The 57,671-nt window shown below is 31.8% G+C and carries 53 protein-coding genes and 1 riboswitch (1 of these 54 running past the window's edge); of the genes, 2 read left to right on the top strand and 51 right to left on the bottom strand.

Going from position 1 to position 57,671, the window contains the following annotated elements; genetic code table 11:
- The 8 genes from C0982_RS07665 to C0982_RS07700 form a co-directional block, all read right to left on the bottom strand.
- The coding region (locus C0982_RS07665) for a Spy0128 family protein (protein WP_207653242.1) at positions 1-2,383 on the bottom strand (2,383 nt) is incomplete at its 3' end.
- Between the two features lie 351 nt (positions 2,384-2,734).
- Positions 2,735-3,403, bottom strand: a complete 669-nt coding sequence (locus C0982_RS07670; protein WP_101773649.1) for a CPBP family intramembrane glutamic endopeptidase — start codon at positions 3,401-3,403, stop codon at positions 2,735-2,737.
- A gap of 293 nt (positions 3,404-3,696) precedes the next feature.
- Positions 3,697-5,490 (bottom strand): oleate hydratase, encoded by a 1,794-nt coding sequence (locus C0982_RS07675; RefSeq protein WP_101773650.1) that lies wholly within the window; start codon positions 5,488-5,490, stop codon positions 3,697-3,699.
- 173 nt (positions 5,491-5,663) lie between these two features.
- Positions 5,664-6,233: a TetR/AcrR family transcriptional regulator gene (locus C0982_RS07680; protein WP_330399817.1), complete on the bottom strand. Its 570-nt coding sequence runs from the start codon at positions 6,231-6,233 to the stop codon at positions 5,664-5,666.
- A gap of 209 nt (positions 6,234-6,442) precedes the next feature.
- On the bottom strand, positions 6,443-8,071 hold the full coding sequence (locus C0982_RS07685; RefSeq protein ID WP_101773651.1) for an FAD-dependent oxidoreductase: 1,629 nt from the start codon (positions 8,069-8,071) through the stop codon (positions 6,443-6,445).
- A complete protein-coding gene (gene ahpC, locus C0982_RS07690; RefSeq protein ID WP_101773652.1) occupies positions 8,071-8,634 on the bottom strand; it encodes an alkyl hydroperoxide reductase subunit C in 564 nt (187 codons plus the stop codon). Before ahpC ends, C0982_RS07685 begins: the two co-directional genes overlap by 1 nt.
- A 169-nt stretch (positions 8,635-8,803) precedes the next feature.
- A complete protein-coding gene (locus C0982_RS07695; RefSeq protein ID WP_101773653.1) occupies positions 8,804-10,144 on the bottom strand; it encodes a sensor histidine kinase in 1,341 nt (446 codons plus the stop codon).
- An 8-nt stretch (positions 10,145-10,152) separates the two neighbouring features.
- Positions 10,153-10,860 (bottom strand): LytR/AlgR family response regulator transcription factor, encoded by a 708-nt coding sequence (locus C0982_RS07700; protein WP_101773654.1) that lies wholly within the window; start codon positions 10,858-10,860, stop codon positions 10,153-10,155.
- A gap of 195 nt (positions 10,861-11,055) precedes the next feature.
- Between C0982_RS07700 and C0982_RS07705 the strand changes: the two genes are divergently transcribed.
- Both C0982_RS07705 and C0982_RS07710 read left to right on the top strand, forming a co-directional pair.
- Positions 11,056-11,817 (top strand): ABC transporter ATP-binding protein, encoded by a 762-nt coding sequence (locus tag C0982_RS07705; RefSeq protein ID WP_101773655.1) that lies wholly within the window; start codon positions 11,056-11,058, stop codon positions 11,815-11,817.
- Positions 11,804-13,939, top strand: coding sequence for an FtsX-like permease family protein (locus C0982_RS07710; RefSeq protein WP_180946911.1), 2,136 nt, complete (start codon positions 11,804-11,806; stop codon positions 13,937-13,939). Before C0982_RS07705 ends, C0982_RS07710 begins: the two co-directional genes overlap by 14 nt.
- Before the next feature lie 178 nt (positions 13,940-14,117).
- Here the strand turns inward: C0982_RS07710 and C0982_RS07715 are convergent, their stop codons facing one another.
- The 43 genes from C0982_RS07715 to C0982_RS07915 all read right to left on the bottom strand — a co-directional run.
- Complete coding sequence (locus C0982_RS07715) at positions 14,118-15,923, bottom strand: glycerophosphodiester phosphodiesterase (RefSeq protein WP_101773657.1); 1,806 nt, start codon at positions 15,921-15,923, stop codon at positions 14,118-14,120.
- A gap of 147 nt (positions 15,924-16,070) precedes the next feature.
- Positions 16,071-16,280: a hypothetical protein gene (locus tag C0982_RS07720; protein WP_101773658.1), complete on the bottom strand. Its 210-nt coding sequence runs from the start codon at positions 16,278-16,280 to the stop codon at positions 16,071-16,073.
- 195 nt (positions 16,281-16,475) lie between these two features.
- Positions 16,476-16,916 (bottom strand): Dps family protein, encoded by a 441-nt coding sequence (locus C0982_RS07725; RefSeq protein ID WP_101773659.1) that lies wholly within the window; start codon positions 16,914-16,916, stop codon positions 16,476-16,478.
- Between the two features lie 236 nt (positions 16,917-17,152).
- Positions 17,153-18,688, bottom strand: coding sequence for a glutamine-hydrolyzing GMP synthase (guaA, locus tag C0982_RS07730; RefSeq protein ID WP_101773660.1), 1,536 nt, complete (start codon positions 18,686-18,688; stop codon positions 17,153-17,155).
- Positions 18,689-18,949: 261 nt separating this feature from the next.
- Positions 18,950-19,123 carry a hypothetical protein gene (locus C0982_RS10565; RefSeq protein ID WP_180946913.1) on the bottom strand — a complete coding sequence of 58 codons (174 nt, stop codon included), beginning with the start codon at positions 19,121-19,123 and terminating at the stop codon, positions 18,950-18,952.
- Between the two features lie 371 nt (positions 19,124-19,494).
- On the bottom strand, positions 19,495-19,626 hold the full coding sequence (locus C0982_RS10810; RefSeq protein WP_278336047.1) for a hypothetical protein: 132 nt from the start codon (positions 19,624-19,626) through the stop codon (positions 19,495-19,497).
- A gap of 520 nt (positions 19,627-20,146) precedes the next feature.
- Complete coding sequence (groL, locus tag C0982_RS07735; protein WP_101773661.1) at positions 20,147-21,769, bottom strand: chaperonin GroEL; 1,623 nt, start codon at positions 21,767-21,769, stop codon at positions 20,147-20,149.
- A 16-nt stretch (positions 21,770-21,785) separates the two neighbouring features.
- Positions 21,786-22,073, bottom strand: a complete 288-nt coding sequence (locus C0982_RS07740) for a co-chaperone GroES (protein WP_101773662.1) — start codon at positions 22,071-22,073, stop codon at positions 21,786-21,788.
- A gap of 134 nt (positions 22,074-22,207) precedes the next feature.
- Complete coding sequence (gene cls, locus C0982_RS07745; protein WP_101773663.1) at positions 22,208-23,686, bottom strand: cardiolipin synthase; 1,479 nt, start codon at positions 23,684-23,686, stop codon at positions 22,208-22,210.
- 12 nt (positions 23,687-23,698) lie between these two features.
- Entirely contained in the window at positions 23,699-24,574 is an 876-nt protein-coding gene (locus tag C0982_RS07750) for a DNA-3-methyladenine glycosylase family protein (protein ID WP_101773664.1), read from the bottom strand.
- A 67-nt stretch (positions 24,575-24,641) separates the two neighbouring features.
- Complete coding sequence (locus tag C0982_RS07755) at positions 24,642-25,040, bottom strand: Asp23/Gls24 family envelope stress response protein (RefSeq protein WP_242961537.1); 399 nt, start codon at positions 25,038-25,040, stop codon at positions 24,642-24,644.
- Between the two features lie 26 nt (positions 25,041-25,066).
- On the bottom strand, positions 25,067-25,543 hold the full coding sequence (locus tag C0982_RS07760) for a DUF2273 domain-containing protein (protein ID WP_101773666.1): 477 nt from the start codon (positions 25,541-25,543) through the stop codon (positions 25,067-25,069).
- Positions 25,544-25,557: 14 nt separating this feature from the next.
- Positions 25,558-26,493: an Asp23/Gls24 family envelope stress response protein gene (locus C0982_RS07765; RefSeq protein ID WP_101773667.1), complete on the bottom strand. Its 936-nt coding sequence runs from the start codon at positions 26,491-26,493 to the stop codon at positions 25,558-25,560.
- 122 nt (positions 26,494-26,615) lie between these two features.
- Positions 26,616-27,200, bottom strand: a complete 585-nt coding sequence (pyrE, locus tag C0982_RS07770) for an orotate phosphoribosyltransferase (RefSeq protein WP_101773668.1) — start codon at positions 27,198-27,200, stop codon at positions 26,616-26,618.
- Positions 27,201-27,214: 14 nt separating this feature from the next.
- On the bottom strand, positions 27,215-28,117 hold the full coding sequence (locus C0982_RS07775; protein ID WP_101773669.1) for a dihydroorotate dehydrogenase: 903 nt from the start codon (positions 28,115-28,117) through the stop codon (positions 27,215-27,217).
- Entirely contained in the window at positions 28,117-28,806 is a 690-nt protein-coding gene (locus C0982_RS07780) for a dihydroorotate dehydrogenase electron transfer subunit (RefSeq protein ID WP_101773670.1), read from the bottom strand. Before C0982_RS07780 ends, C0982_RS07775 begins: the two co-directional genes overlap by 1 nt.
- A 14-nt stretch (positions 28,807-28,820) precedes the next feature.
- Positions 28,821-29,732 carry an aspartate carbamoyltransferase gene (gene pyrB, locus C0982_RS07785; RefSeq protein WP_101773671.1) on the bottom strand — a complete coding sequence of 304 codons (912 nt, stop codon included), beginning with the start codon at positions 29,730-29,732 and terminating at the stop codon, positions 28,821-28,823.
- Positions 29,733-30,021: 289 nt separating this feature from the next.
- Positions 30,022-30,180: a FeoB-associated Cys-rich membrane protein gene (locus C0982_RS07790; protein WP_101773672.1), complete on the bottom strand. Its 159-nt coding sequence runs from the start codon at positions 30,178-30,180 to the stop codon at positions 30,022-30,024.
- Between the two features lie 20 nt (positions 30,181-30,200).
- The gene (feoB, locus tag C0982_RS07795; RefSeq protein WP_101773673.1) at positions 30,201-32,351 is read right to left on the bottom strand and encodes a ferrous iron transport protein B; all 2,151 of its coding nucleotides are present in this window, start codon (positions 32,349-32,351) and stop codon (positions 30,201-30,203) included.
- A 16-nt stretch (positions 32,352-32,367) separates the two neighbouring features.
- Entirely contained in the window at positions 32,368-32,607 is a 240-nt protein-coding gene (locus C0982_RS07800; protein WP_101773674.1) for a FeoA family protein, read from the bottom strand.
- 112 nt (positions 32,608-32,719) lie between these two features.
- Complete coding sequence (locus C0982_RS07805; RefSeq protein ID WP_101773675.1) at positions 32,720-32,938, bottom strand: FeoA family protein; 219 nt, start codon at positions 32,936-32,938, stop codon at positions 32,720-32,722.
- A gap of 272 nt (positions 32,939-33,210) precedes the next feature.
- Positions 33,211-33,873: a hypothetical protein gene (locus tag C0982_RS07810; RefSeq protein WP_101773676.1), complete on the bottom strand. Its 663-nt coding sequence runs from the start codon at positions 33,871-33,873 to the stop codon at positions 33,211-33,213.
- Between the two features lie 148 nt (positions 33,874-34,021).
- Positions 34,022-35,275, bottom strand: coding sequence for a Glu/Leu/Phe/Val family dehydrogenase (locus C0982_RS07815; protein WP_101773677.1), 1,254 nt, complete (start codon positions 35,273-35,275; stop codon positions 34,022-34,024).
- Positions 35,276-35,834: 559 nt separating this feature from the next.
- Positions 35,835-36,005, bottom strand: coding sequence for a DUF362 domain-containing protein (locus tag C0982_RS07820; protein WP_101773678.1), 171 nt, complete (start codon positions 36,003-36,005; stop codon positions 35,835-35,837).
- A gap of 212 nt (positions 36,006-36,217) precedes the next feature.
- Positions 36,218-36,865, bottom strand: a complete 648-nt coding sequence (locus C0982_RS07825) for a redox-sensing transcriptional repressor Rex (protein WP_101773679.1) — start codon at positions 36,863-36,865, stop codon at positions 36,218-36,220.
- Positions 36,866-37,051: 186 nt separating this feature from the next.
- Positions 37,052-38,983, bottom strand: a complete 1,932-nt coding sequence (locus tag C0982_RS07830) for an ABC-F family ATP-binding cassette domain-containing protein (RefSeq protein ID WP_101773680.1) — start codon at positions 38,981-38,983, stop codon at positions 37,052-37,054.
- A gap of 16 nt (positions 38,984-38,999) precedes the next feature.
- A complete protein-coding gene (tsaD, locus tag C0982_RS07835; protein WP_101773681.1) occupies positions 39,000-40,127 on the bottom strand; it encodes a tRNA (adenosine(37)-N6)-threonylcarbamoyltransferase complex transferase subunit TsaD in 1,128 nt (375 codons plus the stop codon).
- A gap of 6 nt (positions 40,128-40,133) precedes the next feature.
- Positions 40,134-40,580 carry a ribosomal protein S18-alanine N-acetyltransferase gene (gene rimI, locus C0982_RS07840; protein WP_101773682.1) on the bottom strand — a complete coding sequence of 149 codons (447 nt, stop codon included), beginning with the start codon at positions 40,578-40,580 and terminating at the stop codon, positions 40,134-40,136.
- Positions 40,570-41,277, bottom strand: a complete 708-nt coding sequence (tsaB, locus tag C0982_RS07845) for a tRNA (adenosine(37)-N6)-threonylcarbamoyltransferase complex dimerization subunit type 1 TsaB (protein ID WP_101773683.1) — start codon at positions 41,275-41,277, stop codon at positions 40,570-40,572. Before tsaB ends, rimI begins: the two co-directional genes overlap by 11 nt.
- Positions 41,277-41,732 carry a tRNA (adenosine(37)-N6)-threonylcarbamoyltransferase complex ATPase subunit type 1 TsaE gene (gene tsaE / locus C0982_RS07850; RefSeq protein ID WP_101773684.1) on the bottom strand — a complete coding sequence of 152 codons (456 nt, stop codon included), beginning with the start codon at positions 41,730-41,732 and terminating at the stop codon, positions 41,277-41,279. Before tsaE ends, tsaB begins: the two co-directional genes overlap by 1 nt.
- Before the next feature lie 243 nt (positions 41,733-41,975).
- Complete coding sequence (locus C0982_RS07855; protein WP_101773685.1) at positions 41,976-42,887, bottom strand: phosphate acyltransferase; 912 nt, start codon at positions 42,885-42,887, stop codon at positions 41,976-41,978.
- A 242-nt stretch (positions 42,888-43,129) separates the two neighbouring features.
- Complete coding sequence (locus C0982_RS07860) at positions 43,130-43,744, bottom strand: ECF transporter S component (RefSeq protein ID WP_101773686.1); 615 nt, start codon at positions 43,742-43,744, stop codon at positions 43,130-43,132.
- An 89-nt stretch (positions 43,745-43,833) separates the two neighbouring features.
- Positions 43,834-43,945, bottom strand: a riboswitch (FMN riboswitch).
- A 118-nt stretch (positions 43,946-44,063) separates the two neighbouring features.
- A complete protein-coding gene (locus C0982_RS07865) occupies positions 44,064-46,226 on the bottom strand; it encodes a Tex family protein (protein WP_101773687.1) in 2,163 nt (720 codons plus the stop codon).
- A gap of 31 nt (positions 46,227-46,257) precedes the next feature.
- Positions 46,258-47,374, bottom strand: a protein-coding gene (gene prfB, locus C0982_RS07870) for a peptide chain release factor 2 (protein ID WP_101773688.1) whose coding sequence is annotated in 2 segments (ribosomal slippage) — positions 46,258-47,298 and positions 47,300-47,374 — 1,116 coding nt in all. Because the reading frame shifts where the segments join, the coding sequence is not laid out codon by codon here.
- A 364-nt stretch (positions 47,375-47,738) separates the two neighbouring features.
- Positions 47,739-48,737, bottom strand: coding sequence for a D-2-hydroxyacid dehydrogenase (locus tag C0982_RS07875; RefSeq protein ID WP_101773689.1), 999 nt, complete (start codon positions 48,735-48,737; stop codon positions 47,739-47,741).
- Positions 48,738-48,797: 60 nt separating this feature from the next.
- Entirely contained in the window at positions 48,798-49,808 is a 1,011-nt protein-coding gene (locus C0982_RS07880; protein WP_101773690.1) for an electron transfer flavoprotein subunit alpha/FixB family protein, read from the bottom strand.
- A 26-nt stretch (positions 49,809-49,834) separates the two neighbouring features.
- Positions 49,835-50,620: an electron transfer flavoprotein subunit beta gene (gene etfB, locus C0982_RS07885; RefSeq protein WP_101773691.1), complete on the bottom strand. Its 786-nt coding sequence runs from the start codon at positions 50,618-50,620 to the stop codon at positions 49,835-49,837.
- A gap of 16 nt (positions 50,621-50,636) precedes the next feature.
- Positions 50,637-51,779 carry a putative isocaproyl-CoA dehydrogenase AcdB gene (gene acdB / locus C0982_RS07890; RefSeq protein ID WP_101773692.1) on the bottom strand — a complete coding sequence of 381 codons (1,143 nt, stop codon included), beginning with the start codon at positions 51,777-51,779 and terminating at the stop codon, positions 50,637-50,639.
- A 24-nt stretch (positions 51,780-51,803) separates the two neighbouring features.
- On the bottom strand, positions 51,804-52,928 hold the full coding sequence (locus C0982_RS07895) for a 2-hydroxyacyl-CoA dehydratase subunit D (protein ID WP_101773693.1): 1,125 nt from the start codon (positions 52,926-52,928) through the stop codon (positions 51,804-51,806).
- Positions 52,928-54,151 carry a (R)-2-hydroxyisocaproyl-CoA dehydratase subunit alpha gene (hadB, locus tag C0982_RS07900; RefSeq protein ID WP_101773694.1) on the bottom strand — a complete coding sequence of 408 codons (1,224 nt, stop codon included), beginning with the start codon at positions 54,149-54,151 and terminating at the stop codon, positions 52,928-52,930. The genes C0982_RS07895 and hadB overlap by 1 nt, the downstream gene beginning before the upstream one ends.
- A 26-nt stretch (positions 54,152-54,177) precedes the next feature.
- Positions 54,178-55,395, bottom strand: a complete 1,218-nt coding sequence (locus C0982_RS07905; protein ID WP_101773695.1) for a CaiB/BaiF CoA transferase family protein — start codon at positions 55,393-55,395, stop codon at positions 54,178-54,180.
- A gap of 452 nt (positions 55,396-55,847) precedes the next feature.
- Complete coding sequence (locus C0982_RS07910) at positions 55,848-57,059, bottom strand: YkvI family membrane protein (protein WP_101773696.1); 1,212 nt, start codon at positions 57,057-57,059, stop codon at positions 55,848-55,850.
- 168 nt (positions 57,060-57,227) lie between these two features.
- Positions 57,228-57,671, bottom strand: partial view of a sigma-54 interaction domain-containing protein gene (locus C0982_RS07915; protein WP_101773697.1) — the 3' portion only. 1,230 nt of this gene lie beyond the right edge of the window; only the last 444 of its 1,674 coding nucleotides appear in the window; its start codon lies beyond the right edge, outside the window; it ends in the stop codon at positions 57,228-57,230.

The following is a 57,671-nucleotide window of genomic DNA, read 5'->3' on the forward strand; positions in this document are numbered from 1 at the left end:
CTAGCTCATTTGTTGTAGAGTTCAGAGTCACATCTACTATTAATTTGTATTCAGACTTATCGTATTTGATTTTACTGTCTTTTCCTTTTACCTCTGTTATTTTGTAAATATATTTTCCTACATCTTTTAATTCAATATCTTTAAATAAAGCCTCTCCAGATATATTATTAGTAGCTAACTCTCTAATTTTACCTGTATTATCAGTTTCTCCCTCTAATAAAAATCTGAATTCACGTGCCTTTTGTGCCCTACCCTTTAACTCTTTTTCAACTCCTATTTTTATTTCTGTTGTTTTTGGAGCTATGTACTTGTTGTTAAATTGTATTTTCGTTATATCATTTCCTGCTGCATCGAAGTATTTTACATCTGTTACTAACTTGTTTGTCGCATTATCTAATGTTGTTGTCACCTCTACATTGTAGATTGACTTATCATATGTTATTCCTGCTTGGTTTCCCATCACTTCTGATATTGTATAATTTGATACTCCAGCTTCTGATATTGAGATATTTCCAAATGAGAATTTTCCTGTTGCGTCATTTTTAACTCTTTGGATCTCGTTTCCGTTTTTATCCTTTAAAACGAATTCAAATTCTCCATTTTCTAGTGTTCTTCCTTCTAATGACTTCGTTCCTTCTAAGTTAATATTTACTGGACTAGGTGCTTCCTTTTTATTATATGCAGTAATATAAACTGCTCCTTGCTCAGATCCATCTATTATAAAAGTATCTTTTCCATTTAAAAATCTAATCTCATCTGAATATCCCGCTGGAGCACTAACCTCTAGTACTTTATATTCACCATTAGAAAGTTTTTTATATGTTATTTCTCCATTGGAATCTGTTATTCTTTCAACTTGACCTCCATCTGTAGGATTGAAGTCTTCCCATATACCTAACTGATTTTTTTTCTGAAGTTTGAATTTTGCTCCAGATAATTTATTTGCTGTTCCATCTTCGAGTTTCTTTATTACAACAGATTGAGGTTCACCTGTTACAGCACCACCTTGAATTCTCTGGAAAATTGCTTCTCCATCATCTATTTCACTTCCGTCTGTCCATGTGATTTTTGCTTCATTTTTAAATCTATCGACATCTAAAAAATCATCAGTTACTCTCATACCTTGTATTTGCAATACGAATCCTAAAGCCAGAGTACCATCTTGACCGCCTTCAATACCACCAGTCGCGATATTTATTCTGTTATAAGCTTCTTTTGTATCCCTCTTTTGCTGATCAGTTAAAGTGCTATCAGCATCTATAAGAGCAAATATTTGGCTCAAATTTTTAGGACTCTTCAATGTCCCTGGTAAATCTCCAAAATTTATTATAAGTTTATTTCTGTTATCTGTTGAGTCCTTAAATATTCCATATGCTATGCTAGATTCAGATTGGACTCTTGTCTTAAATTGTTCCCAACTTTCGCCAGAATTTTGTTGAATTTTATTAAAGCCTGAATCTGTCTTCATAGTATAGTTATTCCAGCCACCAGCTCCATTTGCAGGGTTTAGAAGCGTTTTTGACATTCTTCCATTTTCATTGGCAACATATATTGGTATAGCTAAATCTAAGTTGGAATTATCATCGTATTCCAGTCCTTCTGGGAATTCATCAATTAGAACTAAATTCTTCTTTACATTAGGATTAGTTATATCACCATTATATACTCCTTTTATAATATCTGTACTTACGTCCAATCCCCAAGTTACCTTATCTTGATTCGTAATTTGCCATCCACTTTTAACTAGTGGCTTATTATCTGGAAATTCTATATTTGGATCCACTGGTTTTATCTCTAACTCTGGAATAATCCAATCTCCTACTTGTATTTGTTCATTTGGATTTTTAACTTTATCAGCCTTAGCATCAACCTGTATATATCCTTTATTTATGAAATTTTTTTCAACAGCCACATTATTCAGTACAACTTTTATTTTTGCAGGTTCAGTATCCGTTGCATCCATTATCTGAAATGTTCCTATTTCTTCCTCAATTCCTAATTCACTCATAGCTTTTAATGATTGCATAGAGCTTTCCATAAATTTAAAATACTGGCTCGGCAAGTCAAATTCAAACCAATCTCCTTCTACCAATCCTTTTCCCATAATGTTATCAATATTCCAATCAACTCTAAATCTAAGTGAATTTCCTACTGTCAGCACAGGCGGATTATTTGGATCAATTAGACTACCATCAGGATTGGTAAGTACATTTGTCATTGTTCCATCATCAGCCATCCCATAGATCATCACTGGCCCCTGATTTACGTACTTCAATCCACTACTACCAATATCTTTTGGCGTATCTGCATATGATATCGATGGTAAAATTGTACTTATAATCATTGCTAAAGCAAGCATAAGTGATAAAACTCTTTTTTTCATGTATTTTCCCCCTTAATTTAATATACTACTAAGTTTTGATGATTTCTTGAAATCTTAGCTATACAATAATTATAACAAATTTGATTTGTTTATCAATATATTAGGCTGTTTTATATTTTGATATTTTAATATTTTTAGTTTAAACCATTTATTTTTCTTTTTTTTTATTTATATAATTAAAATTTTATACTCACTATACTTTACTATTTGTATTATTAAATGATAGAAAAAAGGAGCTTTTAAATATATTTTAGTCTGAAATTCAAATTTTTAATTTCAAAACATATATATAAAGCACCTTTTTTAATCATTATATAATTTTAGTTTTAATTAATATAAATATTCTCTAGTTTAAAATGGCATGGTATTGACCAAGAAATGAATACATATTGGAACTTCTAATCTTTTTGTTTTATAATATGCTGTGGCAAATAATAATCCTGACATAGCATAAATCATAAAACTTGTAATATCAGTAGGATTATGTATAGCACCAAAAGATAATGCACTTATCGTTATTCCAATAACTGGCTTGTTTTTAAACAATCTCCCAACTATATATCCTCTAAATATAATCTCCTCGACTACAGGAGCATATATTGACGTTCCTATAAATGTCAAATACCAACTTGTTCCACTATAGGCTTCCTCTAGATAAATCTGATTTGCTGTATCTACAATTCCTTGAAGGCTCAATATTTCTCCTCCTATAGAATCAAAAATCCTATCTAAAATGAAAACGCCTATTATTATAATTATATTTTTCTTATTGATAAATGTTAAATCAAATTTAGCAATATCAAGTTTTTTTGCAAGAAATATATAAAAACCTATAACCAATAAATATACCCAAATAGGTATTACTGTATCAACTCCTGTCAGCATTAAGGAATCACTTGTATTTGACGGATGAATCATTAAAGATACTTGATTTTCTACCTTACCAGGTATATCAAACACGATCAAGATAAGTAATATTAAAAAAATTTCTTTCACTACATTATTATATTTTTTTGACATAATTTAACTCCTTTTTTTATTGTCAAATTTTAATATAACAAACTTAAATAAAAAAGTATACATTTTTTCATTTTTTTTTAAGTTTTTATACATAATCAAGCCGCTAAAATAATAGAATACAAGTTATATAATGGCATTTAGTAAAGAATATTTTTGAATAATAAAAAAGACATAGGAGATTTTTAATCTACCTACGCCTTTTTAATAAATAAAATTGTAGTTTATTTTATATTTCTAATAAAAACTAGATTTTCAAATTTAACTTTTGTGAATTTATTTCAACTAAACTAATATTATAAAATATTGTATTCTTTTAATAATACTTCTATATCTGTACCTGATAAGTGTTTCATAATATTCATCATCTTCATTGGAGGTATTGGAAGTTGAGGCTTTTGACCGTCAAGCAATTCTACTGCTCCATTTAATAAATATCTAATATCATATCTTGAACCAAATACTTCTGGTACACCTTTTTCAACTCCCGTAAGTACGTATACAGCTTCCATAGCAGTACGCCCTGAGTATTCTATTGTGAATACTGTATCTCTACCTGGATCATCTAGAGTCTCTGCAAACTGTCCTAAGAACGCGAAGTTTGTTGCATTTTTAGGTACTACATAAGGTCTATCTCCAAATGCTCTAGGCATAAACTGAGCTGTAATATATGGCATCATTACTGGAATTGCTGTACAAGTTTCTGCTAATTCATCAATTTCTTCTACTGGTACACCTATGTGGTAAAGCCATTCTTTAGTAATTTCTTTTCCAGTACAATCTCTCATTGCCTTTTTTATATAATCTCCTTCTACATCAGAGAATAGTCCGTATACCCAAACTAGTACATCTTCTTCAGGCTGTCCAATATACTGATTTTGACGGTTTATTGTCCAACTCAATAACCATGAAGAATCCACTGCTGTCACAATTCCACCTGTAACTACCTTTCCACCATATGGCGAACGCTTAGTAATTTTTTCGATGTATTCTGGAACTTTTCCACCATGACAAGTTACAGTACAAGATTCCCAGTTACTCTTTTCTGTATCTCCGTAGAATTTTTCAGGATGTCCAAATTCATCACTTTGTGCTGCGATATTTTTCCATAATTTCCAACAACCATCAAGCTCCGTATTAAATGGTGCTGGAGTATTATCATCTCCGTATCCAGAGTTTTCTGTCATAGATCCATTTGTAATAAATACTAAATCATTTTCAGTTGTTTCTATTGATATATCATTACCTTCTTTATCAAAAGCTACTATTTTTGTTGCAACTTTCTTCTCTTCAGTAATGTCAAATTCTACGTTATCTACTTTTACACCGTATTTAAATTCTGCACCATTATCTTTAAGATATTTTACCATTGGAAGCACGAAAGAAGTGTACTGGTCATGCTTTGAAAACTGTAATGCTGATAAATCAGTAAGACCATCTATATGATGAATAAATCTATTCATGTAAAGTTTCATTTCTAATGCACTATGCCAATTTTCAAATGCAAACATTGTTCTCCAAAGAGTCCAAAAATCACTCTCCAATAATTCTTTTGATAAAAATTCTTCTATAGATCTATCTTGTAATTGTTCATCAGATATCATTACAAATGTAGCGAGTTCCATTGCCATTTCTTGAGTTAAGTTGAATTTTCCGTTATCATAACGAACACCTTGCTCTTTTGTTATACGACAATTACTAAAGTTAGGATCGTCTAAATTAGTGTAGAAAAAGTGATCTAATACACTCATGCTTGGATCTTCTGTAGAAGGCAAAGAACTAAATAAACTCCATAGCACTTCAAAGCAATGTCCCATTTCTCTACCACCACGTGCTACGTATCCTGTATTTTGACGAATATTTCCATCTAAAGAACCACCTGGTATATCTAATTGCTCTAAAAAGGTAATTTTATTACCTTCCATATGAGCATCTCTAATAAGAAAACATCCCGCTGCCAACGAAGCGATTCCTGTTCCTATCAAGTACGCTTTCTTATCTTCAATACCTTCTGGCTTTCTTGCATTCACTAATGAGTGGTAAGTACCATTTGTCAACTTCAATCTGTCATCATGTGTCTTAATTTTCATATTTTCTCCCTCTTTCTAATTTTTAACTTTCGCTAATTTTATTTTTTTACTTTGAACCTCTTTTAATTTTGGCATCTTTATTTATCCCGTTACCTTATAATACATCTATAAAAGTATTTTTTCACTAGACAAAAAAGCCCCCGTGTCTAGAACCTAGACATGAGGGTAGTTTACTAATATATTCTATCGTTTGCACTTCTAATTAAAGACTCTTCAATATGCCCATTAAAAAGCCTTCCTATTCTTCCTATTATTACTACTGGATCTTCCTTCATTCCATTTGAAATCCATTGAATCACCATTGTAGTCAACGCACACTGGTAAAAAGAAACTATTATTTCTTTATCCATTTCAAGGGCATTGATGTCCTTATTTTTATTTTCTACATATTGACTCATTGCGTGACCAGCAACATTGTAAATATATCTTTCTAACTCTTCTCTTTGTATTGAATAATATATATGATATATAGCCTTCTTATTTTCTAAAGAAAATTTAACTGCAGCTAAAAATACTTCTTCCCAAGATAAACTTTTGTTATAGTCCTTTGTAGCATTTTGAAATTCTATCTGAAATATTTCGGATAGCAAGTCGTAAACATCACTATAGTGGTAGTAAAAAGTATTTCTATTTATATTACATTCAGATACAATATCCTTCACTGTTATTTTTTTTAATGGCATTTGATTAAGCATCTCAATAAATTTTTTTCTAATTAATTCTTTAGCATCTTTATTTGGCAAATAAAAACCCCCTTTATACTCTAGTCTAGACTATCTTATTTCGCGTACTTAATCATTATACCATAATAAAGAGGTCTAATTTTATTAGACCTCTTTATTATGGTTTCTTTTATTAATTTTTTTTATTCTTTGCTTTAAAAGTTACTTTCAAAATAATTATTGGTGTTATTCCTTAGTAAATATAACTTCTATTTATATCAAACTTCTATTTATATTACAGATTCCAAATAATCTAAAAGTTGTACTACATTCATCTTACCAAAAGTAACGTCCTTATCATTTACAACTAAGCAAGGTACGCTCATTACATTGTACTCATCTTTTATAGATTGGAAGTGATTTAAATCGTATACATCTGCTCTAATATTTTCATTTTCTGATGCAATTTTTTGAGCAGCCATCACCAACTCTGGGCACTTTGTACAAGATAAAGATACCAACACTTTAATTGATACAGGCGATTTTATAGCTTGTATTCTTTTTAAAGTTTCTTCATCCAGTGCTTGACCTGGTCCAGCCGCATTATACAAACCAATTACAAAAGAATTAAATTCATGTCCACCTGGAACCCCATTAAATGAAAGACCTTTATCTTTTCCATCAGAAGACAAAATTTCTATCCTAGGAGATAGATCAAATGAATTTTCATTGACTTGTAATGTAAGTTTATCAGTCAAATCTGTCAACTCTTGCATAAATATACGCAATTCTTCTGACACAGAACTGTCATCTAAGTATACGCGTAATATCAAAGAATTATCCATTTTTTCAAATACTCCAGACAATTGATCTTTCACATCTGATGTAAAGAAAGATTCCGATGATGAAGCCTCTACTTTTTCTTGAGCTGCTTCATGTGTTTCCTTGCTTGAAGGTCTATCCGGCATAATGCCCGTCTTTTCATGCATTGTTGTCACATAGTGTTCTAGTTCTGTTGCTGCAATCGCTCCATCTGCTGTAGCCGTCACCATCTGTCTTAAATTTTTAACACAAACATCACCAGCTGCATATATCCCATCTATTGACGTCTTTTGATTTCTATCTGTCAAAATATATCCATATTCATCTAATTCAACAATACCGCTTAAGAATTTTGTGCTAGGTTCATATCCTGCAAATACAAATACTCCAAAACTTTCACCATTAGAAGGTCTATACTCAGTCACTTCACCTGTAACAGTGTTTCTATATCTTAGAGACTCCAAAATAGTTCCACCAGATAGTCCTTCTACTACAGTGTTATAGTGAATTTCAATATTTTCATTTTCTTTAGCCAGATCAGCAGTTGACTTTGCACATCCAAAATCAGATTTTCTAATTAACATAGTTACTTTTTTTGCATATCTAGTCAAAAATACAGCTTCTTCGGCTGCTGCAAACCCTCCACCAACTACAAATACGTCTTTTCCAGTAAAGAATTCACCATCGCATGTAGCACAATAAGCTACACCTCTGCCCTTGAACTCTTCTTCTCCAGAAAATCCTATACTACGAGGATGTGCTCCTGTTGCAAGTACAATCCCAAACGCTTGATACTTACCGCGAGAAGTATTCACTTCCTTAATATCTCCATCAAAATTAACGCTTTCCACTCCTGCTAAAAGAAACTCCGCCCCAAAACTTTGAGCTTGTTTTCTCATAGTACTAGTGATTTCTTCTCCACTACTTGATTCAACACCTGGATAATTTACTACATTATCTGTAATGGTAATCTGCCCACCAAAGTTTTCTTGTTCTACTACCAGTACACGATATTTTGCACGAGCAAGGTAAAGGCCGGCGGTAAGACCAGCCGGCCCCCCGCCAACAACTATTACATCATATAGATTTTTGTTCATTATATTAATCCAACAAGGTCAAGACTAGGCTTAAGAGTCTTTTCTCCTGGTGTCCACTTTGCTGGGCAAACTTCACCATCATGTGATGCTACAAACTGAGAAGCCTGAACACGTCTAAGTAATTCATCAGCGTTACGTCCAACGCTACCTGCTACTACTTCATATGCTACTATTTCTCCTTCTGGGTTAACAACAAATGTTCCACGTTCTGCAACTCCATCGCTTTCTATCATCACATCAAAATCACGAGCTAGTGCTCCAGTAGGATCTGCTAACATTGGATACTGAATCTTTTGTATTGTCTTAGACGCATCATGCCATGCCTTGTGTACGAAATGAGTATCACAAGATACAGAATAAATTTCACAACCTATTTCTTTGAATTTTTCATATGAGTTTGCTAAATCTTCTAACTCAGTCGGGCAAACAAATGTAAAGTCTGCTGGATAGAAGAAAAATACTGACCACTGTCCCAAAATATCTTCCTTCTTTACTGGTACAAATTCACCATTGTGGTACGCCTGTACGTTAAAATCACTTACCTTTTTGTTAATCATTGACATATTATAGTCCTCCTATTTTAATTAATATTTTAATTTAATTTTTATTTATATAATTTTACTTGCATATATATTATACCCACTTATGATAAAGATTATCATAATCTTTTTTATTTTTCAAGGTATTTTCTTAAATAGGATGACTTTTATTTGAATCTATTTTTTATCTATTTTATAATGGAATACTGACTATGAGTTCAAATTTCCCATCCTTTACATTTGTTTCCATGGTACCACTGTATATCTTAGCTACCTCTCTAATACTCCTAAGCCCAAATCCATGATGCTTTTTATCTGCTTTAGTAGTTATAAATAGACCATCTTTTACTTTTAGCTCTTCTTTAATTGGATTTTCAACTTGCAACATAAAAAGACCTTTATCAGCTCTTAAACGTAGGGTTATCATTTTATCATCTATTTGCTCTACTGCCTCAATAGCATTATCAAGTGCATTCCCAAGCAATGATGAAATATCAATTTCAGAAATACTCAATATCTCTGGAACACTTATCTTATAATCAAGTTTTATATTTTTTTTATCCATAATAGAAATCTTGTTATCGAGTACAGCATTGACAATATCATTATTTGAAATCTGTCTATACTCTTTTATAGCTGGGGAATTAGTAAGTTTTTTTAAATAATCCTCTACCTCTGAGTATTTACTCTGATCAATCATGGTTTGCATTGTAAAGAGATGGTTTTTTAAATCATGCCTAATAGTTCTGACCGCATCTTGCTCTCTTTTAATTCCTTCATAGTAAGTTCCTCTTAATCTTTCTAAATTCTCACTTTTGACTTCTTCTTCATGCTTTGAAAGAATTATGACTACAACCAATACCATAAATGCTGAAATAGACGCGAATGGAAGCGTCATATATGATATTCTAAAAATTGTATTATTCACAAGATCAACATATTCTTTACTACCTATCATCTTTGCATTGAAACCAGACTCTGTAGCATATAAAAGATCTCCCAGTCCAAATTTTGTAAATGCAAGAGTGATAAAGAATGTTGCAAGCAATAAACCTCCCATTAACATCCATATTTTTGTATCTAGCTTAATTTTACTTTTGCCTATAATTTTAGTTAGAATAATTGCAATTGTTATTATTACTACAGATTTAATTATATGTTTTGAATTTTCAAATACCAAAAATAGTTCATAATCATTTCCATCTATAAACATCGGAATACTATCTACTAGCATTCCGATAGGCGTAATCAAAGTATATATTCCTATTGAAATCACAAGTCTCTTTATCATTATATCTTCTGAACACATTAAAAATACTATTACAAAAATAGGAAGTAATATCATAGGATTTTCATCACCTATCCAACTAACATTAAAAGAAAGTGCAACTAGCGCAACGAACATAATCGATTTGAATATTTTATTTTTTCTTATATAGATATATTTTTTCACTAGATTATATAATAATGCTCCAACAATCACCGGAAATACTATCCCAGTTGTAAATAGTAAAAATTCTATAAAAAACTTCATAATTTACCTCATTTCAAAAGACTTCTGCTCAACTCAAGTACTGCTTTTTCTTTATATGAACGACTTATAGGAAGTTCTTCTCCTCCTATACTCACCGAGTCAATATTAATTCTATCCACTAAATCTGCATTTACAAGATATCTTTGATGAATCCTAACAAACGGCATAGATACCTCTTCTTCAACATTATCTAATTTAGCGTAAAAAGTATAATTATTATCCTTTGTAACGCAAACTATAGTCCTCTTTTCTGAATAAAAAAATAAAATAGCATGCTTTGGAATTTTGTATATACCATCAATATTTTTAATTACATATACATCTATCTTATTTTTATTGAGAGCAAAAATTGCCCTTTCTAAAGCATCTTCAACTTGAGTTTCTTTTGCAGGCTTCATAATATATCCTAATGCACCTACAGAATATCCGTCAAACACATATGTAGGATGGCTAGTAACAAATACTATTTGAACTAATGAATTAAATTCTCTAATTCTTTTTGCCGTATCCATGCCATCAATTCCCAGCATCTCTATATCTAAAAATAATAAATCTAGTCTATTTTCATATTTATTAAACCATTTTAAAAAACGTTCTCCTGATGAAAATTCATAAATATTATACTTAATATTCTTTTTATCTAAAATTCTCTCAAGAGTTACACTTAGCAAAAATCTAGCCTCTTGAGAGTCATCGCATATACCTATATTAATCATATTTATTCCTCCTGTTTAATTCTATTATATCATAGCATAATTTCTTTTAAAAACAGCTTATTACAATAAAAGCGTCATTTATTACATCGAAAATAAAAACTAGAAAACAATTACATAAAAATTGCTATTTATGACACTGCTAAAAATATCCTCAATGATATTCCTTTAAAATATAATCAAAGGGAGGCGATAATAATGTTAAATATAGAAAATTTATACAAATCATTTCAAGTAGGAAATAAAAATTATGAAGTATTAAAAGGTATTTCTCTAAATGTAAAAAAAGAAGAATTTGTCGGAGTAATGGGTCCTTCTGGATCTGGTAAAACTACTTTATTAAATGCAATATCATGCTATTTTCCAATCGACAGTGGAAAAATACAATTAGGTGATATTAATTTAGTGGATCTAGATGAAAAAAGGCTATCATTCGTAAGAAATCAAAAATTAGGTTTTGTGTTTCAAGATTATATGCTCTTAGATGGACTAAGCATTTTAGACAATATTATGTTACCTAGAATTATTGCAGGTAAAGTCAACAAACAAATGGAAAACTCTGCTAACCAACTATGTGAAATGTTTGGAATATCACATATTAAAAATAAATATCCAGCGGAAGTATCTGGTGGAGAAAAACAAAGAACTGCAGTAGCTAGAGCATTAATTAATAATCCCTTAATGATTCTTGCAGATGAACCTACAGGAAATCTGGATTCAAAAAGCTCAAAAGCAGTAATAGAAAGTTTTATTCAAGCAAAAAAAACTGTTGAAGCCACTATACTAATGGTAACCCATGACTCTTTTGCAGCATCATATTGTGACAGAGTAATAATACTAAGAGATGGTCAAGTAGAATTTGTACTCAATAAAAAAGATAAAAATCGTTCAGATTTCCAAAAGGAACTATTGAATACAATTCAAACACTAGGAGAGGAGAATGAAAATGAAGAGCTTTAATGATGTGTATAAAGAACTTCGAAAAAAAAATAAAAATCAATACATCCTTCTTGCTACATGCACATTCATGTCAGTGTTGTTAATTACTGCCTATCTGACAATGATAAACTCAGATACAATTTTAAATATGTTACCTGAAGGTGGAGACTCTAGGAAACAGGTAACAATGATATTTGCTTTAGCAGTAATTGGGTGTATAGTATTTGTAAATTACGCACTCGGTCTTTTTTTAAGGTATAAATCAAGAGAATCCGGCGTACTAATGGCTCTTGGCGCTTCAAAAAAACAAATAAAAACCAATCTAGTCAGAGAAGTTGTATCTACTGTTATTATTTCATCTCTACTTGGAATAGTACTTGGCAGCCCTCTTGCATGGACAATATGGCAACTATTTAGAACATTTGTTGTGAATTCAGAAGAGATGGTATTAGCAATCTCACTTAAAACACCTTTTCTAGCTGCAGCATACAGTATTATACTAATAATAATAACTTTCTTTAGACTAAATGCATTTATAAAAAGAACTAATATAATTGATGTTGTCAATGAATCTAAAAAAAGTGAGCCTATTAAAAATGTTCCAAAATGGTATGGTATAGCTGGAATAATTCTAATGATAGTCGGTGCATTTCTAGGATTAAAAGTGCCTTCTATTATAATTACAGAGTTACACTACTATCCACCTGAATTTTTAACAGCACCTCTGTACATTCCTCTATTTATTGGACTCTACATGGTAATGCTTCACACCGTTGTAAATGGTTGGAAAAAAAGTAAAAATAAGTACAAAAATATAATAAGCAACAGCATAATGAAATTTGAAGGTCGCCAAACAGTAAGAAATATGTTGGTAATCACACTACTTGTCGCAGGTGGATACTTCGCCTCATTTTACGTGCCAATGATGAACTCTGGTATTTCTTCTGATACTGAGAATAGAACTGCCGATTACTCATTTCACTATAGACTTGATCAGAATATGGTTGAAAAAGAAGATATACATAATCTTGCGAAAAAGCACAATGTAACTATCACCGATTATATATCACAACCTTTTGCAGTACTTGCTGTAGACGGAGATGATCAAATTGAAAGGGAGAACTCTACTTATTATTATCAATACAGAGAAACTCTTCGTACAAAAAATTTTCTTTCTGAAAGTGCCTACAATAAACTGACAGGCGAAAAAATAGATTTAAAACCTGGAACTATAACAGTAGTCCATTTATCAGATGGAACCTTTGACGACTATATTGCAGGTAATGACACTTTAAAAGTAACTAATCTAACAACTGGAAAGGTATTAGATGTAGCTCCTGTAGATAATTATCCAAGAAATAATTTGCTTTATTCATATAAAATATTAGATGATAGTGACTACAATGAAATTACAGCTGGACTAGAAAATATATATTTAGAAAATCAAATATTTTTCAATGTTCTAAACGTAGAAAAAACTTACCCATTTGCCAAAGAGCTATTTAATGAAATAGTAGACCACTCCAACTCAGATGTAGAAGTACACGATAGTTGGGATCCTCTTGCAAAAAAACGAGCACAAGATAAAGGTGAACCTTATTTTCTTGACAATGAAACTTTAATCTCAAAGGGTGAAGATCCACTTAGTTTTGAAAAAAAAGATTCTTTTGATTTTAGAAATTACTGGAAATATATGCCTAAATTTAGAATATTAGACCAAACAGATTTCTTGAAATCCTCATCTGTATTTTTGATGTTATTTGTATTTATATCAATTATTTGCTTTGCAGCAGTTGCAGTAATTGCATACACTAGAAGTATTACGATTGGACTAAACAACTCACATGTATTTGAAAATTTGAAGAGGTTAGGAGCCAACAATGATTACCTTAGAAAAGTAGCGAAGTCTCAAATATCAAAAGTTTTCATTGCCCCTACTAGTGTCGGAACTATATCTATACTATTATTTTATCTTTTAATACTGTATAATAACGATGAAACAATAACGCCAAGTGAAATTTCTGCAATAGCATCTATTCTAGGAATAATATCAGTCATTACATTATTGATATATGTTCTTTACAGATTTGTATATGTCAAAGTTTGTAAAATACTATGTATTTCTGCTAAAAAAGATAAGTAGTTTGACTTGATATATCTTGATATTTATAATTAAAAACAAAATAGGCTATGTATGTTTATCATTAAAACTACATAGCCTGTTTTTTTATTGTTTATAAAATTTATTAAATTTTAACATACTTCTTGATAAGTGATGCCCTCTCACCTGTATATCAAAATTAAATATATCTCAAATCTATCTATAATTCAGTTTTAGCTTCTAGTTTTACAAAGTTTGCATTATTCAATATCCAACTAATTTTATCAAATATTGTATTTTCTTTCATGCTCAACTTTTTAATCACTATATCAGGATGGTTCGTAATTATACCTTGTACACCCTGGCTCAAATATGATGATATTTTTGATTCATCATTTACAGTCCAAACAAATAAGCCTTCATAATATACTTGCGCTTGGTATCTAATATTTGATGTCATAGAAAAATCTTCTAATGCTAAATAATTATGATCTGTAATTGGAACATCTCCAATCAGTATAGGTATTACAAAACAAGTCTTTATACTAGGATCAATTTGTTTTATTCTATCAATTGAATCTTTATTCAGCGATTGGATTACTACAGTATGTTGTATTTCTTTTTCCTTCAACATACGTACCAAAGATTCTTCCATATCCTTACTTTCGTGACCAGTAGGCTTTATTTCAAGTAATATTCGTACATTTAATTTCTTTGATAAATCAATGAACTCTTCTAGACTTGGAACTTTTGCTGTGTATCCATTTTGTCTCATTTCCAGATCCTGCAATTGCTTTAATGTAGAATCATAAACATTCATAGATTTACCAGTCATTCGTTTCACGTTCTCATCATGCATGACAACAAAGTCTTTGTCTTTAGTCTGTTGAATATCAATTTCTACCATGTTTGCTCCTACTTTGCTAGCTGCTTCTAGTGATTCCAAAGAGTTCTCAACAGCATCTTCAGTGTATCCTCTGTGGGCAATCACTAAAGTTGGCTCGTAAGTAATACCTTGTTTAATCATTATGAAATTTCCAATTCCAGATATTAGTATTACAATAATTAAAATTACACGTATTACCTTTGATTTTGCAAGAGATGCGCCTTTTACCTCTTTGTATTTAAATTCATCCTTACTATTCAAATCATGATTTAACTTGGCAACAAACATATATATGATAAACGGAACACCTAATCCTATATACATTAACATTATCATATCAATCGCAGTCAAACTCAATACCGCAAAAATTTCCGACATATCAACCGCAAACATTTCTGTTACGATTACAGGCATAAGGGAAAGAAAAATATATGCAAATACTGTCGCTTCAAAGTATATTAGGGAACTAAATAAAGTCACTAAATTTGATTTTATTTTTCCTTTCGTTTCTCTTAACGATTTTATACAAGCTTTTGACAAACTAATCTCTGGTTCAACAACAAAATAATAAATTACATATATAGTGCGCAAAAATAAAATTAATAATAATATAGTTGCTACTGTAGCTCCCAATAATATTGGTAACTGCTCAAACAGTGGTTCTGTAATGAAATCCGGAATAAAAATACCGGTAGTATACGTAGTTTTTAATCCAATCGGGCTTAGCGGCAACAATATTCCAATATACAAAAATAGAAGTAATGATGAAGGATGTAGCAAATACTTTATTTTATAAAATAGACGTTTAAATATTTTTCTGAAAGAATATTCTAAGTTGTTTACTTGGTAATACGCAATCAAAAAATATACTCCAAGCTCTAAAAATATATTAAATCCAATTATAAACGCGATCACTAATAAAAGAGCTATTGAAAAACCATTTTTAAATAACTGTAAAAAATTAAAATTAGTCAAATATTCCACACCAACAAGTTTCATTGACTGATTCAACAATAATTTTACAACTGGTAATACTATGTATATTTTTGAAAGTTGAAATATCACAATCAACATTAGATACTCGTATTTATTTTTTTTCATGGCTTTAAATATGTCTCTCATATTTCTAAAAGCATCCATTATAAATCACCTCTCAGTTTTATCTTTATCTTTATCTTTATCTTTATCTTTATCTTTATCTTTATCTTTATCTTTATCTTTATCTTTATCTTATAAATAGTATATCATGAACTATAAATACAATATAGCTTGTATTTACTGAAATAGTTATAATTGAGAGATTCTATCTGATATTTCAGGAAAATAAATATCTGTATTTTCTTTTTGATATATTATTTCTTTCCCTTCAAAAAGTGAACCTATTAATAGTTTATCTGACGTAAGAAAAAAGATGTGTTCTTCAATATGTTTATCTTTATTTTGCAGATCAAATTCAACTTTATAATGCCTCTCTCCTAATGAAATATGTAAATTCATAATTATTTAGTATATAATTGTAATAAATTATTATAAACCAGTTTTACTCATAATAAATAGAGGTTCGCTTGATAGCGTAACCTCTATTTCAAATTATAATATTACTTTTAACTTTATTCTAAATTTTTTCTCAATAAAACTATTCTATTCTAGCGATTTAAAATTTTCTATTACCTAGTATCAAAATAGTTTTCGTTATTTTAACATAGATTTGATAAACCAGATTGTTTTGTTATAATTTTCGATATCGTTTTCCATTGCACTTACAACATCAAACTGATCCTCTTCACTAGCTAGTTTTCGTATAGAAAGAGCTTGTATTTTTAAATCTTCCATATCGTTTAGAACTGTATTCATTACACTATTTGCATCCACTTCACTACTCTCTAACTCATTAATAGTAGCAACTGCTAGATAGTCTTTCATGCTAGCCATAGGCATTTCACCGTTCATTTTTAAAAGTTCTGCCGTCGCATCTAGAACATCTGCCATTGCATCATATAAAGTCTCCAGATATTCATGGACAGCCTTGAATTGACTTCCCACAACATTCCAATGCAGGTTGTGTAATTTGATGTATGATACACCAATGTTAGCAAGATAAATATTTACTTCATTTGATAGTTCTTTTTTCAATTTAAAATCTCCTCTCTATTTGAAATATAGGAGGACTTAAATTCCTCCTTATTAAATAGAATATAATAATCAATTTCAATTGTCAATATTGAAAGACAATATCTTTTGTTTATTTTATAGGATAATTTTTAAAGCACTGTATTCTTTCACTATTTTATAATGTTCAAATCTACATCGCAAGAGTAAACAAGAAAGGCGTAAGCACCTATTTACAATGCTTACACCTTTTATTTATTCTATTCCCACTCAATTGTTCCAGGAGGTTTACTTGTAATGTCATACACTACTCTATTTACTCCTTCGCACTCATTGATTATTCTATTACTAATTCTTTCTAGTACTTCATATGGTATTTTGTACCAGTCTGAAGTCATTCCGTCGCTTGATGCTACGGCTCTAAGACCTACTAAGTATGCGTAAGTTCTTTCATCCCCCATTACTCCTACAGTCTTTACATCTGGAAGAGTGGCAAATGCCTGCCATATTTCTCTATATAGACCAGCTTTTCTTAGCTCATCCATATATACTGCATCAGCTTCTCTAAGGATATCACATCTTTCTTTTGTTACTTCCCCAATTACTCTGATTCCTAGTCCTGGCCCTGGGAAAGGATGTCTAAATATTAATGTATCTTCTATTCCTAGCTCTAGACCTATTTTTCTTACTTCGTCTTTGAATAGTTCTCTTAGAGGCTCTACTATTTCTTGGAAGTCAACATCTTCTGGTAATCCACCAACGTTGTGGTGAGATTTTATAGTAGCTGAACCACCTGTTCCACTTTCTACTACGTCAGGATATATTGTCCCTTGAACTAAGAATTCCATTTTCCCTAATTTATGTGATTCTTCTTCAAATACTCTAATAAATTCTTCACCGATTATTTTTCTCTTAGCTTCTGGTTCAGTTACACCTTTTAGCTTTCCTAAAAATCTGTCTTCAGCGTTTACTCTTATTAGATTCATGTTGAATTTTTCTCTAAATATTCTTTCTACATCATCACCTTCATTTTTTCTTAGAAGACCATGATCTACAAATATACAAGTAAGGTTGTCACCTATTGCTCTGTGCATTAGTACTGCAGCTACTGAAGAGTCTACCCCTCCACTTAGTGCGCATAAAGCTTTCTTATCTCCTACAATTTCTTTTATTTGAGCTATTTTGTCATCTATAAATGAGCTTGTAGTCCAATCTCCACTCACTTCACATATTTCGTATAGGAAGTTTTTAAGTATTTTATCTCCCTCTAAACTATGCTCAACTTCTGGATGGAACTGTACTCCATAAAGCTTTTTATCTACATTTTGCATTGCAGCTATAGGACAGTTTGCAGTAGTAGCAGTCACTTCAAATCCAGTAGGTGCTTCAGAAATATAATCCGTATGACTCATCCACACTTGATTTGTAGAAAGTCCTTCAAATATTGGTGATTTTCCGTATTCTATTATAGTTTTTCCGTATTCTCTAGTGAAGTTGTCACCCTTTTCAACCTTACCTCCTAATAGATGTGCCATCAACTGGTCACCATAGCAGATTCCAAGGATTGGTACTCCAATTTCAAAAATTTCTTTTGAAATCTTAGGAGAATCTTCTAAGTACGCACTATTAGGTCCTCCTGTGAATATTATACCCTTAGGATTTTTTTCTTTTATTTTTTCAACACCTGCTGTATATGGAATAATTTCACAATATACATTGTTTTCTCTTACTCTTCTAGCTATTAATTGGTTGTACTGTCCACCGAAGTCGACAACAAGAACTAATTCGTGCTTCATAATATCTCCCTTCACTTATTTCATAATATTTTCGTTTTTTTCATACCAAATATTATACCATAATTTTTATATTTATTATAGTATTCTATTTTTATTAATCATATATATTCTTTTTATTATCTCATTTAATAATATAGAGATACCCATATTACTAATTATATCACATTTTATAGATATTAATTTGCGCATGAGAAAACCCCTGCCAATATCATAACATTCTTTTTCTAAAACGTTATTTGACAAGGGTTCTCTTCCAGGATTCTAATGTGTTATCATTGTTCTGTTCCAAGGTTCACACATCACTCCTTCTCTTAAATATTGTACTACATGCTCCCACATAAGTAACATCTTTCCTGCTTCGATTAAGATATCTTGCTGTATTACAACTAAACATCTTCTAATTACTGGTACTTTCTTTGTTCTTCGTATCTCCATTGCCTTAGTGTTTCCACTTGCTTTGATGCTTGCACTTCCCTGTTGTCTACATCTTTTCTTAGAACTTTCAATAATTCGATGCTACACTATCCTCGGTGCTTCAATCTCGCTACTAAATCACTTTTATTGTGACTCCCACATTTAAGCATTTTCATCTACTTTTATACTACACTTTACCGATATATGTTGCTTCTCTTAGTTCTACCTGGTACTTCAGTCATACACTATCCTCGTCACCTATAATATATTTGAGTATTTCCAAACATTTATAAGAATATCCATCGGTGTACACAAATTTTCTTGGTATTCTAAGTTCCTCATCCACACATATTCTCTCGAAATAATACTTTTTCTTCGATGATTTTACTTAATTAAATATCTGCACAAACTCTGTTGTCTACATTTTTTCTTGAATTTTCTAATAGTTCGACGTTACACTGTCTCCGGTGCAATACAACTTGCCTTGATGTTACCACTTGCTTTGGTATTACTAAATCACACATATTACTATCTAGCCTTTTTACGGGCAATCAACAGGATTCATGTTACCGTAGTACTACTCTGAAAGTAACACACATCTACAAAAACATCTACTTACACTAATATCCTGCCACTGGCTCGGATTTAGCACCTAGATATTCTAAAAACCAACCACGACTATTTACCATGTTACTTGTATGTCCCATTACTCTTTTTAGAGCACTCATAAAATACGTTTATTAGCGTTGGACTACTGTCAGCTATCATAGCTTTCACTGACACATCTTACTTAGTCATAGTATGTTCTATCTAGACTTTAGTATCACTTTCTATTTATATTATACCACTATTCGCAATTTTCTAAAAGCTTTTTGAGAAAAAAATTTTATAATATTCAGTTTAATTTAAAGTAAAAAAGATAGTTAGCTAATTCTATTATAAAAAATAAATATTATTTGAATAAACTTATTTTTATAAGTGTTTTTTAGCAAACTATCTTTTAAATTTTTTTATTTATTTTTAATTGTAATGATTATATTTCAATTACATCATTCCTGGCATTCCACCTGGCATTCCTGGAATATCATCATCACCTGGTAGATCTGTAACTGCAGCTTCTGTAGTCAAGAATACACTAGCAATTGAAGCAGCATTTTGAAGTGCACTTCTGCTTACTTTAGTTGGATCTACTATACCTGCTTCTATCATATCTACATATTTTTCATTCATAGCATCGAATCCAACATTAGCATCAGAATTAATTACGTTTTGTATTATTACTGACCCTTCTAGTCCGGCATTTACAGAAATTTGTCTTAAAGGTTCTTCTAATGCTCTCCTAATTATTTGAGCACCTAGCTTTTCTTCACCTTCAAGAGATTCCACCATTTTTTCTACAGCTGGGATTACACTTACAAATACTGTACCTCCACCTGCTACAATACCTTCTTGAACGGCTGCCTTTGTAGCATTTAAGGCATCTTCTATTCTTAGTTTTCTTTCCTTCATTTCTATTTCAGTCGCAGCACCAACTTTTACTACAGCCACACCACCTGATAATTTTGCCAATCTTTCTGACAATTTTTCTCTATCAAAGTCTGATGTAGTATCTTCTATCAAACGCTTAAGCTGATTTACTCTGTTTGCAATGTCTTCTTTATTTCCTGCTCCATCTACTATTGTAGTAGTTTCCTTGTTTACTTTTACTGTTTGAGCTCTACCTAACATAGAAAGAGTAGCTTCCTTTAGGTCATATCCTAATTCAGATGATATGAATTCTCCTCCCGTAAGTATTGCTAAGTCTTCAAGCATGTCTTTTCTTCTTTCTCCAAATCCAGGAGCCTTGACAGCCATTACATCGAAAGTACCTCTTAACTTATTTACTACTAGAGTAGAAAGAGCTTCGCCCTCCACATCTTCAGCAATTATTAGAAGCTTTTGACCAGTCTGTACTAATTCTTCTAGTAATGGAAGTATTTCCTGTATATTACTGATTTTTTTATCAGTTATTAATATATATGGATTTTCAAGTACTGCTTCCATTTTTTCTACATCTGATACCATGTATGCAGATAAAAATCCTCTATCAAACTGCATTCCTTCTACAGCATCTAGTTCAGTAATCATAGATTTTGATTCTTCTATAGTGATTACCCCATCTTTTCCAACTATTTTCATAGCTTCTGATATCAATTTACCGACTTCTTCATCTCCAGCTGATATTGCACCTACCTGAGATATTTCTTCATCAGTATTGATTTCTTTTGAGTTTTTCTTTAGTTCTTCAACTGCTACTTCTACAGCTTTTTGAATACCTCTTCTAAGAAGTATTGGATTAGATCCAGCAGTTACATTTTTTAGGCCTTCTCTAATTATTGCCTGTGCCAAAACTGTAGCAGTAGTAGTACCATCCCCAGCTACGTCATTTGTCTTTGTAGCTACTTCTTTTACTAACTGAGCTCCCATGTTTTCAAATTTATCTTCAAGTTCAATTTCTTTTGCTATTGTAACTCCATCATTTGTGATAAGTGGAGAACCAAATTTCTTATCTAGTATTACGTTTCTTCCTTTTGGTCCAAGTGTTACTTTTACAGTATCTGCTAATTTATTTACACCTGCTTCTAATGCAGATCTTGCGTCTTTTGAAAATTTTATTTCTTTAGCCATTTTTTACCACTCCTATCTATTTATTTTCTAATACTCCAACTACGTCTTCTTGCTTTATTACTATAAATTCTTCGTTTTCTATTTCAACTTCTGTACCTGCGTATTTGTTGTATATTACCTTATCGCCTAGTACTAGTTCCATTTTTATTTCTTTACCGTCTACAATTCCTGATCCAACGGCTACAACTTCTGCAAATTGTGGCTTTTCTTTGGCAGCACCTGTAAGAATGATACCGCTAGAAGTCTTTTCCTCAGCCTCAATTTTCTTTAATACCACTCTGTCTCCTAATGGTTTTATATTCATTTTTCACTACCTCCTCGTCTAATAAAATTACTTTTTATTTTTATTTATTACTCTTAAAACTTGAATGCTTTTTATTAGCACTCTTGTTAATTAACTGCTAATAGTATATTAATATTACCTTAACTAAACCTTAATTACAGCAAAGGAGAAAACAACCTAGATATTGATTCTGCAAGCCTTACAACTACATTCCTTGTTCTGAAATTTTCTTGAATTAGCTCTTTTGAATCACTCTGATCTTCCAAAAACTGTTCGTATAATTCACTTATTATTTTTTTATCGTATATAAATGCATTTACTTCAAAGTTAAGCATAAAACTTCTCAAATCCATATTTGCTGTTCCTATTGAAGCTATTTCATCATCTACTATTACTACTTTTGAATGTATGAATCCTCTTTGGTACAGATATACCTTTCCACCAGAATTTAAAACCTCTTCAAAGTAAGAATATGAAGCTATGTTTACTATATAGTGATCTATTTTTTCTGGGAATATTATTCTTACATCTACCCCGCTTAGTGCTGCTGTTTTAATAGCTTTTAACAAGCTTTCATCAGGTATAAAATACGGTGTTTCAATATATACTCTCTTTTTTGCTTGACTGATTGCCGAGAAAAAAGCGTAGTGAATATCTTCCCATTTGCTATCTGGTCCTGTTCCCACTATTTGTAGTGGAGAGTCTCCTACTTTTTCAATTCTAGGCGTGTATTTTTCTTCTGAAAGTATTTCATTGGTAGTCAAATACCAGTCTATTATAAATATTATCTGTAGTAAGTATGTACCTGTTCCTACTACTCTCATGTGCGTATCTCTCCAGTATCCGAATTTTTTGCTTTCGCTCATATATTCGTCACCTATGTTAAGACCTCCCGTATATCCTACTCTACCATCTATTACTGCTATTTTTCTATGGTTTCTGTAGTTTACTTCTCCTCCCAACAAAGGAAATTTTGTCGGTAAGAATGCAGCGCACATAACACCAGCTTCTCTTAGTTCCCTAAGAAATTTCCTATGAATTTTAAATCTCCAGCAGGCTAAATCATCATATAAAATTCTTATTTCCACGCCTTGTTTTGCTTTTTCTATTAAAAGTCGCTGTATCTTTCTTGCGATTTTACTGTCTTTAATTATGAAATATTCTAAGTGTATATGATCTTCTGCCTTTTCAATATCCTCTAGCAGTCTATCAAATTTTTCCATTCCATTTTTGTATAATTCCACGTCATTATTAGTCGTATATGGAAATTGCCCAATATTAAATAATAGTTTTATTACGCTCTCTTTTATTGGACTATTATCTTCTAATAATTCCCCTTTTTTCATGCGTTCACTTTGGCTTTTAACAATTTTTTTCACATGCTCTAAATTTTCTAGTAGATGCCTCTTGTTTAATGATTCCGACTTTTTCTTGGCTTTAAATATTTTATGCTTTCTTATATTTCTTCCTGATAATACATAAATTATTACTCCAATACCTGGTAGCAACAAAAACATCATTATCCAAGATAAAGTTTTGGAAGGATCTCTATTTTCTAGTAGTATGTTCATTGATATAATTATGCCCATCAAATAGGAAAGTATTGTTAATACAGCTATTATCTTAAATATCATATATTCCCGTCCTTATCTTCCAATTCCATTTTCCCTTACATAATAAAATAAATATTGTTGTGCAAAGCCTGCATCTTCTCCAAATAAGTCTTTGCCATATTTTCTCATTTTTGGCAAACTCATGTCTTCTGCATCATAAAATTCTTGCATTACTCTTTTCACCCAAACATCTACTGGAAAAGAATCGTATTTTTCCATTCCGAATAATGCTATACAATCTGCTACTTTTGCTCCAACCCCTTTAAATTTCATCAGCTCTTTATGGCAGATATCTGAATCCATTTTTCTAAATTCTCCAAGGTCTATCTTTTTGTCTAATATATCCGATGTAGTACTGTGAATATATTTGTCTCTGAATCCCGTCTTACACTCTCTAAGCTCTTCTATACTCGCTTTTGATAGTTGCTCTGGAGTAGGAAACGCATAGTGTTTCTTGCCTCTGTACTCTCCAATTTCACTACCGTATCTAGAGGATATATTTTCAATTGCTCTTTGTATCATTGGGATTCTATTATTTGATGATATTATAAACGATATAATCATCTCCCAACTATCTTGGTTCAGGATTCTAATCCCCCATCCAAAATCCACAGCCTTATTTAGATTTTCATCTCTTTTTGCCAAGTCTTTTTTTATACTGGAGTAATCTCTATCAAGATCAAAATATTTTTTCCAAATATTATTGAAGTCTTCTATATTTGTATTGTCTATCAAGATACCTTCTTCTACTTTGGATACATTTATTACCCTACCCATAGCTACTCCAGTGTAGGATTCATCTTCTTCTTTTATCCATCTAAAACATTGCCCACACTCAAAAATATGAGTTGGATCAAAATCATCTACATCTATCAACTTAATTCCATTTTTTACTTCTTCTATTATCATATTTAAATATCCTTTGTATAAATTTTTAGGCAGCTGTACGCAAAGTACAACTGCCTACTCAAGCAACTTACCCTCTTGTTTTAAACTCATCTGCCTTTAAAACGTCTTCTATTTTAACATTCAGCTCCACTACTCTCAATCCTGTCATATTCATAACTTGATTTTCAACAGCTTCTTTTATTTCTGAATAAATCTCTTTTGCATTCTTTCCATATTCAATTACTAGTCTTAGATCAACTGCTACTTCAGTTTCTCCTACTTCAACGTTTATGCCTTCATTATTTGTTCTTCCTACAATTCCTGAGAAAGCTCCTCCTCCAGGCTTTATAGTTGCAACACCCTCTATATCTTTTAGTGTCATCATTACTATTTTCACTATTACTTGTTCGTCAAAAGTAAGTTTACTGTCATGCTGCACTTCCACAATAGACTCTATTTCTTTGTTGTTTTTATCATTGATTTCCATTGAAATACCCCTTTCAAACCATATTTTTATCTAAATTTCCTAAAAATTGAATTTATAATCGAAAGCAACCTTGGGTTGTTATCTAATAGTTGCCCTATTATATTTGCCGCCAATACTACTACAAATACCAAAAGTGATTTTAAAAATCCTATTACCAATATGAGTATCGCCATTATAATTCCAACAATTGTAGCTTTGAAAGTATTTGGTCTTTCACGATAAGAGTCTTGAATAAAGTTAAATATTAAAGTAGAGACACTGTCTTTTTTTGTGTTATTGTATTCATTATTACTGTTATAGTTGCTATGTTGATAATCTTCTCTATCTTCTCTTTCAGACTCTCCGCTATCTGAGTACTCTTTTCTAAAGTTTGTTCCTTTATTGCTTTGGGTTTCACTGTTTTCATATATTACATTGCTTTTTGTAGATTGTTCTTCCTCTATCATATTTTCTACCTCAAGATCTTCATCTACATCTCCTATATGGATTTTTCCATCTATCACTACAGTTCCACCCCCTAATTAACTCTTTTCTTTTTTCTTTTTCTAGATTTTTTTACAGATTTTTCTTTTTCTGATCTAATTCCAGATTCTACTTTTTCATTTATTTTAGCATTGTAGAATTTTACATTGATCTCATTTATTCTACCTTCAAAGAAATTTTCTAATGAATCTCTGATGTCTTTTTGAACATTTTTATAAAAGTCATTTATGTCTGCATACTTATGTAGCTCTGCGTCAATATTTTCATTGTCTTCAGACTCATCATCTACAAGTACGCTCCTAGCTTCTGCTATTTCTTTTGAAAATTCTTCTTTGTCATCCAACTTGTTTTCTTCTGACTTGTTTTCTTCTGACTCATTTGATTCTATTTTTTTTATGTTGTCTACATTCTCTGTATTGTCTGCATTTTCTACGATATCTACATTTTCTATGACCTCAACACTTTCTGTTTTATCTATATTTTCTGTGCTATTGGCATTTTCTATGCTTTCTATCTTTTCTATATCGAAGTAACCTTTTTCTATGCAAAGTTCTTCATTAATTCCACATTTTACATCGACTTTAACTATTGTTTTATCGCCTTTTTTCTTTATGCTAGCTCTAACTGTATTTTCCGCTATTTCATCGAATTTTTCTAAAGTATTAATAACGTTTTTCTCTATTGACATATCAGATACAGATATAGTTCCATTATCTTCAAATAGAACTAGCTCTCTTTCATCTGATTTTTTGAATAATATCAGTATTAATTTAACAACTGTGGCCATAAATACTATAAAAGATAATATTCCTAATAAAAGAGGTATAGTTTGCAACAATTTATATGTATCAATAAAGATAATTCTTTCATCTGCTAATACATATTTAAATACAAATATATATATTGCTGATAACAGCATAAGAATCAATAAATAATAAATTGAATTTATGATTTTTCTAAATTTAGACATTTACTCCCTCCTTTAATAGTTTTGTACAATTAATAGTTTAACATATTAAACCTGTAAATTCTATACAATTGTATTACAAAAAGCCTACATCATAATGAGTAGGCTTTTGGCTTTATTAAATATTATTTTTTTAATTCTTTAAATTCTCTGCTTCCTGGTTTTACTAATTCTATCTTTCCTTCTTTACAAAGTTCGCAGTTATCTGCTTCATATACTGTTATATCTAAGTCAATTGCACTATATATTGGCATTCCAATATCGTCTTTTGTTCTATTTGCAATACATGCAACTCCTACTACAACTCCACCCATAGCTTCTAGAACTTTTTTAGTTTCTTTAGTTGATTTTCCTGTAGTTACAACATCTTCTGCTATTATTATTCTATCGCCTGGCTTTACTTCAAATCCTCTTCTAAGCTGCATTTCATTATCTTTTCTTTCAGTGAATATAGCTTCTTTTCCTAGTTGTCTTCCTAGCTCATAAGAAACTACAACTCCTCCCATAGCTGGCCCTACTACCAAGTCTATATCTAAATCTTTGATTTTTTCTACTACTGTAGATAGTACCTTTTCTGCCTGGTCTGGGAATCTTAGTACTTTTGCACACTGAACATATCTATTTGAGTGCATTCCTGATGATAGTAAAAAGTGCCCTTCTAGTAGTGCATCACAATCTTTAAGTATTTGTATAACATCAACGTTTTTCATATTCTCTCTCCCTATTATATAATTCCTCTAATTTCGTCTAAACTTTTTATATTATTTTCATCCATGTATTTATGAAGTTCTTCTATTATCTCTTCACCAATTCTAGGATTGACAAAATTTACAGTTCCTAGCTGTACACAAGTTGCACCAGCCATTATAAATTCTATTACATCTCTAGCGTTCATTATTCCACCCATTCCTACTACTGGAATATTTACTGCTTTAGATACTTCATATACCATTCTTAGAGCTATTGGCTTAATAGCTGGTCCTGAAAGACCTGCCGTCACATTATTAAAGACAGGTTTTCTGTTGTCGATATCAATTGCCATTGCTTTAAATGTATTTACCAAAGATACACCATCCGCACCTTCTTCTTCACATACTTTTGCCATCTCAACAATATCTTCTGCATTAGGAGATAGTTTTACTATCAATGGCTTTTTAGTAGCAGCTCTTACTTCTCTAATTATTTCTCTAGCAACCTCTGATTTTATTCCAAATGCCATTCCACCGTGTTTAACATTTGGACAAGATATATTTAACTCTAGTATATCAAAGTCTTTATCATCTAAAAGTTTTACACCTTCTACATAGTCATCTTCACAGTTACCACCTAGGTTTACTATTCTGCAAGTGTCCAACTTAGAAAAATCCGGAAGTTCTTTTTTTATAAAACCTTCAACACCTGGATTTTCTAGTCCAACGCTATTCATCATACCTGATGGTGTCTCATATACTCTTAGTCCATCATTACCTGGCTTAGCGTAATAAGTCAATCCTTTTGAACTAATCCCTCCAAGCTTGCTTATATCATATATTTCACCGTATTCTTTTCCAAATCCGAATGTACCTGAGGCCATTATAATAGGATTTTTCAGTTCCATTCCACATAGATTAACCTTCAAATTTGCCATTATAATATCACATCCTCTCCCCAAAATACAGGACCATCCTTGCAAGTCTTTTTATTTCCTGATTTAGTCTTACAAGTACATACTAGACATGCACCAACACCACATGCCATATGATTTTCTAGTGAAACTTGTATTTTTGTATCTGTGTTTTCCACCATATCCACAAGTTTTTTCATCATAGGAGTTGGCCCACAAGTCAATATATAATCATATTTTTCAACGTCTATTATATCTGTTACGAAAGTATTTCCAGTAGTTGTATGTACTTCTTTACATACACTTTCAAATTCGTCTATCATTATTGGATTATCTCTAAATCCTAGGTAGCAGTCACAGTTAGGTATATTTTGTGCTACCATGTAAAGTGGTGCTATTCCTATACCACCTCCAACTAATGCAACCTTTCCTTTAACCTTTTCAAACCCATTTCCATATGGTCCTTCAAGTTTTATATTATCACCCTTTTTAAGCTTGGACATAATTTCCGTTCCTTGACCTACTACCTTGTATAAAAAGCTGATACCTTCTTCATCTATATTGTATATACTAATTGGTCTAGATAGTAATGGAAAATTATCCCATGCTCTCAACATATAGAACTGACCCATTCTAGCTTCAAAATCGCCTGAAACCTTTATATAATACATTTCTTCCCCAACATACCTATTTTCTAGTACAGAGTATTCCATATATCCTCCTATATTTATAATCCTAATAATTTCATGATAAGCGCCATTCTTACATACATTCCACACTGAGCCTGTTCAAAGTATTTTGCTCTAGGATCTTGATCTACTTCAACAGCGATCTCATTTACTCTAGGTAATGGATGAAGAACGAGCATATCTTCTTTTGCCAAATCCATCTTTTCCAAATCCAGTATGTAAGTATCTTTTAATCTATTATATTGATCTATATCTTCAAATCTTTCTTTTTGTATTCTAGTCATATATAGTACATCTAATTCAGGAATTGCATCTTCTAAACTTTTAGTTTCTATATATTCAGTATTGCCTATATCCTCTTTTACATTATCTGGCATTTTTAGCTCATCAGGAGAAATAAATACAAACTTAATTCCACTGTATCTCGACATAGCCTTAGCTAAAGAATGAACTGTTCTACCATATTTCAAATCTCCACAAAGACCAATTGTCATCTTTTCTAAAGAAGATTTATAGTATTTTATAGTAAGTAGATCTGTCAACGTCTGAGTAGGATGTTGATTTTCACCGTCTCCTGCATTTATAAACGGAACTTCACAAGCTTGTGCAGCTTGGTTAGCAGAACCTGATATAAAGTGTCTCATTGCTATTATATCTACGTAGTTTGACACTATTTTCATAGTATCTTCAAGAGATTCTCCTTTAGATGTTGAAGATGCTGATGGATCAGAAAATCCAATCACCCTACCTCCTAGTCTATTCATTGCCGCCTCAAAACTAAGTCTAGTTCGTGTAGAAGGTTCATAAAATAATGTAGCTATTAATTTTCCTTCACAAACCTTATTGTATTTTTCAGGATTTTCCTTTATTTGCATGCCCAATTCCAGTATAGAGTCCAACTCTTCTACTGTAAAATCATCTGGTTTTATTAGATTTCTCCCTTTTAACATATTTCCTCCTTTTTGGCCTCACAGGACCGAATTAAAGTATAAAATAAAAGCTTTCTTAAAAAGATTATCACCTTTATTTATTAGTGTCAAATCTTAATTTACCGTTTCAAGTATTCTACCCAATTTTTAATATCCAAACCATTATGTCTATACGGTATACAACATAAAAATCCTTAATACTCTCTATATATTATAAAGCTCATCTCTTTTAATTTCAATAAAAAAAACTCATGTACTTCTAAATTCTATTTAGTATAGATTAGAAAACACATGAGTTGTTTTTTAGATATTACATCTTAGGTTTATTTTCTTCAGTAGGGCAAGACCTACAACTAGATGGGCACTCTGTCTTACCACAGCTACAACCACCTTTTTTTCTAACTCTTATCGCAGCAAATACAGCTGCTACAACTACAATTGCTAAAACTATAAATGTAGCCAAATTCATATGTAGATCCTCCTTAATTTTTATTGATTGCTTTCTACAGCACTTTTTACTTCAGAATTTGAAATCTTCGGCTTTCTAAATAGCATATACACTATAAATAACAGTAATACTGCTGCAACTCCTGTCCATATTGTAGGAGCATTTTTTAGGTATAGTACATTTCCAAATTGATATACTATCATAGAAACCGCATAAGCAAAACCTATCTGATATGCTATTGCAAACCAAGTCCACTTAGCATCATTCATTTCTTCTCTTATCGCACCAATCGCTGCAAAGCAAGGAACACAAAGCTGGTTGAAAATCATGAAGCTAAGAGCTGTAAGCGGTGTGAATATAGATGCTGCATAAGCTATCATATCACTGCTGTCAGGTGTTGCTTCAGCTATTCCACCAACTACTCCAAACGTACCAACGACCACTTCCTTGGCAACTAGTCCAGTAATAGTAGATACTGCAGATGCCCAGTGACCAAATCCTAGCGGTGCAAATATAGGAGCTAGTGTCTTACCGATAGATTCTAGTATTGAATTACTTTCTCCAGAGAATTCAACGAATTCAAAGCTTGTAGATATATTCTGTAAGAACCAAATTACTATTGTAGCAAGTAATATTACAGTACCTGCCTTTATAACGAATGCTCTTACACGTTCCCAAGTAGTCTTTAACACGTTTATTACTGTTGGTATATGATATTCTGGTAATTCCATTACAAATGGTGCAGGATCACCAGAGAATCTCTTAGTCTTCTTTAACATTACTCCCGTAATTATTACCGCTAATATTCCTATAAAGTAGCATAAAGGAGCAAATATCCATCCGTGTCTACCTACAAATATAGCTGCTGTAAATAATGCTATGATTTCTGTCTTTGCACCGCATGGCATAAATGACGCTACGATTATAGTCATTTTTCTATCGTTTTCATTTTCTATCGTTCTAGTCGCCATTATACCTGGAACTGAACAACCTGTACCTATTAAAATAGGAATAAATGACTTTCCTGAAAGACCAAACCTACGGAATATCTTGTCTAGAATAAATGCTATTCTAGCCATATATCCTATATCTTCAAGTATTGCCATGAATAAGTATAGTGTTGCAATTATTGGTAGAAATCCTAATACTCCACCAACACCGCCGATGATACCATCTACAACTAAACTTACCAACCAGTTGGCAACGCCTGCACCTTCAAGGAATGATTGGACATTTCCACCTATTATTTCACCAAAAAATACGTCATTTACCCAATCAGTTACTGGTCCACCAACCACGCTAACCGCTACATAGTATATAAAAGTAATTATTGCTGCAAAAATAGGTATTGCTAGTATACGGTTTGTCAAAATCCTATCGGCCTTATCACTCGCTGTCAGACCTTTTCTTCCCTTTTTAACAGTTCTAGATACCAATGAAGCTATATAGTTATATCTAGCATCTGTAATTATTCCTTCTCCATCATCATCGTACTCTACTTCTGCCTTGTTTATGATGTCGTTGATTGTGTTTCTTTCTACTACAGATATCTCTATTTTTTCTGTAGCCTTCTCATCTTTTTCAAAGAATTTTATAGCATACCATCTCTTGTCATTAGAGGCTGCTATACTTGGTACATTATCTTCTATATTTGTTATAATCGTTTCTAATTTATCGTCAAACGACTCTATACAACGGCAAAGTTCTTTCGATGTTTTTACCGCTGTTTCAATTAATTTTTCAATATTGTCATTTCTTAAAGCTGATATTTCTACAACTGGAACGCCTAGCTCTGCGCTTAGCTTTTCAGTATCAATAAAATCTCCATTTTTTCTTACAACGTCCATCATATTTAACGCAATTACCATCGGTATTCCTATTTCAGATAATTGTGTAGTTAAATATAAATTTCTTTCTATGTTTGATGCATCTACAACATCTATTATTACATCTGGCTTTTCATTTATTAAATACTCTCTACTAACTACTTCTTCAAGTGTATATGGTGACAAAGAGTAAATTCCAGGTAAATCCGTAAATTTAATCTCCTTATCTTTTCTATATGCTCCCTCTTTTTTTTCAACTGTTACTCCTGGCCAGTTACCAACGTATTGATTTGAACCAGTAAGTGTATTAAACAGTGTTGTTTTACCACTGTTTGGATTCCCAGCTAATGCTATTCTAATACTCATTTTCCCCTCCATTTAATTATTCATTTTCTTCGATTAGTTCAACTTCAATACATGAAGAATCTTCTTTTCTTAGAGTTAACTCATATCCTCTGACTGTTATTTGTATAGGATCTCCTAAAGGTGCAACTTTTCTTATATAAAGCGATGCATTTTTTGTAATCCCCATATCCATTATTCTTCTCTTCAGTGGACCAGTTCCATGTATTTTTTTTACTACATAGCTGTTGCCAACCTCAGCATCTCTCAACGTAAACATTTTCTACCCCCTATAAGTTTTATATCAACAACGATAATCTTTATCGATGTTTAAACAAAAAAACATTAGATTTAAAATCTAATATTTTGTGTAACCGAAATAAACAATTAAATTACTCTGGTGAAACCATTATCCTCTTGGCAATATCTTCACCGATTCCTACTCTAGAATCTTTGATGTTTACAATTACATTGCCCGCATTTTGAGCAACTACTATCACAGATGAGGATTCTACAAATCCCATATTTGCTAGTAATTTTTTTTGTTCCCCTGTTATCCTTATCTTGATAATTTTAACAGGCACGCCTATAGGCGACATCAATAAATTCATGCCATCACTCCTTTGTTGTGGCGCTATGCAAGTGATAAATAATCACTACACCATCTCACTAAATTATAGGATGAATACCAACAAATGTCAATAATAGATGATACTTTTTATCTAATGAATTCAAGGCTTAAAGACGTTTCTATTATCATATGATTTTTATTTGCTTATAATCTTTAATTTTCACTTTCAACTTCGAAAGTTTTCATATTAACAAATTGAATTTTACTTTATAAAAATAAGCCCTCTTAAAAGAGAGCTTAAAATTATTTTTACTAATATTGCCTTAGCAGGCTGTCTACAACATCATTTTTTATTTTTATTAAATTTTCTTTTGTAAAATACAAGCTTAAATCAATCTTGCTATCATTTATATCTACTTTTTTTAAATTAACATTAGATGATTTTATATCCAAGTATATCTTATTATCTTCTACACGTATTCCATCAGTGTCTTCGTGAACAATATTTTTAATTTGGCTAGAAACTATACTTTTAGGCACAGTTATTTTTCCTATCTTGACTTGTTCTATGTCAAATACAACTTTTCCATCTTCATTGTATAACTTTGAATAAACATCCGCTTGTGAGTTCCATATTCCTATCTGAATAGGATGTTTTACAATAAGATTTTTTCCATCTAGTACAAATGCACTTTCATCTAAGTTTGTAGTCCCACTTTGCGAAAACGCGTACTTTAATATCTTATTAAACATATCATTGTCAAAAGTCACCCTTGTTTCTATATTATCTCCTGATATACTTGCATTTTTTAAAAAATCAGAATTTAAAGATGCTACATTTAAATTATCTTCTATATTCCACAGTCTTTGATCTTTTTTTATTTCATCAGTCGGTTTTAAAGCGTACCCAATTCCTGCTGTCATCATACCTAGTACAACTACCAGAATTAATATAAATTTAATTAATTTTTTCATAGAATTCCTCCTTAAACATTATTAAATATTCACAGTACCCTTATTATGACATAAAAAAAGAATCACCACAAGTAACTGTGGTGATTCTTTTTTGTGTCATATAATTATAATATTTTAGGAACCTTATCAATTGATTGTCTACTAATTTTTAGTACCAACCTCTAAGTTTCATTGACTGCGCAACTCTCTTAACTGAATGCATGTAAGCAGATTCTCTCATTGTTACATTGTATTCTTCTTTTATAGCCCATAGTGATTCGAATGCCTTAACCATAGCTATATCTTCTTTTTCTTCAACTTCTGCTTCAGTCCAGTAGTATCCATATAAGTTCTGAACCCATTCGAAGTAAGAAACTGTAACTCCACCAGCATTTGTTAAGATATCTGGAGTAAGTACTATTCCTCTTTCGTTTAAGATTGCATCTGCTTCTGGAGTAGTTGGTCCATTTGCAGCTTCACAAACTAATTTAGCGTTTATCTTCTTAGCTACATCAGCATCTATAGCGTTTTCAAGAGCAGCTGGAACAACAACGTCTACTTCAGCTCCCCAGAATTCATCCATAGTTATAGCCTTAGATCCTGGGAATCCTACAAGATTTCCATTCTTAGCTCTATATTCAAACATTTCATTAAAGTCTAATCCGTTTTCACTGTATATTGCATATGGTCCAACTTCTTTAGCCCATTCTGCCATTGCAGTAACAGTTCCACCTAATTTTTGGATGTTTTTAACTGTGTATGCACCAACGTTACCGAATCCCTGTACAGCAACTTTAGCTTTCTTCATATCTATACCAAGCTTCTTAGCAGCTTCTCTAACTGTAACAGCAACACCGTATCCAGTAGCTTCGTTTCTTCCTAGTGATCCACCGAATTCGATTGGCTTACCAGTTAAAACACCAATAGCTGAAGTACCTGTTAATTTATTGTATTCATCAACCATCCAAGACATTACTTGACCATTAGTACCAACATCTGGAGCTGGAATATCTACTTTTTCACCTAATAATTTGTATACACCTTGTATGTATCCTCTAGCTAATCTTTCTAATTCTCCTTGAGATAATTCAGATGGATCTACTATTACTCCACCTTTACCACCACCGTAAGGAATTCCAGTAACAGAACACTTGAAAGTCATCCAGATTGAAAGCGCTTTTACTTCTTCTAGAGAAACACCTGGATGGAATCTAAGTCCACCTTTTGTTGGTCCAACAGCATCGTTATGCTGAGATCTGTATCCCTTGAATACCTTTATAGAACCATCATCCATTTTTACTGGTATGTTAACTTCTATAACTCTCATTGGTTCTTTTAATAGTTCGTAAACCTGTGGTTCCATTCCTAATTTATCACAAGCAGTCTTAACCTGAGCTTGTGCCATTTCAAATACATTTGACATGTGTAAGCCTCCTTAAATAAGATACAATTTTAATTTTCGCAAGGAAACATGCCCTACAAGCCCTAATTGCACGCGCAAATAGCCGTAGAAACATTTTCCTAACTCTAAATAGAGTATAACATAACTTCAAACAATATTGTACAATAATTTATTATTTAACTATCTTTTTCCTAGATAGACTATTCCATTCTTTTTTTGTATTATGTATACTTTTTAAATATATGATTTTCTTATATTTTTACACGGGACATTCTAAATAAAATTAATATTTATATACTTGTTTTCTTACATAATAATTTTTTTTAAATTCTCTCTTACTATATGAAGTATATATTTTTTTTGATACTTTCTACTTTCTTTTTAATTTTTGTTATTTTGATATCAATGTATTTTTGTTTTTTAACTTAAGTTTAATTATTTTCCAATAAAATTTCTTTATACGTTATTTTTACTACTATCATATATGATTTGTAATAAAAAATGCCCAATATGTTAATTACATTAACATATTGGGCATTTTTTATTTTGTGCTAACAGCACTATTTATTGTTATTTCTTATTATTCTGGCTGAGGAGCGTCTACTGGACATACGCCTGCACAAGAACCACAATCTATGCAAGATGGTGCATCTATAACGTAGATTCCATCACCTTCAGAAATACATGATACTGGACATTCACCAGCACAAGCACCACAACTAATGCATGAATCTTTAATTACATAAGCCATTTTTTGTACCTCCCTTAATTATTTTCTTAACTTCTTAAATTATATCAAAGGTACACTACTTTTGCAATTGATTTTTCAATTATTTAAAATAACTTTTATACGACAAGTTTAAATCCAGCTATATACTCATATAAGCACAGTTTTTTCATTTATTTTTATACAACTTTTATTCTCAATTGACTTTTTTTCTTTTTTGCAATTACTGTAAAAAGTTACTTTTTACTCAATAAGTCATCATTTTCCTTCATCAAGTACGATAATGTAAATAAGCTTTCAGTCAAGTTTACGCTCTCTACTATTACATCTTCCGGAACTTCTAGATCAATCGGTGCAAAATTCCATATACCTTTTACACCAGCTTCTACCAATCTATTTGCAACTTCTTGTGCTCCATTTTTAGGAATACATAGTATAGCTATATTTACATCGTGTTTGCTAACATATTCTTGTATGTCTTCAGAGTCTTTTATTTCATATTCTCTTAATTTTAGCCCTAACATTCTAGGATTTGCATCGAAAACTTCTACTATATTAAATCCAGCGTTTCTAAACCCAGAGTAGTTAATAAGAGCCTGACCAAGGTTACCTGCTCCAACTAACACTGCGTTATACTTTTTGTCTAATCCTAGTATTTTTCCTATTTCTCTATGAAGAGCCTCAACATTATAACCATATCCTTGCTGACCAAATCCTCCAAAGTTATTCAAATCCTGTCTTATCTGAGAAGCTGTAAAACCTATTATCTCACTTAGTTCTTTTGAAGAAATTCTATGGATGTCCCTCGATAAAAGATCTGCTAAGTATCGATAATATTTAGGTAATCTTCTAATAACAGCCATTGAAATATTTTTATTTCCCATTAGATTGCCTCCATATCTTTATTTTTTGAATTACATCTCTACTTTAAAGATGTTCTTTTTTACTATATTTAGTTAGTATTTATTTAATAAATTTTGTACTACTAATTATTATTATTTTATCACAAAAAACGAAATTTCATGCTACAACTACAATTATACCTTATTTTCGATAATTATAAAACATTTTTATTGCATTATTTTTTCCCATTTTTCATATAATTTTTCAAGTTTTTTTTCTAAACTAGATTTTTCTTGATTTACTTCCCTTGATTTATCTGGGTTTGAGTAAATTTCTTCCATATACAGCATAGATTCTAGTCCATTTATTTGCTTTTCCACCAATGTTATTTCTTCTTCAATATTTTTTATTTCTCTCTTAGCCTTGTTTTCCATAAGCTTGAGCTCTTTTTCTTTTCTTTTTTCTTCTTTTATTTGAGTCTTAGTTTTTTCTTCAACGCCTTCACTTTCTGCCATACTTTTCATCTCTAGCTGTTGATTCTTCTTCTCTTGATAGTATTCATAATTTCCTAAATACTCTTTTATTCCATCACTCGATAGTACTAATATTTTATCAATTATTTTGTTAATAAAATATCTATCATGTGATATAACGAAAACCGTTCCTTCATACTCAGATAAGGCATCTTCTAGAACTTCTTTAGAATCTATATCTAGATGGTTAGTAGGCTCATCTAATAAAAGAAAATTCGATTTAGATAGTATTAATTTTAATATAGCGACTCTAGCTCTTTCTCCTCCGCTCAGTAAGCTTATTTCCTTAAACACTTCTTCATCTTCAAATAAAAAAGCCCCTAAAAGGCTTCTAACTTCTGTTTGAGTTAGACTTTGATTTGAATTCCAAATTTCATCAATAATAGTATTCTTCAAGTTAAGAGTTTTTTGTTCTTGGTGAAAATATGATACTTCAACATTTTTACCTATTTTAATTATACCTTTATTTGCAACTTTACTTCCTGTTATCATTTTAAATAAAGTTGATTTTCCAATTCCATTAGGTCCTATTAAGGCAACTTTTTCGCCCCTATATATATCTAAATTTATATCTTTAAATAGTACTCTTTCACCTATTTTTTTCTCCACATCTTCCATATGCAATACGTCGTTTCCACTTTGAGTTACAGTTGTAAACTTAAACTTCGCTTTTTTTCTTTCTGATTGAGGTTTTTCAACTCTTTCAACTTTATCTAGCATTTTTTCTTTACTTCTAGCTCTTTTTAAGTGCTTTTCTCTACCGTATGCTTTCAAACGTTCAATAGATTCTTCCTGTTTTTTTATATCACGTTGCTGATTCTCATATTTTCTTATGTCAAGTTCTCTTTGAATTTTAGCTTGTTTCTGATATTCCGTGTAATTTCCATTATAAGCTGTCAGGTGTTTGTTTGAGAGTTCAAATATTCTGTTTACTGCTTGATCTAAAAAATATCTGTCGTGTGATATTATTATTGCAGTACCATCATACGCTCTCAAGAAACCTTCTAGCCACTCAACCGCATCAGAATCTAGGTGGTTGGTAGGCTCATCTAGAAGTAGTAGAGTTGGCTTAATTAGAAGTAACTTTCCAAGCAATACTCTCGTTTTTTCTCCACCAGATAATACGCTTATTTTTTTGTTCATATCATCATCACTGAAGCCTAGCCCTCTCAATATCCCTAAAACTTCACTTTTATATCCATATCCATTATTTTCTTCAAATTCCTCATATTTTTTGGCATATGTATCCATTATTTTTTTCAGTTCTTCGGATATAGTATTGCTCTTTGCAGACATATCAGAAATTATGCTTTCCATTTCTCTTAATTCTTTTTCAGCTTCCATAAGTTCTGAAAATACATCCACTACCTCTTCATATATTGTTTTTTCTGAGTGAAAATTTGTATTCTGCTCTAAATAACCGACCTTACAACCCTTAGATGTATATATTTCTCCACTATCATAACCGTATTCACCAGTTATTATTTTCAGTAAAGTAGTTTTACCAGTTCCATTTATACCTACAACGCCTATTTTATCCCCTTCATTTACAGAAAAAGATATTTCTTCAAGGATAGTATCTACTCCAAAGCTTTTATTGATATTATTACATGATAGTATTATCATTTAATTCCCTCCAATATTATCCTTTATCAATTTTTAAATTTGGAACAGCATTCAAATCCATCCCATCTCTTCGTCCACCAACATATCTATAATACCCTGCACACCCTATCATAGCTGCATTATCAGTACATAGAATAAGTGAAGGATATTTTAAGTCAAGATTTTCTCTACCTGAAAGTTCCTTCATTTTTTTTCTTAAAGCGGAGTTTGCCGCTACACCTCCAGATAGTGTAATTGTATTATACCCTTTATCTTTACAAAGCTTGATTGCTTTATGTGATAACACATCTACTACTGCATCTTGAAATGATGCACAGACATCACTTTCATTTATTTCTTCATTTTTCATTTTCATTGAGTTCAGATAATTTAGTACTGATGATTTTAATCCACTAAAGCTAAAATCGTATCCATCATCGTTAATTAGAGCTTTAGGAAAATCTATGGCTTTTGGATTTCCATTTTTAGCCATCTTATCAATTATTGGACCACCCGGATACCCTAATTTCATAGCTCTTGCAACTTTGTCAAAAGCCTCTCCTGAAGCGTCATCTTTAGTTTTTCCGATCACTTCATATTTCCCATAATCTTTTACTTCAACTAAATGAGTATGACCTCCAGATACTATCAAAGTGATAAAAGGTGGCTTTAAATCTTTATGTTCGATATAGTTTGCACTCAAGTGACCTTCTATATGATTTACACCCACTAGCGGAATTCCTAGTGTAAATGACAGCGCCTTTGCATATGACAATCCAACTAATAGAGCTCCTACTAATCCTGGTCCATATGTGACTGCTATATGTGTTATATCTTTAAATCCTAATCCGGCAGAATCCAAAGCATCTTGAACTACTATATCAATATTTTCTATATGTTTTCTAGATGCAATTTCTGGCACTACTCCTCCAAATTTCTTATGAGTTTCTATTTGAGTAGATATAATATTTGAAAGTACTTCCCTTCCATTTTTTACAATAGAACAAGCTGTTTCATCACAACTGCTTTCAATTGCCAAAGTTATAATATCACCGTTTGCTACATTTGTGTTTTCTTCTGTTTTTTCTATATTAAAAGAATTATTTTTCAAATATTCTTCTGATTTTTTACAATTATCTCTGACTGTAGAGATGTTTTCACTCATTTGTTATTACACCGCCTTAATTTCTTTCCACATTATTATTGCATCTTCCCTATTGTCTTGATAGTATTCTGTTCTTACTCCTTCAGGCTTAAATCCGTGCTTTTTGTATAAATTTTGAGCAATTATATTGCTTTTTCTTACTTCAAGAGTAATGTGATCAATTTTTGACTTTAAGCACTCTTGTATTAAGTTTTCCATTAAGCCATTCGCTATTTTTCTTCCTCTTGCATCCTTATGAACAGCAACATTTGTAATATGTGCTTCATCTAGTATATACCAAGCCCCTACATATCCTAGTATTTTTCCATTTTCATCTTCTGCAACTATATAGTTTGCAAGTTTATTATTTAATTCTGATTTCAAAGCAGATATAGTCCATGGATTAGAAAATGCTGACACTTCTACTTCATATACACCTTGTATATCACTTGGCTTCATTTTTCTATATTCCATCTTTTCTTTGCCTTTCTTCGTACTGAATCTCAGCTTGAGATTTTCTTATATAAAGAGGAACAATATCATAACTATCATATACATTTTTTTCTTCTTTATATTTTTGCATTGCTAACGACGTCACACTAGAAGCTTTGGATATATTTTTTTCAGGTGATGGTATATAGATATTTTTATTTTCTAATTTATTTCCGTACTTAGTTGTACCTTCTCCTAAAATTACTGCTCCTGTGTATAACTTTTCTATTTTTTCCAATAAATCATCTATGTCAATAACTCCTACATCCTCGACTACTCTTAGCTTGCCATTTTCACTCTTATAAATTCCATAATATACCTGTGTCGCCTGTGCATCTAATATCGGTATTATATATTTATCGGTAAAAGCCATGTTATTCGCTAAAGTTTCAAGTGAATTCACACCTACAATAGGAATATTTTTGACGTGTGATATTGCCTTTACAGTAGACATTGCTATTCTCAACCCTGTAAAAGATCCCGGACCTATACAAACAGCCAAAACATCTATATCATCCACACTTATATCTCCTAGTTTAAATAAGTCTTCTAACATTGGCATCAACTTTTGCGAGTGTGTCCTCTTGTCATTTATTAATATTTCACCAACTAAAACATCATCTTTAATCAATGCTACGCTTGCCGATTTTGTTGAAGTGTCAAAGCCTAATATATTCATTATAAACTCACTCCTTCTAATATTTCCTCGTATTTATCTCCATATGGCACTATACTTATATTTCTTCCTTCTCCTTCATATGTAATCAATATGTCTAGGCGCTCTTTTGGAAGAATATCTTCAATTAAATTTGACCATTCTATTATAGATACTCCATCTGAATATACATATTCATCAAATCCTATATCATACATTTCTTCACTTGAGCCAATTCTATAAACATCGAAGTGATACAAAGGATATTTTCCATCCATATATTCATTTACTATTGTAAATGTAGGACTTGTGATATCTTCTTCTATTCCCAGCTCTTTTGCTATACTCTTTGTTATAGTTGTTTTTCCTGCTCCTAGGTCTCCATTTAGACAAATAACTGCCCCAGGAAATAATTTTTGTCCTATTTGCTTTCCTATTTTATATGTAAAATTTTCATCTTTTAGAAAAAAAACTTTCATCTTTCCTCCTGTTTTCCACTTATATTATCATTGTTGCTTTTATTATCATTTATTCTATAATTACGATTTTTAGACTTTCTAAAAAAGGTCCATTTAACATTATATCATAATTTTTTACAAATTAATTCCAACTAAGCATTTTATACACATTTTTATGGTATCTAAATCCCTATATAAATTAAAAAAGCATCTTTCTCCTAATATGAAAGATGCCTTTTTGATTTATATATTATTTTCTAAAGATTACTTATTTGCAGCCATCATACAAGCAACTGATATAGATACTAATTTGGCAGCTTCTCCGTCTGATCTAGAGCACACAACAATAGGAACCTTAGCTCCTACTACTACTCCACCAAATGTCCATCCACCTAAGTATTTAGCTGTTTTTAACAATACGTTTCCTACTTCTATAGCTGAAACTACTAATATATCTGCGTTACCTGCTACAGGATCGTCAACTCCCTTAACTTCTGCCGCATGCTTATCCACTGCATTATCCATCTGAAGTGGTCCACTTACTACACAACCTTTTATTTTTCCTTCTTTATTCATTTCATGAAGAGCAACAGCATCAACTGTAGCTGGCATCTTATCATAGTATTTTTCCTTAGCACAAATCATAGCTACTTTTGGTTCTTCATTTCCAAGAGCATGAGCTACTTCTACTGCATTTTCTATTATTCCCTTTTTCTGTTCTAAGTCTGGATTTATAAGCATTGCACCGTCAGAAGTTAGGTAATATTTTTCCTTACCTTCATTGAAAAGTATTCCAACATAGCTTAAAGTCTTTCCTGTTCTTAATTCATTTTCTTTCTTTACTACTGCTTTAAGAATTACTGAAGTATCTATTAGTCCCTTCATTATCAAGCTAGCTTTACCTTCTCTTACTTGATCTACTGATTTTTGAGCTGCATCACTTAAATCATCTGCATGAACTAATTCCATATCAGATATATTTAAGTTACCTTCTTTAGCTACTTCAGTGATTATCTTTTCATCACCTACTAGTATTACCTTTACAAAACCTAAGTCTACTGCATTTCTTAAAGATTCTAAAGTAGCAATATCATGTGGTGCAGCAACAGCTACAGTTTGAATTTTGTCTCCTGTTTTTTCTTTCGCCAAGTTAATAAAATAATCCTGATTAATCATATTCATATCCCCCATCTAAATTTTAATTTTCAATATAAATTACTCTTATACAATATTTTATCACAATACAGTCTTTTTGGTATTGTTTTCCTGTATCTTTTACAAAAAAAAACTCTCGTCTTAGTTTACGAAAGTTTTTTTAAAGTAATAATATACAATTTTTTTACGCATATTATAAATATTTTATCCATATTCTTTATAGTTTCTTAATACATCATATTTATTTTCTTAATTTCACTAAATTATTTAGATATAAGTTTTTCTAGTTTTTTATAAAAAGGAATCGACATTAAAGATAATAATATTCCCTTTATCAAGTTAAATGGTGCAATAAACCAAATTACAAATGATAATAGATCGTTTATATTTGGATTTACAGCTTTCCCCATACCTAAAATAGCATCCATACCCATCAATTGTCCATAAAATGGAAGCAAGAAGAAATAATTAACCAATGATCCTATTACGACCATTGAAATAGTAGCAGTAAATAAGCTTATTATAAGCCCTTTTAAGCTCTTGTTTTTTCTGTATATCATTGACATAGTCACTACAAATGAACTTCCGACCACTATGTTAGCCAGCTCACCTACTCCACCAGTTGTTGTGACTGTTATTCCGTGAAGAAAGTTTTTTATTACCTCTACAACAAAACCAGCAAAAGGCCCCATTGAAAGACCAGCAATTACTGCAGGTATATCTGAAATATCAATCTTTAGAAATGCAGGAAATAATCCTGGTATTGGCATTTCAACAAACATCAACACAAATGATATCGCTGAAAGCAGCGATACTTTCACCAAAGAGCTTGTTGATATTTTCTTTTTTTTCATACTAATTGCACTAACTTTTTCCATTTCTTCCTCCTTTTTTTCGAGGGTAAATATAAAAAAACCTGGAGATATATTTCTCCAGGATTAAATTCAACTGTAATTATAAATTACAATCATCTCTTCTCTCATCCAGACTTTACTGTCGGCTTTGGAATCACACCAAATCAGCTTTCGCTCGCGGGCTATACCGCCGGTAGGGACTTTCACCCTCCCCCGAAGATTAATAATATTATTTAACTAACACTATTATAATACGTAAGTTATATTGTTGTCAATATATACTCAAACTATTTTTTAGTTTCTTAAATTTCAATAAATTATGACAAATTTATATTTTTTTAAACTACTTTTCTATATCTTGCTTTACATTTTTCATTGAAAGAGAAACTCTACCTTTTTCGACATCGATCTCTATTACTTTCACATTTACTACATCGCCTACACTCAAAAGATCTGACGGATTTTTAACTCTTTTATTAGATATTTGAGATATATGTATTAATCCATCATTTTTAATTCCTATATCTACAAATGCTCCAAAATCAACAACGTTTCTAACTGTACCAGTAAGTATCATATCAACTTCCAAGTCTTCTATTTTCATTACATCAGTCTTTAAGACAGGTTTTATACCACTATCTCTAATATCTCTTCCCGGTTTTTTTATTTCTTCAATTATATCTTTAAGAGTAGCTTCCCCTACTTCTGAATCAGTAGATAGCTTTGATAATCCATATTCTTTTACTCTAGAATCTATATCTGATAATTTACCTTCTGATACATCATCAATACTGTATCCAAGTAGAGTAAGTGCCTTTTCACAGGCTTCATAACTTTCTGGATGTACACCCGTATTATCTAGAGGATTTTTTGAATTTTGAATTCTTATAAATCCAGCAGACTGTTTAAATGCTGCGGGTCCTAATCTCTTGACTTTTTTAAGTTCTTGTATTCCAGAAAATTCTCCATTTTCATCTCTGTATGCCACTATATTTTTTGCAACACTGCTAGATATTCCTGATAGATGCTCCAAAAGTGAATATGATGCTGTATTCACATCTATTCCAATTTTGTTTACAGAGTCTTCTACCACTCCATCTAATACCTCTGAAAGTCTTTTTTCATTTACATCATGCTGATATTGACCTACACCTATGCTCTTAGGATCTATTTTTACAAGTTCAGCCATAGGGTCTTGTAATCTTCTAGCAATAGAAACTGCACCTCTAATAGAAACATTTATATCAGGGAGTTCTTCGTTTGCAAGTTTTGACGCCGAATATACAGAGGCACCTGCTTCATTTACAATTACGTAGCTTACTTTTCTATCAATTTCTGAAATCATTTCTGCTACAAATTTTTCAGACTCTCTAGATGCAGTACCATTACCTATAGATATTATATCTACTTCGTACTTTTCTATCATACTTTTCAGTATTTTTTTTGATTCTTCTACCTTATTTTGAGGTTTAGTAGGATAAACTGTTGTAAAATCTAAAAGCTTTCCATTTTTATCGACTACAGCTATTTTACATCCTGTTCTATAAGCTGGATCAAATCCCATTACTACAACGTCTTTTATAGGTGGCTGTAGTAGAAGTCCATTTAGATTTTTACCAAATACTTTAATAGCTCTTTCTTGTCCAATTTCTGTTAGATGATTTCTAATTTCTCTTTCAATAGAAGGATAAATTAGTCTTTTATACGCATCCACAGCTACTTCTCTAATCAACTCTTCATTTCCTTGGTTTTGGGCATTTATATATTGATCCGCTATGTAATCTATCATACCTTCATCATCTATTGTTATTTTTACTGTTAAAACGCCTTCTTTTTCACCTCTATTTATTGCTAATACTCTGTGAGGTAATATGTCCTTTACCCTTTCAGAAAAATCATAGTACATTCTGTACACAGAATCTTCCTCTGACTTTGCCTTAGATGAAACTATACCTCTTTGTAAGGCTTCATTTCTTATTTTTTTTCTTATTTGTGCATCATCACTCATCAGTTCAGCCAATATATCTTTTGCACCTGAAACAGCTATATCTATGTCATCAATACCTTTTTCAGAATCGATAAATTTCTCCGCTTCTTTTAATATATCAATATTTTTTGATAAAAGTATCATGTGTGAAAGCAGCTCTAACCCTCTTTCTCTTGCTATAGTTGCTCTAGTTCTTTTTTTCTGCTTGAAAGGTGCATATATATCTTCCGCCTCTTGAAGAGTTTTAGCTTTTTTTAGGTTCTCTTCTATTTCTGCTGTCAATTTACCTTGTTCATCAATAAGCCTAATTATATCTTCTTTTCTCGCTTCTAGATTTCTTAGATACATTAATCTTTCATGAAATTCTCTAAGTTGTACGTCACTTAGCTCTCCTGTCATTTCTTTTCTATACCTAGCTATAAACGGAATAGTATTTCCTTCATCTATTAATTTTATGGTGTTATCAACTTGGTTCTTTCTGAGACCCATTTCTGAAATCAAAATCTCATTAATTCCCATAATTTTCCCCCTTAATTTCAAAATATTGATATTATTTTATATTCTGCTCTAAGGATGAATACATAAACTTATCTAAATCTCCATCCATTACAGCATCTACATTAGTGTGTTCAGTGTTTGTTCTGTGATCTTTGACCAATTTATATGGTTGAAAAACATATGATCTTATCTGGCTACCCCAAGTAATTTGAGAGTATTGACCTTGTATGTCTTCTATTTTTTCTTTGTTTTCTTCTTCCTTTAATTGGATGAGTTTTGCTGTAAGAAGCTTCATTGCAACCTCTCTGTTCATATGTTGACTTCTTTCATTTTGACACTGGACTACCACTCCAGTAGGAATATGCGTGATTCTGACTGCTGAATCGGTAGTATTGACGTGTTGTCCACCTGCACCAGAAGCTCTATACGTATCAATCTTCAAATCAGATTGATTAACTTCCACTTCAATATCGTCATCTAACTCGGGAGTTATATCCACAGATGCAAATGATGTGTGCCTCTTGCCAGAAGAGTCAAATGGTGACATTCTTATCAACCTGTGAACACCTTTTTCATTTTTCAAATATCCATATGCGTTATCACCCTTTACCAAAATCGTAGCGGTCTTTATACCAGCTGCAGGATCTGATATTAAGTCTAACAAAACAACTTTAAAACCTTTGTCTTCTGACCACCTTATATACATTCTAAGCAGCATTTGGGCCCAATCTTGAGCTTCAAGACCGCCAGTTCCTGGATTAATAGAAAGTATTGCATTATTAAAATCGTACTCACCATTGAACAACAAAGTAAATGTCATATTTTCTAAATGCTGTTTAGTTTTACTAATTTGATTAATTATCGAAGTCTCAATTTCATCAACTTCTTGTGGGTCATTTTCCTCTTCTCCCAATTGTATCAATATTTCTATTTCTTCTGTAGATAATAACAGATGTTCATATTCTTCTAGTAAATCCGTTATCTTTTTATTTTCTTTAAGTATTTTATTAGCATTTTCGGTATTATCCCAAAAATTCTGTTCTTCCATCATTGTATTTATTTCCGTTTTTTTTGACTTTAGACTATCCAAGTCAAAGGGAAACACCTAACTCTCCTACTTTTGACACGATGCTTTCAAGCTCGGCCTTATACTCTTGAATTTTAATCATTTTCTTCCTCCATAACTAAAGCTCTCAAATTTTCTATGATTTATTATTAAATTATTTGCATTTTTAATTATACCATTAAAATCCACTCACTACGAACTTAATTATTAAAACTAAATTTTTATAATTGTTATTCTTTTTAAAATATTTAAAAATATAGTTTAATATAAAAATACACGCCATCACATTTGTGAGTGGCGTGTACTTTCTATCTTTATGTCAAAATTTTAAGAAGGTCATATTTACTTATCACCCTATGGTGAAAAAACATTATTTAATGTCAATTTATAGCATTTCATATTTAGCAATAACTATAATACTTTTATATACTATATTTTAGTTTATACCTTATTTCCATCTTTTTAAACTACATGTTCATACAGTTTTCAATAGTTCCTGTTTCGATGCTGTTTTTGATATTGTTCAAAGCAGTTGATACCATATTATCTACAGCTGTTTCAGTGAAGAATGCAAAGTGTCCTGTAAGTACAACATTGTCCATTTCCATCAACTTTTCTACACAAGTACCTTTTATTTTTTCAAGATCAATATTCTGGTTTACATATAAAGTTTCGCACTCTAGTACGTCTATACCAGCTCCAGCTATTCTATTTTCTTCAAGAGCTTCTATAATATCATCTATGTTTACAAGAGCTCCTCTACCTGTATTGATTACTATTGCATCTTTCTTCAAAAGCTTTATGTTGTCTTTATTGATTAGGTGATATGTACTATCTACTAATGGTAAGTGAAGAGAGATAACATCTGCTTCTTTTAGTAAATCATCTAGATTATCTCTGTATTCAAGAACACCTTCTGCATCTGGATTTTTTATCTGATCGTATCCGATTACCTTAGCTCCTAGCCCCTTGAATAATTTTGCAGCTGTTACACCTATTCTTCCTGTTCCTATGATACCAACAACACAACTTCTAATTTCTTTTGAAATAAGATCTTTATTCCATGTGAAATCGCCTTTTTTCATAGCTGTCTCGATGTGTTTAACATTTCTTAAAAGCTGCATTGCATGTGATACAGCTAATTCTGCAATAGCATTTGGAGAATATCTAGGTACATTAGTTATTGCTACTCCATATTTTTTTGCAGTTTCAAGGTCAAACATGTCAACACCAGCTGTTCTTGAAGCTATTTGATTTAATCCAAAATCTTTCATTGTCTTAAATATTTCTTCATCATTTACAGGTATAACTTGTTGAGTAGTGATTCCGTCAAATCCCTTAGCTTCTGCTATAGATTCTGCAGTTATCAATCCTTTATTTATAACAACTTCTATATTATTATCGTTAGACCATTTTTCTATTGCCTTTACTTCATACGGTTGAACATGATACGCCAAAATTCTCATTTTCTCCTCCTAAACAAACACATATAATATTTTTCCAAATTAATATAAATTGTATATTTTTTATTCTATTGAATCAATAGAACTGATTATTTCTGGTATTACCTTGTATAAATCTCCTACTATTCCGTAGTCAGCTACGTTAAATATTGGAGCGTCTGGATCTGAGTTAATTGCAACTATAATATCTGATTCCTTCATACCTGCTAAATGCTGTATTGCACCTGATATACCACAAGCTATGTAAAGGTTTGGTTTTACAGTTACACCAGTCTGCCCAACCTGATGTGCTCTATCTATCCATCCTGAATCTACAGCTGCTCTTGATGAACCTACTACTCCGCCTAATTTATCTGCTAATTCTTCTATTAGCTTAAATCCGTCGGCAGTCTTTAATCCTAGTCCACCAGATACTATTATGTTTGCATCTGTTAGAGATACTTTTTCATGAGCAGATTTCACAACTTCTAAAACCTTAGTTCTGATGTCTGATTCTTTTAGATCATAGTCAAGTCTTACAACTTCACCTTCTCTAGTAGTATCTTTTTTAGCTTTGTCCATTACACCTGGTCTAACTGTTGACATCTGAGGTCTAGAGTCTGGACATATAATTGTAGCCATTATATTCCCACCAAATGCTGGTCTTGTCTGTTTTATCTTTCCGTCTTCTTCATCAATTTCTAGTTTAGTACAGTCTGCTGTAAGACCAGTATTTAATCTAGAAGCTATTCTAGGTGCTAAATCTCTACCTATGTGAGTTGCTCCTAAAAGCATTATTTCTGGTTTTATTTCATTTACAGCGTCAACTATAACTTTTGTGTACGCGTCAGTAGTGAAGTTTTCTAATAAATCACCTTCTGCAACGTATACAGTTTCAGCTCCATATGAAATTAATTCAGGAATTAAATGCTCTATATTATTTCCTACTAGTATTGCATTTAGCTTCTTTCCTTTTACGTCTGCTAATTTTCTTCCTTCTCCCAGTAATTCTATAACAACTGGTGTTAATGTTCCTTGTCTCTGTTCAGCAAAGACCCATATGTCGTTGTACTGATTTATATCCTGTCTCTCCATAATATTATTCTCCCCAAAACCGATGACTATATTATATGTACTTGCTTTAATTCCGCTACTAATTTAGATGCAACTTCTTTTTCAGTTCCTTCAAGTATTACACCCTTGCCTTTTACTTCTGGTGTAAATGATTTGAATACTCTAGTTGGAGAAGCTTTTAATCCAACTTCAGTAGTTGTAATATCAACATCATTTATTGTCATAAAAGGAATTTCTTTTTTATATGCATCAAATATCTTATCTATATACATATGTCTTGGCTCATTAAGCTCTTTAACTGCTGTTAATAGAACAGGCATTTCAACTTCAATTAGTTCATATCCATCTTCTAGCTGTCTCTTAACTCTTAAAGTTTTTCCATTCATCTCTAAATCTTCTACGTATGTAACCTGTGGAATTCCAAGTTTTTCAGATATCTGAGGTCCAACCTGAGCAGTATCTCCATCTATTGCTTGTCTTCCTGCTAATATTAAGTCGTAGTTTCCTATTTTCTTAATTGCAGCAGCTATTGCATTAGATGTAGCCCATGTGTCTGATCCACCAAAAGCTCTATCTGTAAGTAATATAGCATTATCAGCACCCATTGCTAAACATTCTCTCAACATCACATCTGCCTGTGGAGGCCCCATAGATAATACTGTGATTTCAACATTATCATATGTATCTTTTATTGTTAAAGCCTGCTCTAATGCGTTTGCATCATCAGGATTTAGTATACTTGGCACACCTTCTCTTATCAGTGTGTTCGTTTCTTTATCTATCTTAACTTCCGTTGTATCCGGTACTTGTTTTACACAAACTATGATCTTCAAAATCTACACCACCTTCTTATTTTAATACGTTTCCTGCTATTATCATTTGCTGAACTTGAGAAGTTCCTTCATATATAGGAAGTATTCTCGCATCACGGAATATTCTTTCAATTCTATAATCTTTAACATATCCGTATCCACCATGTAATTGTAGTGCTACGTATGCAACTTCATTTGCTACCTCAGCAGCGTAGTATTTTGCCATAGAAGACATTAAAGCTGGACTCTGTCCTTCATCCTTAAGCTGAGCCGCCTGGAAAACTAAAAGTCTTGCAGCTTCTATCTTAGTAGCCATTTCAGCTATTTTAAACTGAGTGTTCTGGAATTTAGAAATTGTCTTTCCAAACTGAACTCTTTCCTTAGTGTACTTAACTGCTTCGTCTAATGCACTTTGTGCAACACCTACAGCCTGCGCAGCAACACCTATTCTACCAGCTTCAAGAGTGTTCATCATTACGTTGAATCCCTTACCTTCTTTTCCTAGTAGATTTTCCTTAGGAACTTTAACGTTTTCAAATATTAAATCTGAAGTCCTAGTACCTCTGATTCCTAGTTTGTCTTCATGAGCACCAGCTGAGAAACCTTCCCAGTTTGATTCAACTATGAAAGTAGAAATCCCTCTAGTACCCTTACCTTTTTCTGTAACTGCAGATACTACTGCAAAGTCACAGAAAGGAGCATTTGTTATCCAGCATTTTCTACCGTTTAGTATGTAGTAATCACCTTCTAAATGTGCAGTTGTCTGTGTAGCACCTGCATCAGATCCAGCACCTGGTTCAGTAAGACCAAATGCACCTACTTTAGTTCCTTCTGCAAGTGGCTTAAGGTATTTTTCTTTTTGTTCTTTTGTTCCAAAGTTTACAAGAGGTAGCGCCACTAGTGAAGCTCCTGCTGTTAAGAATGTACCACAAGATGCATCAGCTCTTGATAATTCTTCCATAATTATTGCATAAGATACATAATCTGCTCCTGCTCCACCAAATTCTCTAGGAACTATCGGGCAAGAAAATTTATATCTAGAAAGTTTTTCCATAAACTCTTTAGGCATCTCTTCGCCATATCTATCCATGTTTTCAGCTAAATCAGTATCATATAATTCACGCTGGCAAAAATCTTTTATAGACTTTTTTACTAATTCATGCTCTTTTTTAAATATCATCTTAAACCTCCAAAGTCTAATTTTTTACGCTAATATATCAGCAAAAGTTTGAATTCTTGTTCTTATTTGTTCTATACTTGTTGACTGTTGTTCTGTTTCAATGTATAAGTGAGGAATCTCTGCTCCATCTAAATCCATTTTTACAATTGGATAATCATATTCTTCTGGGTCACAGAATTTCATCATAGCGTAAACTACACCATCTAAATCCAATCTCTTAACATTTTCAACAATCATTTTTCCTCTCTTCTTATATGGATCATAAGCAAGAGTACATCCTTCGATGTTAGACCACTGTCTAGCCAATCTTTCAAGTGCATTGTCACCATCAGGTACAGGAGTCATAAATTGTCTACTTTCCTGAGCTGTATTGTCATACGCAACTGCTATATTGTTGCTTTCAAATACATCTAATATTTCCTTAGAATCAAGTATTATTCCTGTTACTAAAACTTTCTTTCCAGTAAAGTTTTCTTTTGGCATAGCCTTAAGTGTTTTGTTTAATTCTTTCACTAATTCAGTGTGATCTTCTTTTTTCATGAAGTGACCACTCTTAATTACACAGTTTCTTATATAAGGAGTAATTGTATTTAAATAATCAGGAACTAATTCTACAAATTCTCTCATTACAGCTCTGTGCTCATTGTATATATCTATACTTTTAGCCATGCTTTCTTCTGTTATTTCATGACCACATATATCTTCTAGTTTCTTTTTTACACCTTCAAATTCAGTTATTAGGTAGTCTACACCGGCTTGTATTTTTCTATTCTGAGGGTAAACAAAAGGTATCATTGGAATTGAAGTAACTCCAGATTTCCAGTTTTGAGTCATACAAATCAATGTATCACACATACATGGAATTATTATTGCAGACAAACCATTGTAGCTTCCTCTTAATCCATATTCCATTATTGATTGCATTATTGAACATGCAAATGCAGGAAAATACTGGTTAGCACTTTCTAGTTCAACCTGTCCTCCCCAAATTCCCATTGGAATCATTCCAGATGCATGTACTATTTCTTCTGGAGTATAAACAGGAGCACAACCTACTACTTTATTTCCACTAGCTAAATAATCCTTCATCAATTGTTTTGGGTTATTTGCAGCATATTCAAATTTTGAAATTAATTCATTTAGAGCCATTATTGTTTTCCTCCTTTTGCCATATTTTCGTCCATTACTTCTACTAGACCTTCTACTCTTGTTTCAAACTGTGCTTCAGCAAAGTTTCTTGGATCGGCTTGATCTCCATCAAATCCAGCATATGGTATTTTTGTCTTTTCATAAACTCTTCTCTGCATTTCATACTGTATAAAGCTCATCAATTTACAACTTCTGTTCATATGATAAAGAGCTCCGTTACAATCTCCTTCGATAAGAGAGTTTACTCTGTACTCAACCATTTTTTCTATATTTACGTTGTTAAACATAGAACTGTATGCTCTTGCCATTCCATCTAGGTCATTTACTTCGTATTGTAATGCCCAAGCATGAGGATAAACACTACCAGTCATATTGACACCCTTTTTAGCCAAAGATTTCATCTTGTATCCTATGTATGGCCAGCAAGGTATTCCTTCCATCATTATTCTGTAGTTTTCTTCACCTCTAAATGAACTCGTTCCTTCTTTAGCATTTTCTTCTAAGTATTCTACTAGTAATTTAAATGCTTCTGTAGTCTCTTTCTTTCCTCTAGCACAAACGATTACTGCCATATATGTGAATAGATCAAAACCATTCATAGGAGATGGGAAATTTCCTTGTGGTAAACTCATTGAATATTTCCAAAGGTTACCGTTTTCTGAAGAAATTTTCATTACTTCTGTCAATCTTTCAGGATCGAATTTCTTTCCTGATATCTTTTCAAATTGTTTGATAGCTTCTTCAAATTGTCCTCTTAAATATTTAACTCTAGTGTCAGATACTTCATACTCGTAGTTGTATGTAGTGTCTATCATTATTAGAGGTATATCTAATTCTCTAGCTATATTTTCATACCATTTGATAACTTCGTTACATATATTGTTACAGCAGCATAAGAAATCTGGTTCTGGTATTGGTAATGCATCAGATCTTCCCTTTATTAGCACACCAAAGTTAGTTCTTGCATATGCACATAAATCATTTGAATATCCTTTATCTTCAGCTAATTCGCAAAGCTCTAAAGATTCTTTTTTAGCTGCAACTCCGGCTGCATGGTTTTCAGGATAACATAAATTTAAGTCAAAAATTTCTGCTAATTCCTGAGGAAATACAGATGTTGCCCAGCCTACAGGTCTACCTTCTTCTTTAGCTTTAAATGCGTTAGCATATTGTTCTGCGAGTAAATCATTTATAACTTTTCTTGCATCCTTCTTTTCTTCCATTTCCAACACCTCCAAAACTGTTTATTTTACAATCCTTTAACAATCCCCTTGTTCTTTAATTCTTCAAGTTCAACTGTTCTAATTCCAACACCATTTAATACTTCCTCTGTATGTTCACCTAACTTAGGAGCTCTAACATATTCTCCTCTAGGATTTTCTGTAAACATTACTGGAGTATTAAATATAACTCCTTCATTTCCGTTTTCGTAAGTATGCTTGATTAAATAATCGTTTGCCCAACACTGTTCATCATGTAATACATCATAAGGTGTTGCAAGTTTCTCGTATGGTATTCCAGCTCTCTGTAGTCTGTCAGCCCATTCTTCGAAAGGTTTTTTGATAAATTCTTCTTCCATCATTGTTACGAATTCTTCTATATAGTTAACTGCACTCTTTAATGTACTGTATTTGCTTCCTATTAGATCTGGTCTTTCTATTACCATGTTACAGAAATTAGGGAACCACTTATCATACTGGAAGAATGCTATCTGAATCCATGTACCATCTGAACACTTATAAGTAGTATTAAGTGGGTTAGGTGGTTGACGACGAGTTATTGGCATTTCGTAACCGTAGTGAGCAGCTGATACCATTATACCCATTCCGAATACTGCAGTATGGAACAATGAAACAGTAACTCTTTCACCTGCACCAGTTTCTTTTCTCTTATATAATGCAGAACAAATACCAGCAGCTAAACTCATTCCTGCATAGTGATCTCCAAGTCCTGCAACCGGGTTACAAGGAGAAGTTCCTTTTTCCATTAAACTCATTGCTACTCCACCTCTAGCAAAGTAAGCTGTATAGTCAAACGCTGGATTATCCTTAGCTGGACCCTTATCTCCATATCCTAGCAAGTGACCATATATAATGTGAGGAGCTCTCTTTTTAACTTCCTCGTAATTAAGTCCACTCTTATCAAGTGCTTTTTGTCTAGTATTAGTTAAAAAAACGTCTGCTTCTTCAAGAAGTTTGTAAATTACTTCTACACCTTCTTTTGTATTAGTATCAATTACTATATCTTTCTTACCAGCGTTTTCTATTTCAAACATTGGGTTTTCTTCTTCTGTAGCAGGGAAACACCACTGTATTCCTACTACTCTCATTGAGTCACCAAAAGTTGGCTCTATTTTAATTACTTCTGCCCCCCAGTCAGCAAGTAATCTTCCACAAATTGGTGCTGCAACAAAGTTTGCATACTCAATTACTCTTACACCTTCTAATGGCAATCCTGTTTTTGACATAACTCTACCTCCTAAAAATTTAATGATACTCTTTTGTATTAGAAGCACTTTTTACTTCTTGCCTATTATTAAGCAAACTGCGTGCCAAAAAAAATCTTTTTCAAAAAAAAATCTTTTATTTGTTCAAGTTAGCCTATTATTTAACATTTATGAAATTATATTTTTTTAAATTAAACATTTTTTTTTATTTTTTTATAATTTTTTTCGTTTTTTTAGATAAATATCACCTTTATATAGTGTTTTTATTTGCAAAATGCAAAAAAAAACGAGACTGTATCAAACAATCTCGTTTAAAATTATCATTTTTATTTAATTTTTATTTATTACTTAGCATTTTGTTTGTTAATTAACTATTTTTATGTCCTTCTAGTCCTTTTTCCCTTATTTAATAACTTTTTTGCTTTTAGCAAATTAATTTGCATTTTGCAAAAAATTATTATTTGCTTTGCTTTTTAAGCTTCTTCGTCATATATACTAGATATTTCTCCGTCTTCAATTCTTTGTGCTATCCATTTATGATCTGGATTTTCTCTTTTGAATTTTCTGTTTTTGTGCACTCCTATTGTTAAAAATGGTATAACAATTACTGCTATACCTAAGTAACCGCAGTATCCATATCCATATTTCACTATATTGCTAAGCCCTGTAAGAGATGCTAATGTTGCTAATACCATTATAGCACATGCTATAAATACTCTTCTGTATGTTCTTTTTCTAATAAACATCAGCTTTTTATTATCTTCAAATCTGTTTACTAATCCAAAAATTGTAGTGACCCCAGTAGATATCAAACATAAGAACAGCAAAACTTGATATGCAATCGTAATGCCTGCATGTCCTGTATTCTGAGCAACATAAAGAGTCGGAAGAGTGGTTTGACCAGCTGCTGTAAATTCACTATACCAACCAAGCAGCATTGTTACTGCTAAACATAATGCTACTGCGTTCATCACAAATGAAATAGCCATAGAAGCTGTTGCTTGCTTTTCATTTTTAAGAAGTTCTCTTGACGCTGCAGCTAATGATGGAATTACCACTGATTGGAATCCTGCATATACAAATATCATCAGAAACGGCTGCCACATATTACCTCCCCAAAATGTTTTATTGGAAAATATTTCAGAAATTTCTGGTGTTTTAAGTTTGATTCCCGTTATAAATATGACTAAGCAACATACTATTATAACTACTGACATTACACCTGCAGCACTTGAAACAACAATTGCACCATATATAGTAAGAAGTAATAAAACAGCTCCTACGATTAATGTAGCTAAAGCTTTGGGAACTCCCATTGTCTCAAATACCGCTACTGCACCTGCTATTACTGCACTGACAGCTACTATTACCATCAGATAGTAGTAAATTTCCCATGTAATTTCCAATTTAGTATAAGGTCTCCATAATTCATCAAATAATTCCTTGTAATTCTTGCAATCAAAGTTATTGTACATTACAATAGCTTCTCTAAGAGCAAGCGTCAATAAAAGCATTGCCAAAACTGCTGCTACAGGAGCAGTCCATCCAAACTGAACATAATACTGAGTTTCTTGGTTACCAGTTGCAAATCCTCCACCTGCGTGAGAACCAAATAATACCGATGCTACACCAAATACCGCTCCTAGTGTTGCCAACATACTGGTTTTTTTCAATTTTTCTTTCATTTCTATCCCCCCTTAAACAATATAAAGATAAATCTATCTTTACTTATTTAAGAAGCAAATTTCATGCCAGTTTATTATTAAGGTTATTTTGTTTTTATACCATATACTTTTTTATTTTTTTACTTGTAATAGTTATGTAATTAATCACATTTTTAAATAATTCTTCTATTAAATTTTTATATGTCCGTTTTTTATTTTTCTGTATATTGTTGAAGGGTTTATTCCAACAGCTTGAGCTGCTTTTGTAACATTTCCATACTTTTTAATAGCAGCCTTTATTATTTCTTGTTCTACTATTTTATGCGCTTCATCTATATTCATAATGCCTTCAACTTTAATTTTTTCTGAAGGTTCAGTGTTCCCTAGGTTATTTTCATCCCCAATGGTAGACACATTATTTTCTTTACCTAAAGTAAGCGTCCTCTCAAGTTGCTCATGAAAAATCATTTCTTGCGCAGATAGTATAACTAATCTTTCTACCATGTTTTTTAACTCTCTTATATTACCTTTCCACTCATTTTCTAAAAGTAATTTCTCAGCTTCCTCTGACAACTGTATATTTCTATTGTAGCGCTCATTAAATAAATTTATATAGTAATATACAATAGGTAA

Source organism: Peptostreptococcus faecalis (genome assembly GCF_900240845.1).
GTDB lineage: Bacteria > Bacillota > Clostridia > Peptostreptococcales > Peptostreptococcaceae > Peptostreptococcus > Peptostreptococcus faecalis.

What these genes read in the sequence shown, in the direction of transcription:
- C0982_RS07895 (WP_101773693.1), bottom strand. Translation starts at nt 52,928, where the DNA reads ATGGCTCTAAATGAATTAATTTCAAAATTTGAATATGCTGCAAATAAC.
- tsaE (WP_101773684.1), bottom strand. Translation starts at nt 41,732, where the DNA reads ATGAAAGTTTTTTTTCTAAAAGATGAAAATTTTACATATAAAATAGGA.
- groL (WP_101773661.1), bottom strand. Translation starts at nt 21,769, where the DNA reads ATGGCTAAAGAAATAAAATTTTCAAAAGACGCAAGATCTGCATTAGAA.
- C0982_RS07910 (WP_101773696.1), bottom strand. Translation starts at nt 57,059, where the DNA reads ATGAAAGAAAAATTGAAAAAAACCAGTATGTTGGCAACACTAGGAGCG.
- C0982_RS07720 (WP_101773658.1), bottom strand. Translation starts at nt 16,280, where the DNA reads ATGAATTTACATATTTCATTAGGAGAGAGGCATTATAAAGTTGAATTT.
- C0982_RS07695 (WP_101773653.1), bottom strand. Translation starts at nt 10,144, where the DNA reads ATGAAGTTTTTTATAGAATTTTTACTATTTACAACTGGGATAGTATTT.
- C0982_RS07750 (WP_101773664.1), bottom strand. Translation starts at nt 24,574, where the DNA reads ATGATAATAGAAGAAGTAAAAAATGGAATTAAGTTGATAGATGTAGAT.
- pyrE (WP_101773668.1), bottom strand. Translation starts at nt 27,200, where the DNA reads ATGAAAAACGTTGATGTTATACAAATACTTAAAGATTGTGATGCACTA.
- C0982_RS07710 (WP_180946911.1), top strand. Translation starts at nt 11,804, where the DNA reads ATGAAGAGCTTTAATGATGTGTATAAAGAACTTCGAAAAAAAAATAAA.
- feoB (WP_101773673.1), bottom strand. Translation starts at nt 32,351, where the DNA reads ATGAGTATTAGAATAGCATTAGCTGGGAATCCAAACAGTGGTAAAACA.
- C0982_RS07880 (WP_101773690.1), bottom strand. Translation starts at nt 49,808, where the DNA reads ATGGAGAGACAGGATATAAATCAGTACAACGACATATGGGTCTTTGCT.
- rimI (WP_101773682.1), bottom strand. Translation starts at nt 40,580, where the DNA reads ATGGAATATAGAAAAATGAAGCCAAGTGATATACAAGGTGTATATGAA.
- C0982_RS07700 (WP_101773654.1), bottom strand. Translation starts at nt 10,860, where the DNA reads ATGATTAATATAGGTATATGCGATGACTCTCAAGAGGCTAGATTTTTG.
- C0982_RS07855 (WP_101773685.1), bottom strand. Translation starts at nt 42,887, where the DNA reads ATGATTAATCAGGATTATTTTATTAACTTGGCGAAAGAAAAAACAGGA.
- C0982_RS10810 (WP_278336047.1), bottom strand. Translation starts at nt 19,626, where the DNA reads ATGTGTGATTTAGTAATACCAAAGCAAGTGGTAACATCAAGGCAAGTT.
- C0982_RS07780 (WP_101773670.1), bottom strand. Translation starts at nt 28,806, where the DNA reads ATGGAATACTCTGTACTAGAAAATAGGTATGTTGGGGAAGAAATGTAT.
- C0982_RS07805 (WP_101773675.1), bottom strand. Translation starts at nt 32,938, where the DNA reads ATGAATTTATTGATGTCGCCTATAGGCGTGCCTGTTAAAATTATCAAG.
- C0982_RS10565 (WP_180946913.1), bottom strand. Translation starts at nt 19,123, where the DNA reads ATGGAGATACGAAGAACAAAGAAAGTACCAGTAATTAGAAGATGTTTA.
- C0982_RS07825 (WP_101773679.1), bottom strand. Translation starts at nt 36,865, where the DNA reads ATGGGAAATAAAAATATTTCAATGGCTGTTATTAGAAGATTACCTAAA.
- acdB (WP_101773692.1), bottom strand. Translation starts at nt 51,779, where the DNA reads ATGATATTTAAAAAAGAGCATGAATTAGTAAAAAAGTCTATAAAAGAT.
- C0982_RS07670 (WP_101773649.1), bottom strand. Translation starts at nt 3,403, where the DNA reads ATGTCAAAAAAATATAATAATGTAGTGAAAGAAATTTTTTTAATATTA.
- C0982_RS07755 (WP_242961537.1), bottom strand. Translation starts at nt 25,040, where the DNA reads ATGGAAATCAATGATAAAAACAACAAAGAAATAGAGTCTATTGTGGAA.
- C0982_RS07715 (WP_101773657.1), bottom strand. Translation starts at nt 15,923, where the DNA reads ATGGATGCTTTTAGAAATATGAGAGACATATTTAAAGCCATGAAAAAA.
- C0982_RS07800 (WP_101773674.1), bottom strand. Translation starts at nt 32,607, where the DNA reads ATGTTTACGTTGAGAGATGCTGAGGTTGGCAACAGCTATGTAGTAAAA.
- C0982_RS07830 (WP_101773680.1), bottom strand. Translation starts at nt 38,983, where the DNA reads ATGATAATACTATCATGTAATAATATCAATAAAAGCTTTGGAGTAGAT.
- C0982_RS07865 (WP_101773687.1), bottom strand. Translation starts at nt 46,226, where the DNA reads ATGGGAATTAATGAGATTTTGATTTCAGAAATGGGTCTCAGAAAGAAC.
- C0982_RS07765 (WP_101773667.1), bottom strand. Translation starts at nt 26,493, where the DNA reads ATGTCTAAATTTAGAAAAATCATAAATTCAATTTATTATTTATTGATT.
- C0982_RS07860 (WP_101773686.1), bottom strand. Translation starts at nt 43,744, where the DNA reads ATGGAAAAAGTTAGTGCAATTAGTATGAAAAAAAAGAAAATATCAACA.
- cls (WP_101773663.1), bottom strand. Translation starts at nt 23,686, where the DNA reads ATGATATTTAAGATAATAGCTGTATTAACAATACTTTCCTATTTGATG.
- C0982_RS07810 (WP_101773676.1), bottom strand. Translation starts at nt 33,873, where the DNA reads ATGAAAAAATTAATTAAATTTATATTAATTCTGGTAGTTGTACTAGGT.
- hadB (WP_101773694.1), bottom strand. Translation starts at nt 54,151, where the DNA reads ATGGAAGAAAAGAAGGATGCAAGAAAAGTTATAAATGATTTACTCGCA.
- pyrB (WP_101773671.1), bottom strand. Translation starts at nt 29,732, where the DNA reads ATGTTAAAAGGGAGAAATCTAATAAAACCAGATGATTTTACAGTAGAA.
- C0982_RS07905 (WP_101773695.1), bottom strand. Translation starts at nt 55,395, where the DNA reads ATGTCAAAAACAGGATTGCCATTAGAAGGTGTAAGAGTAATTGAGTAT.
- C0982_RS07685 (WP_101773651.1), bottom strand. Translation starts at nt 8,071, where the DNA reads ATGAACAAAAATCTATATGATGTAATAGTTGTTGGCGGGGGGCCGGCT.
- C0982_RS07675 (WP_101773650.1), bottom strand. Translation starts at nt 5,490, where the DNA reads ATGAAAATTAAGACACATGATGACAGATTGAAGTTGACAAATGGTACT.
- C0982_RS07705 (WP_101773655.1), top strand. Translation starts at nt 11,056, where the DNA reads ATGTTAAATATAGAAAATTTATACAAATCATTTCAAGTAGGAAATAAA.
- tsaD (WP_101773681.1), bottom strand. Translation starts at nt 40,127, where the DNA reads ATGAGTGAAAACATCTCTACAGTCAGAGATAATTGTAAAAAATCAGAA.
- guaA (WP_101773660.1), bottom strand. Translation starts at nt 18,688, where the DNA reads ATGAAGCACGAATTAGTTCTTGTTGTCGACTTCGGTGGACAGTACAAC.
- C0982_RS07740 (WP_101773662.1), bottom strand. Translation starts at nt 22,073, where the DNA reads ATGAATATAAAACCATTAGGAGACAGAGTGGTATTAAAGAAAATTGAG.
- C0982_RS07790 (WP_101773672.1), bottom strand. Translation starts at nt 30,180, where the DNA reads ATGAATTTGGCTACATTTATAGTTTTAGCAATTGTAGTTGTAGCAGCT.
- C0982_RS07820 (WP_101773678.1), bottom strand. Translation starts at nt 36,005, where the DNA reads ATGGCTTATGTAATTAAAGATTCATGCATTAGTTGTGGTGCTTGTGCT.
- C0982_RS07815 (WP_101773677.1), bottom strand. Translation starts at nt 35,275, where the DNA reads ATGTCAAATGTATTTGAAATGGCACAAGCTCAGGTTAAGACTGCTTGT.
- tsaB (WP_101773683.1), bottom strand. Translation starts at nt 41,277, where the DNA reads ATGAATATATTAGGCTTTGACACTTCAACAAAATCGGCAAGCGTAGCA.
- C0982_RS07775 (WP_101773669.1), bottom strand. Translation starts at nt 28,117, where the DNA reads ATGGCAAATTTGAAGGTTAATCTATGTGGAATGGAACTGAAAAATCCT.
- ahpC (WP_101773652.1), bottom strand. Translation starts at nt 8,634, where the DNA reads ATGTCAATGATTAACAAAAAGGTAAGTGATTTTAACGTACAGGCGTAC.
- C0982_RS07875 (WP_101773689.1), bottom strand. Translation starts at nt 48,737, where the DNA reads ATGAGAATTTTGGCGTATCATGTTCAACCGTATGAAGTAAAGGCAATA.